Source organism: Methylobacterium aquaticum, assembly GCF_001043915.1.
Classification (GTDB): domain Bacteria; phylum Pseudomonadota; class Alphaproteobacteria; order Rhizobiales; family Beijerinckiaceae; genus Methylobacterium; species Methylobacterium aquaticum.
Genome location: NZ_LABX01000087.1, coordinates 1 through 51,915, shown reverse-complemented (window position 1 = coordinate 51,915; position 51,915 = coordinate 1). Strand labels below are relative to the sequence as shown.

Here is a 51,915-nt window from a genome sequence, read left to right as displayed (position 1 = left end):
CCGCACCGGGACCCGGCGGCGGAGGTGGGGGCGGCGCGTCGGGACCGCCGGGAGGACCGGCTTCGCCGCGCGGGCCGCGCGGACGGGGCGGCGGCCCGCCGACCGCGATCAGGGCATCCGGGCTCGTGCCCAGCGCGCGCACCTCCATCACCGTGCCGAGCGGGCTCTTCGCCAGGCTGCCGCGGGCGCTGACGTCCTGTCCTGCGCGCAGGGTCGCGCTCAGGCGCGCGGCCTCGTGCGGCGGCAGCCTCAAGGTGGTGCCGTCGTCGAGGAGGGCGCCGTTCACCTCGCCCCGGCGGCCATGCAGCAGGCCGGCGACGCGCCCGCTCAGCACCGTCTCGTCGGCGGGAGGCTCTGGCGGCCCCAGGGTGACCAGGGTGGCCCCGGTCGCCTCGTTGCGGATCGACGCGCCGTCGATCAGGGGGAGCGCCCGGGCGCGCATGCCGCGCACCGACACCGCATCGCCTGGACGGACCGTGAACACCACGGCGCTGGAGAGGCGCGGCGGCAGCTTCACCTCGGTCCCGTCGGTGAGGATCAGGCCGTCGACGTCGCCCCGGGGGGTGAGCGTGTACTGCTTCACGATCCCTTTCGTCTCCGGCAGGGTGCCGGGATCCCAGACCGAATTGTCCTGCGCCGCGGCCGGGCCAGCCGCCAGGAGAATGGCTGCGAGGCCCGCCGCCCGGAGGCGGGGCTTGCCTGTCGTCATCAGCGTCGCTCGTCTGTGCCGGCGGACGGCCGGCTCAGGCAGCCTCTGTCAACTCTCATGCCAAATGCTAAATCTTTGTAATACAGAGAAAAAACCCATCAGGCGAGGGGGCGTCCGTCGGGATTCGGGACATCCTCCGTCGGGTTTCCCGACACCGCCGCGTCGCGCAGGCCGTAGCGCTCGATCTTGGCGTAGAGAAGCTGGCGCTGGATCCCGAGGCTCTTGGCCGCCCGGGCGCGGTTGCCGCCGCTCTCGCGCAGGGCCCGGCGGATCATCGCCTCCTCGAGCCGCGCCACCGCGCCCGGCAGGTCGCCGTCGACCCAGGCCGGCAGGATATCCGGCCTCTCGCCCGGAGGGCCCGTCTCCGAGAGACCGAGGTCGTCCGCCGCGATCACCGCGCCGCGGGCCAGCACCGCCGCCCGCTCGATCACGTTGCGCAACTCGCGCACGTTGCCGGGCCAGGGATGGCGCATCAGCGCCGCGGCCGCCTCAGGCGCCAGGCGCTTCTGGCCCGCGCCGATCGAGGACAGGACGTGCTCGGCGAGCGGCAGGATGTCGGCCAGGCGCTCGCGCAGGGGCGGCAGGGTGATCGGCACCACGTTGAGGCGGTAGAACAGGTCCTGTCGGAAGCCGCCCTCGGCCACGAGGCGCGGCAGGTCGCGGTGGGTCGCGGCCACCACCCGGACGTCGACCGGGGCGGGCCGACCCCCGACCGGCGTCACCACCCGCTCCTGCAGTGCCCGCAGGATCTTGGCCTGCATCGAGGGCGGCATGTCGCCGATCTCGTCGAGGAAGAGCGTCCCGCCATCGGCCTCCCGGAAGGCGCCGGGCCGGTCGCCCGTCGCCCCCGTGAAGGCGCCGCGCAGATGGCCGAACAGCTCGCTTTCGAGGAGATCGGCGGGGATCGCGGCACAGTTCACCGGCACGAAGGGACCGGCGCGGCGGCGGCCATGGGCGTGGAGGGCGCGCGCCGCCACCTCCTTGCCGGTGCCGGTCTCGCCCTGGAGCAGCACCGTCGCGTCACTGTCGGCAGACAGGCCCACCACCTTCTGCACCCGCCGCATCGCCTCGCTGGAGCCGATCAGGGTGGAGGCTGCCGCCGGGGCGGGGGGCTCCGGCACCGCCGAGGCCGACAGCGCCAGCATGCCGCCGAGCAGCCCGGCAAGCTCCGCCCGTCCGACCGGCTTCGTCAGGTGGTCGTAGGCGCCGAGCCGCATCGCCTCGATGGTGTTCTCGGCGCTGGCATAGGCGGTCAGCACCGCCACCGGCGGCGGCCGGGGCCCGGCGCGCAGGCGCTGGAGCACCGCCATCCCGTCGAGGGCGCCGGGCATCCGCAGGTCGAGGAGCACGGCGGCGATGGCCGGATCCGCCGCCATCCGCTCCAACGCCTCGGTGCCCGAGGCGGCGAGGACCGGGTGATGGCCGAGATCGCTCACCGTCTCGGCCAGCCCGTCGCGCAGGGCCGCGTCGTCGTCGACGATCAGGATATGGGCGGCGCGGGCCATGGCAGATCGAGCTCGAAGGTCGCGCCGGGAGCCGTCGCCTCGGTGCCTGTCGCCCGGGGAGGTGGGGCGGCGAGCCGCACCTGTCCACCATGGGCGCGGGCGATCTCGCGCACGATCGCGAGGCCGAGGCCGGTGCCGTCGGGACGGCCGGTGACGAAGGGGTCGAACAGCCGGCTCCGCACCGGTTCACAAACCCCGGGTCCCTCATCCGACACGCGGATGCGCAGCCGGCTCTCCTCCCGGCTGCCGGAGAGCCGCACGGTGCCGTCCGGAGGGCTGTGCTGGATCGCGTTGAGCACGAGGTTGTCGAGGGCGCGGCGGATCTGCCCGATGTCGAGGGGCGGGCGCTCGGCGGGCGCCGCCTCGACCACGATCCGCACGAAGCGGGTCCGGGCGAGGTCGTCGTGGAGATGGGCGCAGTCGCGGAAGACCGAACCGAGATCGGTCGGTGCCAGGGCCGTCCGTCGCGGCTGGGTCAGGCTCAGCAGGTCGCGCAGCAGCCGGTCCAGGCGGGCGACCTGATCGAGCACCAGGTCGAGGGCCGCCCGGGCCCGCACCGGATCGGGGCTCGCCAGCGCGTTCTCGGCCTTCAGCCGGATCGCCGCCAGGGGGTTGCGGATCTCGTGGGCGATGCCGGCGACGAGCTGGCCCAGGGCCGCGAGGCGCTCGGCCTCCGCGGCGCGGTGGCGGGCGGCGGCGAGGCGCGTGCCCGCCGCGTTCAGGGCCTCCACCAGCCGGTCGAGTTCGCGCAGGCCGGTCGCTCCCAGGCGCGGCAACTCGCCCTCCTGCGTCTCGCGCGCGAGTTCGCCTTCGAGCCGGGCGATGCGCCGGCCGAGCACGAGCAGCAGCCCCCCGAGGAGCAGCGCCGCGCCGAGAACGGTGGCGGCCAGGAAGCCGAAGCCGGCGAGGAGCTGGCCATAGGCCCGGCCCTGGTCGGTATGGACCCGGGTCATGGTCCAGGCCGTCGCGTTCTCGATCGGGCCGCGCAAGGGGCAGCCTTGCACCACCAGGGTCTGGGTGCGTGACGCGCGCCGCGTCGCGACCGGCCGGTCGGCCGACAGGGCGTCGGCGTTGATGCGCCGGATCGTGTCGATCTCGGCCGCGGGCAGGTCGGTCTTCGGCCCGGTGCCCTCGTCAGTCGGGAAGGCATGGGCCGCCGCACCGCCGGCGGCGGTCCAGATCCCGCCCTCCACGCCCGGCTGGCTGGCGAGGGCCGTCACCACGACGTCGGTGAGCTGACCCTTGAGGGTGTCGTCGGGGTCGGTGACGCTGCCGGTCCAGCCGGCGCCGAAGAAGGCGAACCGGTCGCCGATCTCGCGGCAGGCGCGGGCGGCCTGCAACTCGGCTTGCGCCACCTGCACGGTGGCGGACTCGGCGTAGAACTCGGCGAGCAGGTAGCCCGTGGCCGCCGCCGAGGCGAGGATCAGGATCCAGAGGGCGAGGAGGTGGGCGCGGAGGGAGTGGGACAGCATGAGCGGAGTGTGGGCGGGCGCGGGGAGTGCTGCAAACATCCCGTCGATCCGGGGTGCCGGACGGTCGAGGCTTGCCAGCTGAGCCGTATGAATGCAGGGTCCGCGCGATCTCAATGCTCCGCGGGTGGATGCCCGAGACATCTCTCGTCGGACGGCACGGCACGGGAAGTCCAGAATCATGATCGTCGAGAACGGACAAGCCGGCATCGGCGCGGACCATGGCGGCACCGCGCAGCGGGGCCTTCTTCACCGCCGGTCCTTCCTGTTCGGTGCCGCGAGCCTCGGCGGGCTCGGGCTCGCCGGCTGTGCGACCTCGGACGGCTTGAGCCTCGCCGAAGCCTCGGCCCTCTACGGGCCGGTGCCGGCGGAAAAATTCCCGATTCCGGCGGTCGACGTCAGCAAGGTCAATCCGAAATACTATCGTCGCACGGTGCAATACGCTTCAACGGAGGCGCCCGGGACGATCATCGTCGATCCGGCCAATTACTACGTCTACCGGATCGAGGAGGGGGGCGCCGCGACCCGCTACGGCGCCAATGTCGGCCGCGACGGGTTCCGCTGGAGCGGCGACGCCTATGTCGGGCGCAAGAGCGAATGGGCGACCTGGACCCCGCCCCGGGAGATGATCAAGCGCCAGCCCGAGGCGGCGAAGTGGGCCCGCGGCATGCCGGGCGGCCTCGACAACCCGCTCGGCGCCCGCACCCTGCATCTCTACCAGAACGGCGCCTACACGCTCTACACGATCTACGCCAGCAGCGACCCCGAATCGATCGGCTCGGGCATCACCAGCGGCTGCGTCGGGCTGCTGAGCCAGGACATGATCCACCTCTATGACCGGACGCCGGTGAAGACGAAGGTGGTGGTGTTGCCGGCGTAGCCGGACGCATCGGCCCTGACTCGCGCGGGGCTGTCCACCCGCGGGATCGACGGCATGACCATCGTCTGGGATGGGGTCACGGATGGCAGCGGCCTGGGCGAGGCCGACCTGTCGCTGCGCCATCGACTGGCCGGCCCGAACGGCCTTCGCGAGGCGGTCTCGGCGTTCTTCGCCGCGCAGGAGGGCGTGTGGGAGCTGCGCGCCCAGCTCCTCACCGACCGCGCGGCGATGCCGGTCGAGGATGCCTCGACGCCGTGGCCGGAGGAGCTGAGTCCCTATCGCCCGGTCGCCCGGATCACCGTTGCGCCACAGGAGAGCTGGAGCGACGAGACGATGCGCCGTCTCGACGAGGGCCTCGCCTTCAGCCCGTGGCAGGGTCTCGCGGCGCACCGGCCCCTCGGCTCGGTGATGCGCGCGCGCCGTGCCGTCTATTCACGCTCGGCCGGCTTCCGAGCCCCGCACAACGGTTGCCCGATTCACGAACCGACCCGCGCCTGAAGGACGAACCGCCATGGTGTTCCCCTCCCTGACCGCCGCCTATGGCGCCGTGCTGGCGCTGCTCTTTGCCGGGCTTTCCGGCTGGGTGATGGCCCGGCGCCTCTCCGCCAACGTGCTGCACGGCGATGGCGGCGACGCGGTGCTGCTGCACCGCGCCCGGTCCCAGGCCAATTTCGCCGAATACGTGCCGTTCATCCTGCTCCTCGTCGGCCTGCTCGAGGCCCACGGGGCAAGCCGGGCCCTGGTCCACGGACTCCTGATCGTGCTGCTGGTCGGCCGCGTGCTGCACCCGTTCGGCATGACGGCGCCGGCGAACTCGCCCCGGCAATTTGCCTGCCGGGGCGGCGGCATCCTGGCGACCTTCACGGTGCTGATCGTTGCCGCCGTGGGCCTGCTGCTGCGCCTGTCCTGAGCCGGTCTCGGGTGAGTCCGGGCGCTGCGGCGGTGATCGCGAGGGTTCTGTCAATCACGTGCGGGAACCCCTCTCGCAGGAGAGGGATGATCGCCGACCGGTCGGCGCCGTCGGCCCCTCAGCCCCGCCGGATCGGCGCGCCGCTGCCGGCCTCCGCCGTGACCGCGCCGCCCTCGACGATCACCCGGCCGCGGCACAGAACCGTCTCGGGCCACCCGGTCACGGTCCGGCCGACATAGGGAGTGAAGCCGGTGCGGTCCTCGACCATCGCGTCCGAGAGCGTCACGCGCTTGTCCGGATCCCAGAGGCAGAGATCGGCATCCATCCCCACGGCGACCGAGCCCTTGCCCGTCAGGCCGTAGATCCGGGCCGGCGCCGTCGCGGTGATCTCGACGAACTTGCGCAAGCCCAGCCGCCCGCCGGAGACCATCGCGTCGAACAGGAGGGGCAGCCGCATCTGCAAGCCCGGCATGCCGTTGGCGATCTCCTTGAAGGTCGCCGCCTGCCCGGCCTTGAGCTTGCCGGTCTCGTCGTAGCGGTACGGCGCGTGGTCCGAGGAGACGGTCTGAAGGTCGCCGAGAGCGAGGGCGCGCCACAGGGCCTCCTGGTCGCGGGCCTCGCGCAGCGGCGGGGAGCACATCCACTTCGCCCCTTCCAGCCCCGGCCGGTCGAGGTCGGATTCGGTCAGGAACAGGTATTGCGGGCAGGTCTCGGCAAAGACCTTGGCGCCCTCGCCGCGGGCCCGGCGCAGGATCGCGGCGCCCTCTTCCGTCGAGACGTGGAAGATCATCACCGGCTGGTCGAGGAACTGCGAGAACCGTACCACCCGCTCGAACGCCTCCGATTCCGACAGGCGCGGATGGCTGGCGGCGTGGTATTTCGGCGCCGTCTTGCCCTCCTTCAGCAATTGCCGGCTCGCGAAGGCGATGAGGCCGTGGTTCTCGGCGTGGACGCAGACGAGGGCACCCACCTCCTTCGCCGCCGCCATCAGGTCGAGCAGGGCCTCGTCGGCCAGCCGCAGGCGGTCATAGGTCATGAACGCCTTGAGCGAGGTGTGGCCGGCCCGCGCGAGCGCCGGGATGTCCTGCACCAGCGCCTTCTCGGTCGCATCCGCGATGATGAGGTGGAAGGCGTAGTCGATCACCGCGCCGCGGGAAGCGAGCGCGGTGTAATCCTCGACCACCGTCGCCAGATCCATCCCGACATGCTGGGCCGCGAAGGCGATGACGCTGGTGGTGCCGCCGAGGGCCGCCGACCGGGTGGCGCTCTCCCAGGTATCGGCGTTCATCAGCCCGGAGGCCGAGAGCTGCTCGATATGGGCGTGGCTGTCGACCCCGCCCGGCAGCACCAGCTTCCCGGTGGCGTCGATGTCCCGCCGGCCCGGGGCCAGGTCCAGGCCGATCGCCGCGATCCGGCCGTCGCGGATGCCGAGATCGGCGGTGAAGACGTCGCTCACGGTGGCGACGGTGCCGCCGCGGATCACCGCGTCGAAGGCGGGGTCACTCATCCAAACGCTCCTCGTCCGAAACTTGCTAAGGTCAAAGCCTGATACATCAGGAGACCCCCATGGCGGCAGACCGGCGCATCCTCGTCATCAACCCGAACTCGAACGAGGCGGTCACGCGCGGCCTCGACGGGGCGCTGGCGCCGCTGGCCCGTCCCGGCTTCGTCATCGATTGCCGGACCCTCGCGGAGGGGCCGTTCGGCATCCAGTCGCAGGCCGATGTCGAGCAGGTGGCCCTGCCGTTGCGCGATCTCGTGCGGCGCGAGGCGGCGGATGCCTTCGTCATCGCCTGCTACTCCGATCCCGGCCTCCATGTCTGCCGCGAGGCGACCGGCCGGCCGGTGCTCGGCATCGCCGAATGCGGCATCCTCACCGCGCTCGCCCGGGCCGACCGGTTCGGCGTCATCGCGGTGGCGAGCCGCTCGATCCCACGCCACCTGCGGGCCCTGCGCCAGATGGGGGTCAGCGACCGCCTCGCCGGAGAGCGGGCGCTGGAGATGACGGTCGCCGAGACCGCCAGCGGCACCGACACCCTCGCCCGGATGATCGCCGTCGGCCGCGACCTGCGCGACCGGGACGGCGCGGGCGCCATCGTGATGGGCTGCGCCGGCATGGCGGCGCACCGGCGCGGCCTGGAGCAGGAACTCGGCATCCCGGTCATCGACCCGGTCCAGGCCGCCGTCGCGATGGCGATCGGGATCGTGGCGGTCGCCTGATCCGACATCCGGACGATTCGTTCCGGACGTCGGATCACCAGCCCGCGCGGTGGAACCGTCGGCTCCACACGCCTGAGCGAAGCCGATGTCCGCATCGCGAAGCGATCGGCCGGACATCGTCTGACATCAATCGGGCAGCACCACGCCGGTCTGGGCGGTGATGCGGCCGTAATGCTCGATGCGGCGGTGGCGGGCGAAGTCGAAGATCGTCTCCTTGCCGAACCGGGTCTCGTCGAGGTCGCAAGCGTGGACGATCACCCCGTCGGCCTCGCCCGGAAGCTCCGCGACGATCTTCCCGTTGGGATCGCAGATCAGCGTGCCGCCGATCAGGGGATGGCCGTCCTCGTCGCCGGCCTTGGCCACCGCCACCACCCAGGTGCCGTTCTGGTACGCTCCGGCCTGGACCGAGAGCCGGTGATGGAACAGCCGGTCCTCCAGCCCCTCGGCGTTGCGCTGGCTGTTGACCGAGGGCGTGTTGAAGCCGAGCACCACCATTTCGACGCCCTGCAACCCCATCACCCGGTAGGTCTCGGGCCAGCGCCGGTCGTTGCAGATGCACATGCCGAGGATGCCGCCCAGCATCCGCCAGACCGGGAAGCCGAGGTCCCCGGGCTCGAAGTAGCGCTTCTCCAGGTGCTGGTGGGTGCGTTCGGGATCGAACTCGTCGTGGCCGGGCAGGTGCACCTTGCGGTACTTGCCCACGATGGTGCTGTCGCGATCGACCAGGATCGAGGTGTTGAAGTGCCGGCCCTCGGGCGTCAGCTCGGCATAGCCGAACGACATCGCCATGCCGTGCGCGCGGGCCCGGGCGAAGAGCGGGGCGGTCGCCGGGCCCGGCATCTCGCGCTCGAACCAGTGATCCGCCTCGGCCCGGTCCTCGTGGTACCAGCGCGGGAAGAAGGTGGTGAGCGCCAGCTCCGGATAGACGATCAGGTCGGCATCCTGGCGTTTCGCCTCGTCCATGAGCGCGATCATCCGGGCGACGACGCTGTCCCGGTCCTCGGCCTTCTGGATCGGCCCGAGCTGGGCGGCGGCAGTGCGGATCACGCGCATGGGGACATCCTAGAGACGACGATCGGTGATAGAAGTCGTGCCCTTCTCCGCTCCCCGGCCGCGGGGAGAGGAGGGATGCACACGACCGGGGTTCGACGGTTCACGCTGCCGGCTCCGCCGCCATTCCCCGCGTCTGCCCGGGCCGGAAATGCGGGATCGCCGCCAGCAGCTCCCGGGTATAGGCGGTGCGCGGCGCCCGGAAGAGGTCGCGGCTGACGCCCTCCTCGACCACCCGGCCGCCCTGGAGCACCAGGGTGCGCTCGCACATCATCCGCACCACGTTGAGGTCGTGGCTCACGAACAGGAAGGCGAGGCCGTCCTGCCGGCGCAGGTCGTCGAGGAGGCGCAGCACCCCGGCCTGGACCGAGACGTCGAGGGCCGCGGTCGGCTCGTCGAGGACGAGAAGACGGGGCTTCACGGCGATCGCCCGGGCGATGCCGATGCGGGCCTTCTGGCCGCCGGAGAGCTGGTGCGGGAACCGGTCGAGGAGCGCCGCCGGAAGGCCCGCCCGCTCCGCGCTCTCGATCGCCCGCAGCCGGAGTGCCTCGCCCCGCAGCGGCGTCAGGCGCGTCAGCGGATGGGCGATGCAGTCGAAGGCCGAGAAGCGCGGGTTGAGGCTGTCGGTCGGGTCCTGGAACACGATCTGGATCGCGCGCCGGTGGGGCGAGCGGTGGAAGTCGCGGGCGGGAATCGTGCCGATCGACTCGCCGTCGAACAGGATCCGGCCGTCGCTCGCATCGAGGAGGCGGCAGATCATCCGCGAGGTGGTGCTCTTGCCCGATCCCGATTCGCCGACGAGGCCGAGGCTCTCGCCCTCACGAAGGGAGAACGAGACATCCTCGACCGCCATGGCGCCGCCGAAGCGCTTGCCGAGGCCCTGCACGTCGAGGAGCGGCGGCGTGCCGGGGGCCGGGGCCGGTCGCGGCAGGGCCGGCGGGCGGGGACCTTCCGGGACGAGATCGGCGAGCGTGGACGTCGGGGTCGGCGAGGCGGCGACGAGGCGCCGCGTATAGGGGTGGCGGGGCGCGGAAAACAGCGCCCCCGGCTCGCCCTCCTCGACCAGGCGGCCCTGCTCCATCACGGCGATGCGGCCGCAATATTGGGCCGCGAGGCCGAGATCGTGGGTGATGAGGATCATCGCCATGCCGCGCTCGGCGGTGAGCCGGGCGACGAGGTCCATCACGGTCTTCTGGGTGGTGACGTCGAGGCCGGTGGTCGGCTCGTCGGCGATGAGGAGCGCCGGGCGGCAGGCGAGCGCCAGCGCGATCATGACCCGCTGGCACATGCCGCCCGACAGCTCGTGCGGATAGGCGTCGAGGCGGCGGGCGGCGTCGCGGATCCGCACCGCCTCCAGGCTCTCCAGCGCCCGCGCCCGGCCTTGCGCCTTCGAGAGCCCGCCCGCCACCAGCACGTCGGCGAGCTGGCGGCCGATGGTGCGGATCGGGTTCAGGGCCGCCCGCGGGTTCTGGAAGATCATCCCGATCGCCGAGCCATGCGCCGCCCGCAGGTCCGCCGCCGAGAGCCGGGTCACGTCCTGGCCGCGGAAGCGGATCCGGCCGCCGGTGATGCGCCCGGCCCGGTCGAGGAGGCGCGCCGCCGCGAAGGCGGTGACCGACTTGCCCGAGCCGGATTCGCCGACGAGGCCCAGGCTCTCGCCGGGCGCCACCGCGAGGGAGACGCCACGCAGGGCCTCGACCGGGCCGCGGCGGGTCGTGAAGGTGACCTTCAGGTCCTCGATCGAGAGAAGGGGCGTCTGCATCAGGTCCGCATCCGGGGATCGAGGATGTCCCGCAGGCCGTCGCCGAGCAGGTTGAAGCAGAGCACGGCCAGCATCAGGGCGAGGCCCGGGAAGGCGACGAGCCACCACTTGCCGGTGGTGATGAAGCGGGCGCCCTCCGCCACCAGGATGCCCCATTCCGGCGTCGGCGGGCGCACGCCCAGCCCGATGAAGGACAGGCCCGCCGCATTGAGGATCGCCCAGCCGAGATTGAGCGAGATCTGCACCGCCATGGCGGGCAGGACGTTGGGGAGCAGGAAGCGCAGGACCACCGCGAGGTGGCCCTCGCCGCCGGCCCGCGCCGCCTCGACGTAGCCGGCATCCCGCCGCACGTTCACCTCGGCCCGGGCGAAGCGGATGTAGAACGGCAGGTTGATGATCGCCGTGGCGATGACGATGTTCTCGACCCGGTTGCCGAGGGCCGCCACGAGCGCCATCGCCAGCACGAAGAGCGGGAAGGCCATCAGCACGTCGACGAGGCGCCCCACGACCCGGTCGAGCCGCCCGCCGGCATAGCCGCTCACGCCTCCGATCACCGCGCCAAGCGCGAAGGACAGGCTCACGGCCGAGAGCGCGATGGCGAGGTCGAGCCGCGTCGCCGCGATGATCCGGCTCAGCACGTCGCGGCCGAGCTGGTCGGTGCCGGCCCAATGCGCCGCGCTCGGCGGCTGGAGCGCCACCGAGACGTCGGAGGCCACCGGGTCGTAGGGGGTGAGCCAGGGGCTGAAGAGGGCGACGAGGCAGAGCAGGGCCGCACCGGCCGCCGCGACCGCGGTGAGCGGGTTGTCCCGCAGGACGTAGCCGGCGTGCCGCAGCGTGCTCGGCGGCGGGGCGAGGGCGGGCGAGACGGCGTTCATCGGGTCACTCGCATCGGGTCACTCGCATCGGCCTACTCGATCGAGACGCGCGGATCGGCCAGGCCGTAGAGCACGTCGACCGTGAGATTCACGACGACGAACAGGCTCGCCATCAGCAGAACGAAGCCCTGGACCGGGGCGTAATCGGAGGCGAGCAGCGCGTCGAGGGCGTAGGAGGCGACGCCGGGCCAGGAAAACACTTTTTCCACCAGCACGTTGGCGCCGAGCATGGTGGAAAACACGATGCCCGCGATGGTGAGCACCGGCAGGATCGCGTTGCGCAACGCGTAAGTCACGATCACCCGCCGGCGCGGCAAACCCAGCGACCGGGCGGTGCGGATGAAGTCGCTGCCGAGCACGCTCAGCATCGCCGCCCGGGTGATGCGGGCGAGCGGCGCCAGCACGAACAGCGCCATGGTCAGGGCCGGCAGCACCAATTGTCCGGCCGCCGCGCGCCAGCCCTCGCCATCCCCGACGAGCAAAAAATCGATCAGCAGGAAGCCGGTGATGTCGGGCGGGCTCGCCGCGAACACGTCGATGCGGCCGGTCGGGTCCGGGGCGACGCCGAGCAGGTAATAGAACACGTAGATCAGGAGCAGCCCCGACACGAAGGTCGGGACGCAGACGCCGAGCGCACACAGGAAGCGCACCGCATGATCCACTACCGAGCCCGGCCGGAGCGCCGCCGCGATCCCGAGCGGGATCGCAAGCACGAGCGCGATGACCAGCGCCGTGACGGTCAGTTCGAGCGAGGCCGGCAGGCGCTGGCGGAGATCCGTCAGCACCGGCTGGCCGGTGGTCATCGAGCGGCCGAGCTGGCCCCGCGCCACGTCCCCGAGATACCGCACCAGCTGCTCGGGCACCGGCTTGTCGAGCCCCATCTGGCGGCGGATCTCCTCGATCTCCGCCTTGCCGGCATTGGGCCCGGAGGCGAAGAACACCGCCGGGTCGCCGGGCAGCACCCGCATCAGCAGGAAGGTGAAGACCAGCACGCCGAGGAGTGCCGGCAGCGAGGACAGGAAGCGCCGCCCGGTGCGCCGGGCGATGCCGCTGGCGGAGGCCATCCGACTACTTCCGCGACAGGTCGCGGTAATCGACCTGACGGTGGAACTGGTAGGTGTAGCCCTCGACCGAGGGGGCCATCACGGCGTCCTGGTTCGGCTGCCAGACCGGGATCTGCGGCATCAGGGCGAGGTGGCGCTTGTTCAGGGCGCGGGCCTCGTCGTCGTACTTGGCCGGGTCACGCTCGAACCGCGCCTTGGCGGCCAGTTCGTTGATCTCGGGATCGTCGATCGAGCTGTAGTTCCAGCGCTGGTTGCCGGTGTAGAAGTTGCGGTAGAAATAGTCCGGCGAGGGCAGCCAGGCGACGATGCCCTCGGTGAAGAACGGCAGCTTCTTCTCGCTCACCTGCGTCGACATCTGCGCGTCCGGCAGCTTCTGGATCTCGACCTTGACGCCGATCTTCTCCAGCGACTCGCGGATCAGCGCGGCCATCGGCTCGGCGGTGGCGGCCTGGCCGACATTGAAGCTGAAGGTGGTGGAGAACCCGTCCGGCAGGCCGGCCTTGGCGAGCCAGTCCTTGGCCTTGGCGAGGTCGAGCGTCACCGGCTGGGCGACCGGGAAGACGGGCGCGGGGTCGCCCTCGCCCCAGGTGGCGCCGAAGAGCGGCTTGCCGCGGCCGAACAGGGCGGCCTTGAACATCGCGTCGTAGGGCAGGGCGTAGGCCAAAGCCTGGCGCACCTCGACCTTGTCGAAGGGCGGCATCTTGGTGTTGAACGAGATCAGCGTCATCGCGTTGAATTGCGGCGTCGCGATCACCTTCAGCTTGCCGCGCTCCTTCAGCGCCAGCGCGTCGTTGGCCTGGAGGTCGATGACGATGTCGGCGTCGCCCTTCTCGACGAGGTTGGCGCGGGTCGCCGGGTCGGGGATGGTCTGGGCGATGATGCGCTTGAAGCCGGCCGGCTTGTCCGGCGCCGCGCCGGTCCAGTCGGCGTTGCGCTTCAGCACCACCTGCTCGCCGGGCTTGAACACGTCGACGCTGTAGGCGCCGCTGCCGACCGCATGATCCTTGAGCCACGTCTGCGCCCAGGGGTCTTCGGCCGTCGCATGCGCCTTGGCGGCCTTGGAGTTGATGATGATGGCGTAGACGGTCGCGAGGTTCGGCAGGGCGAGCCGGTCGGGCTTCGGCAGCGTGACCTTGACGGTATGGGGATCGACCACGGTGAACTGGTCGGGGCTGGTCAGCGAGCCGGTGAGGAGCTGCGGCGCGGCGAGGGACTTCGCCGAGACGGCGCGGTCGAGGGACCACTTCACGTCCTCGGCGGTGACCGGGGTGCCGTCCTGGAACCTGGCGTCCTTGCGGAGATAAAACGTGAGGGTCAGGCCGTCGGGGCTGACCTCGTAGCGTTCGGCCAGCTCGCCGCGGATCGTGTCCAGGTCGAACACCCAGTTGTCGCCGAGCTTCTTGCGGCCGAAGCTGACGAGACGGTCGTAGGTCGAGAGGCTGATCGCGAACGCCTCGCGGGTCGTGCCCGGCATGGTCGGATCGAGGGTGTTGACCGACGCGCCCGTGACGTAGCGCAGGGTCTCGGCCCGGCTCTGGGCCCTGGCCGGCGCGGCACCCACCACCAGAGCAACGATGAGCGCGGCGGAAAGGCCGCCCGTCCGCATGCTGGTCTTCGTCACGCCTGTCCCTTCCTGCATCCTTGACCTGGCCGGCCTCTAGCAAGGGTCGTTCCAGGCACGACCATTCCAGCCGACGGACCGGCCGAGGGCAAGCGCTAACCGCGGCATCAGCGCAGCACCGCCTGAGGCACGTCGTAGGCCCGGAAATCGGCCCAGTGCCGGTCGAGATCGGCGACGAACAGCCCGCGGGTCAGGCCGGAGACGAGGCGGGGCACCGCGGTCGTCATGGCGTTGATCGACGAGCCGGACGGGCCGTGGCTCACCGTGGAGGCGATGCCGAACAGGTGGATGTCGCCGATCCACGGCGTCAGCCCCCGTTCGCGCTCGGTGAAGGCGTAATCGTCGCCGAGATAGGGATAGGCCGCGAGGCGGTCGTCGCGCTCCTCCGCCGGAGGGGCGTAGCGGTCGCCCCAGGTGGCGATGTTGTGGGCAAACGCCGACAATTCGGGCCGCGCGGCATAGTCGATGGCGATGCCGGTGGCCGCGATGACGAAATCGGCGGCAACCGTGCCCTTCGGGGTGTCGAGGACCACCGCGCCGTCCGCCATCCGGGCGGCGCGGAGCGGTGCGCCGGGGAGAAAATGGAAGGTCGGATGCCGGGCACAGCGGTCCCAGGTCGCCTGCGGGAAGCCCTCGCGCAGCCCCATCACCGCGCTCATGAAGCGCCAGCGCCAGGCGTCGTCGAGGTCGCCGAGATGGCGCAGGAAGCCCGCGAAGGTGAGCCAGCGATAGGGCTGCACCACCTGCGCCTCCGCCCGCCGGCACAGCAGGGTGACCGCGGCGGCGCCGGCTTCCAGAGCCGTCGCGGCATTGTCGAAGGCCGAGGCGCCGGCGCCGATCACCGCGACGCGCTTCCCCTCCAGGCCCGCGACATCGATCGCGTCGTCGGTGCGGGCGACGCGCCCGGCCGGCAGGCCGGACAGCGCCTCCGGGATCGCCCAGCGCCCGGCGCCCTCCTGGCCGGTGGCGAGCACCACCTTGCGGGCGTAGCGCACCCTGCCGCCCGCCTCCGTCACCGCCAGGAGGCCGTCCGCCGGCGCGATCCGGGTGACGGTGACGCCGTTCTCCACCGGCACGCCCGTCGCGTCGCGCACGAAGGCGAGGTAGGCGGCCCAGTCCTCCCGGGGGATCAGGTCGAGGGCGTCCCACGCCGCCTGTCCGTACCGGGCCTCGTGCCAGGACTGGTAGGTGAGCGCCGGCAGGCCGAGATCCGGCCCGGTGAAGTCCTTCGGGCTGCGCAGGGTCCGCATGCGCGCATAGGTCAGCCAGGGGCCTTCCCGGCCTTCGGGCGCCCGGTCGAGCACCAGGATGTTGGTCACCTGCGCCCGCATCAGCCCGAAGGCGATGGCGAGGCCGGATTGCCCGGCCCCGACCACGATCACGTCATGGGCCGGCGTTCCGTCCGGAGCGGGGCGGGGGGTGAGCCAGGGCGCGCGGGGATGGGCCGTGCGGGCGATCTCGTCGTGGATGCGGGCGCGGAGGGCGTCGCGGGACGTGCTGGAGAAGGACTTGTTGGAGAAGGGCATGGACGACCGTCAGGCGGAGAGCCAGCCGCCCTCGACCGGCAGGGCCGCGCCGGTGGTGAAGGAGGCGGCAGGGCTTGCGAGGTAGAGGATGGCCCGGGCGACCTCCTCGGGTTGGCCGAGGCGCTTGAGAGCGTGCCGGGCCTCGGAGGCGGCGCGGGCGGCGGCCGGATCGGCGGCGCGCCGGAAGCTGCGGGCGAGGAGCGGCGTCTCGATCGCGCCCGGCACCACGGCGTTGACCCGGATGCCGTCGGCGGCGAAGTCGAGCGCCATGGTGCGGGTGAGGCTGAGCACCGCGCCCTTGGCGGCGATGTAGGCGCTGTTGCCGCGTCCGCCGGCGAGCGCGAGCTGCGAGGCGACGGTGACGATGGCGCCGCCGCCCCGGGCCCGCATCGACGGCACCGCTTGTCCCGCCCAGAGCCAGGTGCCGCCGACATGGGCCCGGAACACCGCGTCCCAGTCCTCCGGCGTGGTGGTCTCGACGGTTCCGCCAACGGAAAAGCCCGCCGCCGTCACCAGCACGTCGATGCCGCCGAGGGCCGCGATCACCGCCGCCGCATCGGCCGCCACCGCCGCGGGGTCGCCGACATCCGAGGCGCGGGCCAGCCCGCCGATCTCGGCCGCCACCGCTTGCGCCGCCGGGCCGTCCCGGTCGATCACCGCCACCCGGGCGCCGAACTCCGAAAAGAGCCGCGCCGTCGCGGCGCCGATGCCGGAGCCGCCCCCCGTCACCACCGCCACCTTGCCGTCGAGCCTCACGGGCGATCCTCCTGCATGCGCGACTGCCAGGCCAGGAACGCCTCCGCCGAGGCATCGAGGCCGTAAGCCGCCTCCCAGCCGAGTTCGTCCCGCAGCCGGCCGGTGGCAAGCGGCGGCCGGTCGTGGTCGCCGTGCAGCGACACCGTCGCGGGCTCTCCCGGCGCCGCCAGGCGGCAGACGAAGCCGGGCCGCACCAGATCCCGGTTCGCCGCCAGCCGCTCGCCCCAGGCGAGAACCGGCCAGACCGTCGGGCTCGACACATTGTAGAGGGGGTGGCACAGGCGATCGGCCGCGATCAGCCGTGCCACCGCCTCGGCGGCGTCGGGCGCGTAGAGCCAGTCGCGCCGGCCGGGCCGCGGCAGCAAGGCCGGCCGGCCGGCCCGGGCGGCGGCCCAGATCTGCGCCTGCGGGCTCAAGGTGTCGCGCAAGGCCGTGTCGCGCTCGAACGGCCCGAACACCGCGCTCAGGCGCACGCTGACCCCGTCGAGGCCCCAATGGCCGCAGAGCCGCGCCAGCACGGCTTCCGAGGCGAACTTGGTGACGGCATAGAGGCTCGCCGGCTGGGCCGGCCGGTCCTCGGACAGGATGTCCGCCTGCACGGCCCCGTAGGCCGCCGCCGAGGACAGGTTCACCACCCGGCGCACCCCGGCCCGGCGGCAAGCATCGAGGATCGGCACCAGGGCGCCGAGATTGACCGCGAGGATCGGCCCTGGATCGGCGGCCTCGCGGGCGGCATCCGCCGTCACCGCGGCGGCCATCACCACCGCGTCGGTGCCCGGCCGGATCGCCGCGGCGAGGGCGCCCGGGTCGGTCACGTCGCCGAGATCAAGGGAGAGGGGGCCGAGCCTCGAGAGCGCCCGCAGGAAGGCCGGCGGGGGCGGGGCCCGGTCGAGGAGCCGCACGGCGAGGCCGCGCCCGAGCAGGGCTTCGGCGAGGTTGAGCCCGACGAAGCCGGCACCGCCCAGGATGACGACGCTCACGCGACGAACGCTCCCGCCATCGTTGCGGGGGCATCGTCGCGAGGGGGAGATGGCGGCACGTGCGATCCTCGTGGTCGGTCCGGCGCACCATCATGCAGGAAGCGGGCCGGCAAGCGGCGTCCACTCTCTCCGGTCACCGGTCGATCCGGCGCGGGACGGGCTGGCGGACAGCCCCGGACACACGGATCCGGCGTCGTCCCGACGATGGGGCGGCGCCTCGCCCGGCCCTGGTGAGCCGGCGCGACGTTTCGTCCGAGGTGAGCCATCGCGGTCGTCACGTCCCGGGCCTCCTCCCATCCCGGCGGATCGCCGCCGTTCCGGGAGAACGCGGCCGCCGGCGCGGCCGGCCGCCCCCTTGTCATGAAACCATCACTCGCCCCGGCCAAGAGATTTCCCGACACGGTCGGCGTGAAACAATCGCGGCCCGCGAACCGTGCGGACCTTGCCGCCTCGGGCTGTTCCAAGCTGGTCTTCCAAGCTGGTCATGGCCGGCCGGGTTTTCGTATACGTTGCGGCCCGGGATGGAGCGCGGCGTGGAGCCAGCGTCGGCGAAGCCGCGCCGCGGAAGTTGAGGGGACGGGACATGGTGCAAGACGCGGCCGCACAGGCCGGCCCCGGCCAATCGGGGCCGGGACCCGCGGAGCTTCCGGCGGTCCGCCCCGATTCCGGCCTCGGCGCCCTCGCCCTCGTCGCCTCGTTCCACCAGATCCCGTGCGAGCCGGCCCAGGTCCGCCACGACCTCGGCCTCGGCCAGCGCGCGATGAGCGGCGTCGACATCGTCCGCGGCGCCCGCCGGCTCGGCCTCAAGGGCCGCCTGTTGCAGAAGCAGAAGCCGGCCCGCCTCGAGAGCATCCCGCTCCCGGCGATCCTGGAGGTCGAGGACGGCCGCTTCGTCGTGCTCGGCCGGCGCTTCGAGGACGGCAAGCTCCGGATCATCGATCCGGTCGCCCGCAGCGCCGAGCACGTCGAGGCCGAGGTGTTTCTCGGCCGCTGGGCCGGCACCATCGTGCTCATCGCACGCCGGGCCAACCTCCAGACGGCGCTCCATCATTTCGGCCTGACCTGGTTCGTCCCGTCGATCTGGCGCTACCGCAATCCGCTCGCCACGGTGCTGGTCGCCTCGCTGTTCATCCAGCTCTGCGCCCTCATCACGCCGATCTTCTTCCAGATCACCATCGACAAGGTGCTTGTCCATCGCGGGTACTCGACCCTGACGCTGGTCGCGGTCGGCCTCGTGGTGCTCGGCCTGTTCCACGTCGTGCTGCAATACCTGCGCGGCTACATCCTCACCCACACGGCGAGCCGCATCGACGTCGAGCTCGGCGCGCGCCTGTTCGACCACCTGATGCGCCTGCCGCTCGGCTATTTCGAGACCAGGCCCGCCGGCCAGACCGTCGCCCGCGTGCGCGAGCTGGAGACGGTGCGCCACTTCCTCACCGGCCAAGCGCTGACTTCGGCGATCGACATCCCGTTCACGCTGCTCTTCCTCGCCATCCTGTACTTCTACTCGCCGCTGCTCGCGCTGATCGTCACCCTGTCGATCCCCTGCTACATCCTGGTGGCGGTGCTGCTGCGGCCGGTCCTGCGCGAGAAGACCCTGGAGCAGTTCAACCGCTCGGCGCTGTCGAGCCAGTTCCTGATCGAGTCGGTGGTCGGCATCCACACCATCAAGGCGCTCGCCGTCGAGCCGACGCTGAAGAGCCAGTGGGAGGAGCGGCTCGCCGCCTACGTCAAGACCTCGTTCGTCGCCGGCCTCATCGCCAGCATCGGCCAGAACGCGATCCAGTACATCTCCAAGGTCACGACCGCGCTGGTGCTGTTCTTCGGCGCCTATGCGGTGATGAACGGCGAACTCACCGTCGGCAGCCTGATCGCCTTCAACATGATCATGGGCCAGGTCACCGGGCCGATCCTGCGCCTGTCCCAGCTCTGGCAGGACTTCCAGCAGGTCAAGGTGTCGTTGGAGCGCCTCGGCGACGTGCTCAACTGCCCGCCGGAGACCCGGTCGCTGGCCCAGGCCCACCTGCCGCCGGCCAAGGGACAGGTCACGGTCCGGGGCGTGTCGTTCCGCTACCATCCCGGCACGCCGGAGGTGCTCAAGGACGTCAGCCTCGACATCCCGGCCGGTCAGGTCATCGGCATCGTCGGTCCTTCGGGCTCGGGCAAGTCGACCTTCACCAAGCTCCTGCAACGCCTCTACGTGCCCGAGAAGGGCCAGGTGCTGGTCGACGGCGTCGACATCGCCCAGGTCGATCCGGCCTGGCTGCGGCGCCAGATCGGCGTCGTGCTCCAGGAGAACCTGCTGTTCAACAAGACGGTGTTCGAGAACATCGCGCTTGCCAATCCGGGCCTGTCGCGGGCGCAGGTGATGCAGGTGGCCCGTCTCGCCGGTGCCGACGAGTTCATCAACCGCCTGCCCCTCGGCTACGACACGCCGATCGAGGAGCGCGGCTCCAACCTCTCGGGCGGGCAGCGCCAGCGCCTCGCCATCGCGCGGGCGCTCGCCACCAACCCGCGCATCCTGATCCTGGACGAGGCGACCTCGGCCCTCGATTACGAGAGCGAGCGGATCATCCAGGAGAACATGAAGCACATCGTGCGCGGGCGGACCGTCATCATCATCGCCCATCGCCTCGCGGCGGTGCGGATCTGCGACCGCATCATCGCCATGCAGGAAGGGCGCATCGTCGAGGACGGCACCCACCGCGAGCTGGTCGACCGGCCGACCTCGCTCTACGGCCGCCTCTGGCGCCTCCAATCCGATCACGGCTCAGCCCAGGGAGAGGCCGCGTGAGCGCCAACCCGAATCCCGTCGTCCCGGCTGGCCTTCCGGCGTCCCGCCGCCCGCCGCCGCCCGCCCGCTTCAGCCCGCGCGGCCTGACCGAGCGGGTGCGGCGCCTGGCCGACGACCGCGCCGACCAGGAATTCCTGCCGGCGCATCTGGAGATCCTCGACCGACCGCCCTCGCCCTACGCGGTGGTGTTCACCTGGGTGATGTGCCTGATGTTCGCGGCGGCGCTGGTCTGGAGCATCTTCGCCCGGATCGACATCCATGCGGTGGCCACCGCCCGCATCCAGCCGTCCGGGCGCTCGAAGGTCGTGCAGCCCTTCGACACCGGCAAGGTCCAGACCATCGCGGTCGAGAATGGCAGCCGGGTTCAGGCCGGCGACGTGCTGCTCACCCTGGAGCCGACCGAGGCCGAGGCCGACCTGTCCTCGCGCCAGGGCGACCTCGCGGCCCTGGAGGCCCAGATCGCGCGGCGCCGCGCCACGATCGTGGCGGTGGAGACGAACAAGTCCACCGCCAAGGTGGATTTCCCGGCTGCCGTGCCGCCGGCGGTGCGTGCCCGCGAGGAGGGCGCGATGCTGGCCGAGATCGGCCAGTACATCACCACCCGCGAGGCGTTCGAGGCGCAGCTTGCCGAGAAGGTCGCGACGCAGGAGCGCTTCACCGCCAGCATCGCGGCGCGCGAACGCCTGCAATCGGTGCTCAAGGAGCGCGCCGACATGCGCGAGACCCTGGTGGCCAAGGCGGCGGGCACCCGGGCGGCGGTGATCGACGCGGTGCAGCAGGTCGAGCAGGTCGCGGCCGATCTCGCCTATGACCGCGGGCAATTGATCGAGGCCAAGGCGGCCGCCACCTCGCTCCAGCGCCGCATCACCCAGCTCGCCAGCGAGACCGTGGCGCGCCAGTATCAGGCTCTGACGGAAGCGGCCCAGAAGCGCGACGCCTTGGTCCAGGACGTGGTGAAGGCGCAGCTCAAGCGCGAGCGCACCCAGCTCAAGGCGCCGATCTCCGGCACGGTGCAGCAGCTTGCCGTGACGACGCTCGGCCAGGTGGTCACCGCCGGCCAGCCGCTGATGGTGGTGGTGCCGACCGACGGGCCGATCGAGGTCGAGGCCCAGCTCCAGAACAAGGATATCGGCTTCATCCTGCCCGGCCAGGAGGCGGTGGTGAAGATCGACGCCTTCCCGTTCACCCGCTACGGCTCGATCGAGGGCAAGGTCGTGCGGGTCTCGCGCGACGCGGTCGACGACCGCGAGGCGGGCGGCGGCAGCGACGCGCTCTCCGTCGCGCGCGGCCAGGGCGTGAACCCGGTGACCGGGATGCCGAAGACCCAGAACCTGATCTTTCCGGTGACGGTGGCTTTGTCCCAGACCTTCATCAAGGCCGACGGCAAGGACGTGGCCCTGACCCCGGGCATGACCGCGACGGTGGAAATCCGCACCGGCCGGCGGCGGGTGATCGACTACCTGCTCTCGCCGGTGCGGGAGACGGCTTCGACCGCGGGGCATGAGCGGTGATGGGGGCCGGGTGCGATCCGCTGCGGGTCTGACGCCGAGCGGCGGATGATCGCGTCGATCACCCGCCGCACATCGTTCCATAAGCGTATTCCGCCGCGGCGAGCCCGGGACGGCCGGCCGCCCCGGACCCGTCCGGCTTATACCAACGGTCGTTGGAAACGACCTTTGGTTCTGTTCTCGAATTGTCGCCAAGCCTCTGGCTTGACATCGAAAATTCGAGATGGGTCAACGGCCCGATGCGTCAGCATCTTGGGCCGATGGTATTACTGGTAGAAGCCGAGGATGGCCTTCGTCTCCAGGTATTCTTCCAGGCCCTCGCGGCCGTATTCGCGGCCGTTGCCCGAGCGCTTGTAGCCGCCGAAGGGCGCGTGCGGGTCCCAGTCCGGCGCATTGAGGTGGACCTGTCCGGCGCGGATCTGCCTCGCCACCGCCCGGACCTGCTCCAGATCGGCCCCGTGCACGTGGGCGCCGAGGCCGTAGATCGTGTCGTTGGCGATCGCGACCGCCTCCTCGACGCTGTCATAGGGCAGGATCGCCAGGACCGGCCCAAAAATCTCCTCCTGGGCGATCGTCATGTCGCGGCGCACCGCCGAGAACACGGTCGGGCGGGCGAAAAGGCCGGTCGCCAGGCCCTCGGGCCGCCCCGGCCCGCCGGCGACGAGCGTCGCGCCCTCCTCGATGCCGATCCGGATCATCTGCTGGATGCGGTCGAACTGCGCCCGGTTGGCAATCGCCCCATGGGTCATCTCCTCGCGCTGCGGATCGCCGACCCGGAACACGGCCACGGTATTCCGCGCCAGGGCCTCGACCTCGGCGAGACGTGCGCGGGGCACCAGCATCCGGGTCGGGGCGCTGCACGATTGTCCGAGGTTGCGCATCGCCGAGGCGACGCCGAGCGGGATGCAGCGCGCGAGGTCGGCATCCGGCAGCACGAGGTTGGGCGACTTGCCGCCGAGTTCCTGCGCCACGCGCTTCACCGTGGGGGCGGCGGCCTGCGCCACGAGCACGCCCGCCCGGGTGGAGCCGGTGATCGAGATCATGTCGACCTCCGGATGCGTCGCCAGCGCCTCGCCGACCACCGGCCCGGTGCCGTTGACGAGGTTGAACACGCCCGCCGGGCAGCCGGCCTCGTGCATCACCTCGGCGAACAGCAGCGCGCTCAGGGGTGACAGCTCGCTGGGCTTGAGCACCACTGTGCAGCCCGCCGCCAGCGCCGGGCCGACCTTCGCGGTGATCTGGTAGAGCGGCCAGTTCCAGGGCGTGATGAGCCCGCAGACGCCGATCGCCTCGCGCGCAATGGCGGTGGTGCCGCGCTGCGAGAGGAACGGGAAGGTCGCCAGCAGGTCGCGGGCGACCCGCAGATGCGCGGCGGCGAGCGGCACCTGCGCCTGGCGCGCGTAGGAGATGGGGGCGCCCATCTCGGCGGTGAGGGCATGGGCGAACAGCTCCAGCCGTTCCATGACCAGCCCGTGGACGCGGTCGAGGAGCGCCGCCCGCTCGGCCGGCGCGGTGCGCGACCAGGCCGGGAAGGCGCGCCGGGCCGCGGTGACCGCGTGCTCGACCTCCTGCCGGCCGCACAGGGCGATCTCGGCGATCACCGCCTCGGTCGCCGGGTTGACGACGCCCGCGCGCTCCGATCCCGCCGGATCGCGCCACGCCCCGTCGCCGTAGAACCGGCCGAGCCGGCCGGCCTCCGTCAGATGCCGGATGGGATCGGTCATTGGAAGCGGTCCTTGAGGCGGTAATAGGCGCCGACCACCGGCAGGAACCAGGGCGGGCCGAAATGGCCGGGAATGGCCGGCCAGGCGAACTGGCTCCATGGGTTCAGCTCGGCGCGTCCGTCCATGACCTCGGCCATGATGGTGCCCATCAGGGTCGACATCTGGGTGCCGTGGCCGCTGTAGCCCATCGCGTAGTAGATGCCGTCGCGCTCGCCGGCCCGGGGAAGGCGGTCGCGGGTCATGTCGACCATGCCGCCCCAGCAGTAATCGATGCGGACGTTGCTCAGCTCGGGGAAGACGTCGTGCAGGGCGGCGCGCAAAAGCTCGCCGCTCTTCTCGTCCGAGGCCGGGTTCGAGACCGCGAAGCGGGCGCGGCCGCCGAACAGCAGCCGGTTGTCGGGCGTGGTGCGGAAGTAGTTGACGAGATTCTTGGTATCGACGGCGTTGCGGCGGCGCGGGGTCAGCCGGTCGAGCGTCTCCACCGGCAGCGGCTCGGTGGCGATCAGGAAGGCGCCGACCGGCACGATGCGCCGGCGCACCCAGCCGAGGGGACCGGCCTGCGAGATCCCGCTGGCGAGCAGAACCTGCTTGGCCCGCACCGTGCCCTTGGGCGTGCCGACGAGGTGGCCGCCGCCCGGCGCGGCCTTCAGGCTCGTCATCGGCGTGCGCTCGTGGACCGCGACGCCGCGCCGGGCGGCGGCCTCGGCGAGGCCCCGGACGAAGCGGCCGACATGCAGCGCCGCGCTCTTGCGGTAGATCAGGCCGCCGTAATAGCGCTGCGAGCCGATCTCGTTGCCCAGATCGGCGCGGCTCACCATCGCGGTGTCGGGATCGACGGTGGCGGCGAGCAGCTCCTGGCTGCGCGCCAGCTTGTCGTAGTGTTCAGGCTTGGCCGCGAGCTTGAGCTTGCCGACGCGGGCGAAGCTGCACTCGATCGCTTCCTCGTGGACCAGGCGCTCGACCGTGTCGACGCCGGCATCGAAGGCGCGGTAGAGCCGGTCGGCGACCTCGCGGCCGAGCTTGGCCGAGAGCGTGCCGTAATCCTGCGCGAAGCCGTTGTTGCACATGCCGCCGTTGCGGCCCGACGCCGCGCCGCCGATCGTGTCGGCTTCCAGGACGACGACGCGGGCGCCCTTCTTGGCGAGCGCCAGGGCGGCCGAGGCGCCGGTCAGGCCGCCGCCGATCACCGCGACGTCGCAGGTGCCCTCGACGGGCCCCTTGGCGCTGCCCGCGAAGGCGGGCGACGTGTCCAGCCAGTAGGATGTGAGCTTCATAGCGGCACCGGGTGATTCCAGATCCGGACGAGGCGGCGTCGGTCGGCGCCGCGGGCGGATCAGTTGAAGGACTGGTTGGCGAGGGCGAAGAGGCGCGCCGGCCCGGTCGGGGGGAGGGCGCCGCGGACCATGGTGAGGGCGCCGCCGACCGGCGGCAGGCCGATCTCGGCGAGCCAGGGCGAGAGCCGCGCCGCCTCCGGCGCATCGATCCGCACGAAGCGGCCGTCGAGCGGGGCGAGCGCCGCCCCGATCAGGCGGTGCGCCTCGTCGGGGCTGCCGGCGACGACCGGACCGATCACGTGGCCGCGGCCGAAGGGGCGGGCGATCGCGTAGCCGGCGGGCGCGCCGTCCCGCAGGAGCACGCAGCCGTCGCCGGCCGCCACGAGGCGGTCCAGCATCGGGCGGCGCGCGAACCCGGTCGCCTCGCGGTCGAGCCGTGCGATGGCGGCGAGATCCGCCGGGCCCAGCGCCCGGATGCCCGCATCGGGCCGAGCGGCGGGATGGCGGCGGAACGGGCCCTGGTGCTGCCGGATGGTCCCGACCGGCGTGAAGCCGTAGCGTTCGTAGAGTCCGCGCCCTTCCGCGGTGGCGTTGAGCAGGAGGCTGCGTGGCCCGGCCGCGCCCAGCAAGGCCTCGACCAGCCGGGTGCCGTAGCCCCGCCCCTGCGCCGCGCCCGCGACGATGATCATGCCGATCGTCGCGAGGGTGCCGTCATCGGGAAACAGGGCCGCCGTCCCGATCACTGCCCCGTCGCGCTCGAGGGCGAAGCCCCGGCCGACCTGAAGGGCGAAGGCCCAATCCTCGATCCGGTAGGGCCAGGCCATCTCCTGCGACAACGCCAGGGCGCCGGGCAGATGCGCCGCCGTGAACGGCACCAGGGCGACCGGATCGGTCTCGGACGACACGTCCGGGAGGAGGGCGGTATTCATGACGGGAGGGTGTCTCGCGCGGGTGGCAGGACGGGACGGGCGAGGCCCGCCCATCGGGCGCAGGCGATCCCGGCGGGCCCGCGAGGTGGGGACCGGTTCGGATCGACGTGTCGGGTTCGTCGCCGTCGCCGAACCGCAACACGCTTCGGCGATGGCGATCATGGGCCGTTCGGGCGCTCCCGATCATCGGCGTCGCGGGCAGGCACGGTGCCGCCATCGGCAGGATCGTCGCGGCGTCAGCTCAGGGCATGGGCCGTCAAGCCGTAGATGCCCGGACGCCCGGGTTCGACCACGGGGAGCGGCGCGCCGCGGGTCAGGGTCTTGGTGGTGTCGAACAGCGCCAGCCCCGCCGATTCCAGGAAGGAGCGCAGCAATCCAGGAGGCTGGCGCGTATCGAGGCGGACGAACCGGCCGTCGAGACCGGTCAGCAGCGAGGCCACAAGTGCGACGGCGTCCGCCTCGCTCTCCGCCACGACCGGACCGATGACGGTGCCCCGCCCGAAGGCGCGGCGCATGCCGTAGCCGACGAGGCGCCCGTCGCGGCGCAGGCCGCGGATCTCGGCCGTGCCGGCAAGATGGGCCATCAGCCGGGGCCGGGCGGCGCCGAACGCGGCGGCGTCGAGGGCCGCGACCTCGCCGAGCCCGGCGGGCGCGATCGCCTCGACGGCGGGGTCGGGCCCCAGTACGGGCGCGGCCCAGGGGGTGGCATAGCCCTGATGCTGGGAGACCGTCGCCTGCGGCACGAAGCCGAGTGCAACGTAGAGGCGGTAGGCGGCGCGGGTCGAGTTCAGGATCAGCCGGCGGTCACCGCATTGCTGGAGGATGCGGTCCATCATCCAGCGCCCGCCGCCCTGGGCCTGCACCCGCGGTGTCGTGATGACCATGCCGATGGTCGCGCATTCCTCGCCGTGGGGGAACCACATCGCCGATCCGAAGACGCGCCCGATCTCGTCCTGGGCGACGATGCCGTGCCCCAGGGAGCGGAAGGCGTCCCAGTCTCCCGGGCGATGCGGCCACTCGACGCCGAGGGACAAGGCGTGGAGCGCTTCCACGTCGACGGAGGCGATGTCCTGCGTGGCGAGCTCGTAGGACTTCAGCCGCATCGTGTTGGGGGACGTCGTCACCACATCAACTCCTTTCGGCCGGCGTCTCGGGGCGCGATCCGGGTTCAAGGCCCGCACCGCCTCTCCGGGGCGCCACCGCTCACCGTAAGATGCGCCGGACCGCGCCGACATTTCCGCTGGAGATCGGGCGGTTTTCGGAATTTTCGCCCGAAGCCTCCCGGATTACGGCAGGAGCCCCCGGCTTTGGTCGCTAGGGTCGAGGAGGCTCAAGGGGAGGGGGCGACGTGCCGCACGCTTTTCGGCCCTCTCCGGCCCTCCACGCCCCCAGCGACGCGACCGGCCCCATCGCGACCGGGCGGTCTCGCCCCGCGGGGCTCTCACGCCGAGGAAACAGGGATGTCCCTTCTGGTCACCATCGACACCGACCCGCAATTCGCGCCGAAGCCTGGCCTGCCGCTGCCCGAGCGCCTGATCGCCGGCTCGCCCGAGTTCAAGACCTGGGCGCAGGACGAGTCCCGCGGCGAGACGATCAAGACCGGCATCTGGGAGGCCACTCCGGGCGAGACCCACTCGATCAAGGGCACCACCTTCGAATTCTGCCACATCCTCTCCGGCCTGGTCGAGATCGAGGAGGCGGGCGGCGAGACCAAGACCTACCGGGCCGGCGACAGCTTCGTGATGAAGCCCGGCTTCGTCGGCATCTGGCGCACGATCGAGACGGTGCGCAAGATCTACGTCTGCGTCTACGAGTGATCGCGGCCTGACGCGGGCCGGTTGTTCGGGAATGCGGGAAAGGCGGCCGGGAGGCCGCCTTTCTCGTCTCCGGGCGGCGGCCCGTCGCGATGGCGCCCGGCACGGCAGAATGTTTCGCGGCCGGGCGAGCCGCCGGCACGACCGGCAGGGATCACGATCCGTGGCACGCCCGTGGCGCGGCTCGCGAACTCACCTCACCCGCCGCCTTCCGCAATCCCGTCGTTCCCGATACACGGACGATCATCGAAAGGCGCAGGCCATTCGTCCAATTGCGATGGTGAGCGTATGTCATGCGCGCCGTTGCATCGCTCCTCGTCGACCCGGATGTGGGCACGACATCGTCCGCGGGCGCGCGAAGACATGCCTCAGGCGCCGCATCTCATGATCGACCCTGAACAGGACTGCCAAGCGACGACGCGGTGATGCGCCGCACAAATTTTGCCGGAACCGTAGATTCGCAATTTTGTGCCGTCCCTTTCCGTCGTTTCGGTGCAAATCGCGTTGCGGATGCGACACACTGCTTCCATCGAAAGCCGGACCGGTTCCCGATCTCCCGCAAGGGTCGCGGAGGCGGCGGCCAGGATCGGATGGCACCGGTGTTGTGTGCACCATTCGCCGACCTTCACCCGCCGCCGCTCGGACCGACGACGGCGTCGGACGGCCCTCCCGCCCAGGGCGCGGGGCGGCCGCTCGCCTTCGACGGCCCGCGAGATCGGATGTCGCCCCTGGCCGGGCTCTCACGACCGATCCGCCTGCGTCCTCGTCACGACCGTCGTCGCGGGATGCGGCCCGCCTCGACCCGTTTCCTTCACCCCCGCGTCGTCGGCGGATCACCGCCGCACCAGGAGCTTGCGATGAGCGACACGATGGCCAACTGGACTCCCGGCGACGACGCGATGGTGGAGAATGCCATCCGGCGCGGCGCCGACCGGCGCGAATTGCTGCGCATGATGCTGGCGGGCGGCGTCGCCCTCTCGGCCGGCGGCGCGATCCTCGGCCGCGCCGGCGCGGCGCTCGCCGCCGAGCCGGTGAAGGGCGGCCACCTCAAGATCGCCGGCTTCGCGGCCTCGACCGCCGACACGCTCGACCCGGCTAAGGCTTCCAATGCCACCGACTACACCCGCTGCTGCGCCCTCTACAACCGCCTGACCTTCATCAACGGCGCCGGCCTGGTGACGATGGAACTCGCCGAGAGCGTCGAGAGCACCGACGCCAAGACCTGGACCGTCACGCTGCGCAAGGGCGTGACCTTCCACGACGGCAAGAGCCTGACGGCCAAGGACGTCGTCTTCTCGCTGAAGCGCCACCTCGATCCCGCCACCGGCTCGAAGGTTGCCACCCTCGCCAAGCAGTTCGCCGAGGTCACGGCCACCGACGACCGGACCGTCACGATCACGCTCGCCGCGGCCAATGCCGACCTGCCGACCATCCTCGGCCTGCACCACTTCATGATCGTGGCCGACGGCACGACGGATTTCTCCAAGGGCAACGGCACCGGCGCCTTCGTGCTCAAGGAGTTCAAGCCGGGCGTCCGCTCGGTGATGGCGCGCAACGACAACTACTTCAAGAAGGGTCCCTATTTCGACACCTTCGAGTATTTCGCGATCGCCGACGAGCCGGCGCGTCTCAACGCGGTGCTCTCCGGAGACATCCATGTCGGCGCCAACCTCAACCCGCGCTCGCTGCGCGTCATCGAGGGCAACCCGTCGATCGCGCCGTTCATCAGCAAGCTCGGCAGCTACGGCAACTTCATCCTGCGGCTCGACATGGCGCCGGGCGACAAGGCCGGGGTGGCCGAGGGCTTCAAGTACCTCGTCAACCGCCCGGTGATCCAGAAGTCGGTCCTGCGCGGTCTCGCCGAGATTGCCAACGACCAGCCGATCCCGTCCTGGAGCCCCTACTACAACGCCGAGCTGAAGCAGCGCGAGTTCGATCCGGAGCGCGCCAAGTCCCTGTTCCAGAAAGCCGGCATCCTCGGCCCGGAGATCCGCGTCACCGTGTCGGACGCCGCCAGCAGCTCGGCCGACTACGCCGCGGTGCTCCAGCAGGCGGGCGGCAAGATCGGCCTGAACCTGGTGATCGACCGCGTGCCGGCGGACGGCTACTGGTCGAACTACTGGCTCAAGGAGGCGTTTCACGCCGGCAACATCAATGCCCGGCCGACGCCGGATATCATGTTCTCGCTATTCTACCAGTCGAACGCGCCGTGGAACGAGAGCCGCTACAAGTCGCCGAAGTTCGACGCGATGCTGCTCGAGGCCCGCGGCCTCCTCGACCTGTCGAAACGCAAGCAGATCTACGGCGAGATGCAGGCCATGGTCGCCAACGAGGCCGGTACCGTCATCCCGGTCTTCCAGTCGAACCTCGACGGCGTGTCGCCCAAGCTCAAGGGCCTGGTGGCGAACCCGCTCGGCGGCATGATGGGCTACACCCTGCCGGAATACACCTGGTTTGGCGCCTGAGCGACGTCGCCCGCGGCCCCGGGGGCTGACGCCGATGCGGCGTTCCCCGGGGGCCGCTCCCGTTCCCGCCGTCACGTGCATGGATCGTCCATGAATTCTCTCATCCTCCGCATGGTCGCGGGACGCTTGGTGGTCGCCCTGGTGACGCTGTTGATCGTCGCCGTCGTCATCTTCTTCGCGACCGCCCTTCTGCCGGGGGATGTGGTGCAGATCCTGCTCGGCCAGGCGGCGACGCCTGAGGCGGTGAAGGGGCTGCGGACCGCGATGCATCTCGACCAGCCGGCCGCCCTGCGGTTCCTGCTCTGGCTGAAGAACCTCGCGACGGGCGATCTCGGCGTTTCTTATGTCAACAACATCCCGGTCGCCGAGCTGATCGGCAATCGCTTGGGCAACTCGCTGAAGCTCGCGGCTGTGACGGCGGCGATCTCGGTCCCGGTCGCCCTGACCCTCGGCGTCACCGCGGCGATCCTGCGCGGCACGCTCGTCGACCGGATGATCGCGGTCTTCACCATCGCGGTAATCTCGGTGCCCGAGTTCCTGGTGGCGACGCTCGCGGTGATCGTCTTCGCGGTCACTCTCGGCTGGCTGCCGGCCCTGTCGATGACCGGTGACGTGACGACGATCAGTGGGCTGCTCAAAGCCTTCGCCATGCCGGTGATCACGCTGAGCTTCGTCATCTCGGCGCAGATGATCCGCATGAGCCGCGCCGCGGTGATCGAGACCTTGAACGCTCCTTACGTCGAGATGGCGCTGCTGAAGGGGGCTTCCCGCCGGCGCATGGTGCTGCGCCACGCTCTGCCGAACGCGCTCGGGCCGATCGTCAACGCGGTGGCTTTGTCCCTGTCCTACCTCCTCGGCGGCGTCATCATCGTCGAGACGATCTTCAACTACCCGGGCATCGCCAAGCTGATGCTCGACGCGGTGTCGACCCGCGACCTGCCGCTGATCCAGGGCTGCGCGATGATCTTCTGCCTCGCCTATCTCCTGCTGATCACCATCGCCGACATCGTCACCATCGTCTCCAATCCGAGGCTGCGCCACGCATGAGCGTCTCTTTGTCCAGCACGGAAGCCCCGCGCCGCTGGCGCATCGGCTACCGGATCAGCCCGGTCGGCGCGGTCGCCTTCCTGGTGATCCTGGCCTGGGCGGTCGTCGCGGTGATCGCGCCCTTGATCGCTCCCCATCCGGTCGGCGAGATCGTCGATTTCGATTTCTTCCAGCCGATGTCGGCCGCCTACCCGATGGGAACCGACTATCTCGGTCGCGACGTGCTCTCGCGCATCCTGTTCGGCGCCCGCTACACGGTGGGGATCTCGCTGGCCTCCGTGGCGATCGCCTGCTTTTGCGGCGTCACTCTCGGCATGGCGGCGGCGGTGATCGGCGGGTTCTTCGACGCGGCGCTGAGCCGCTTCCTCGACGCGCTGATCTCGATCCCGAGCAAGATCATGGCGCTGGTGCTGGTGGCGGCGGTCGGCTCCTCGATGCCGGTCCTGATCCTGACGCTGGCGGTGATCTACACACCCGGCTCCTACCGCTTCGCCCGGGCGCTCGCCGTCAACGTCAACGCCATGGACTACGTCACCGTGGCGCGGGTGCGCGGCGAGCGCCTCGGCCACCTCATCCGCGCCGAGATCCTGCCGGGCATCATCGGCCCGGTCCTGGCCGATCTCGGCCTGCGCTTCGTCTTCATCGTGCTGCTCCTCTCCAGCATGTCCTTCCTGGGGTTAGGGGTGCAGCCGCCGAACGCCGATTGGGGGGCGCTGGTGAAGGAGAATATCGGCGGCCTGTCCCTCGCCGCCCCGGCGGTGATCTTCCCGCTCATCGCCATCGCGAGCCTGACGATCAGCGTGAACCTCCTGATCGACAACCTGCCCCAGAAGATCCGCGACCGGAGCGCCGCATGACCCGCCTCGTCGAAGTCCGCGACCTACGAATCGAGGCGCGCACCGATGCCGGCCGGATCGTCGAGATCATCCGCGGCGTGTCGTTCGACATCGACGAGGGCGAGATCGTCGCCCTGATCGGCGAGAGCGGCTCGGGCAAGACCACGATCGCCCTCGACCTGATGGGCTATACCCGTCCCGGCTGCCGGGTCACCGGCGGCACCGTCACCCTCGACGGCGTCGAGATGGGGGCGCTGCCCGAGAGCCGGCGGGCGACGATGCGCGGTTCCCTCGTCTCCTACGTGCCCCAGAGCGCGGCCGCCGCCTTCAATCCGGCCCACACGATCATGGACCAGGTGGTCGAGGTCGTGCAGATCCACGGCTCGATGCCGGTGGCGGAGGCGCGCACCAGGGCGGTCGGACTGTTCCGGGCACTGGCGCTCCCCAATCCCGACACGATCGGCGACCGTTATCCCCACCAGGTCTCAGGCGGCCAGCTCCAGCGCCTCTCCGCCGCCATGGCGCTGATCGGCAATCCCAAGCTGGTGATCTTCGACGAGCCGACCACCGCTCTCGACGTCACCACCCAGGTCGAGGTGCTGCGCGCCTTCAAGTCGGTGATGCGCCAGGGCGGCATCGCGGGCGTCTATGTCTCGCATGATCTCGCGGTGGTGGCGCAGATCGCCGATCGGATCATCGTGCTGCGCCACGGCGAGATCCAGGAGGAGGGGCGCACGGCGGATATCCTGGAGCGCCCGCAGCATGCCTATACCCGCCAGCTCCTGGCGGCGTTCCGGCCGGGCGCGGCCCCGCGTCCGCCCCGCATCGACCAGGACGACGCCCCGCTCCTCGAGGTCCGCGGGATCGTGGCCGGCTACGGCAAGGCCGACGCGGAGGGCCTCCCGCCGATCCGCATCCTCAAGGATGTCAGCCTCTCGCTCGCCCGCGGGCGCAACCTCGGCATCGTCGGCGAATCGGGCTGCGGCAAGTCCACCCTCGCCCGGGTCATCGCCGGGATCCTGCCGGCGGCCCGGGGCGAGATCGTGCTCGACGGCCGGACCCTGGCGCCGGATTTCCGCCAGCGCCGTCGCGAGGACCTGCGCGACCTCCAGATCGTGTTTCAGTCCGCCGACACCGCGCTCAATCCCCGCCAGTCGATCAGCGAGATCTTGGGCAGGCCGCTCGCCTTCTACCACGGCATGGGCGGGCGGGCGCGCGAGGCGCGGGTCGACCAGTTGCTCGACATGGTGCGGCTGCCCCGGGCGTTGCGCCATCGCCGCCCCGGCGAACTCTCGGGCGGCCAGAAGCAGCGCATCAACCTCGCCCGCGCCCTGGCGGCCGATGCCAAGCTGATCCTGTGCGACGAGATCACCTCGGCGCTCGACACGGTGGTGGCCGCCGCGATCATCGATCTCCTGAAGGAGTTGCAGCGCGAGCTGTCGCTGTCCTACCTGTTCATCAGCCACGACATCGAGACCGTGCGGGCGATCTGCGACGAGGTGGTGGTGATGTACAAGGGCGCGAAGGTCGAGCAGCTGCGCCCCGACGTGAATGACGGACAGCCGACCCAACCCTATTCGCGGCTGCTGTTCTCGTCCGTGCCCCAGCTGCGCACCGGCTGGCTCGACGGCCTGGCGCAGGATCCGGAACTGACCCGGGCCTTCGCGCAGCGCTGATGCTGGCGCGGCCTCCGGCGGGAGCCGCGCTTCATGTTTCCCGGCCAGCCCTGCGGGGATCGGAGCTTCCTAAAGCCGGAACATCGTGTCGAGGGGCAGGTACGACCGCACGATCGGCGATTTCAGCACGACGTAGCTGAAATACTGCTCGATGCCGACATCCAAGTCCAGCAAGCGCTCCATCGTCGTCTGGTACTCGATCACGTCGACGGTCACGAACTTGAGCAGATAATCGTAGCCGCCGGAAATGAGGTGGCATTCCATGACCGACTCGATCTTCTCGACGGCGGCCAGGAACCGGGCGAAATCCGCCTGCCGGTGGTTCTTGAGCGTCACCTCGGTGAAGACGGTCAGGGCCTGGCCTAATTTCGACAAATTGATCTGTGCAGAATAATTTGCGATATAGCCTTCCGTCTGGAGCTTTTTCACCCGCATGAGGCATGGGCTCGGCGACAGATTGACCCGTTCGGCGAGTTCGACGTTGGTGATGCGGCCGTTCTTCTGCAATTCAGAAAGAATCTTGAGGTCGATCCTGTCGAGTTTCATGGGCCGCTATCTGGTTCGTCATCATCGACGGCGTCGAGTTTCGCCGCTTCTGCGGCAAGTCGCAATCGAGCGAGCGGGGCGAATGCCAGAACATTCCGCTCCCGTCCTGGGCCTGGCGGCATAAAATGCCCTCGATGGGCCGCAGGGCGCCGACGCCCGGCCGCCTCGCGGCGAGGCTCGGCCGTGGCGCGGACGCCGCGAGCCCCGAAACGGTCAGCCCTTGGCCGGGCCGGCTTCCGCCAGGAAGGCCCAGGCCGCCGCCTCGTCCGACAGGTCGAAGGTTCGGGTCTCGACCGGCAGGACCGTCCCCGACAGCGTGATCATCGCCCGGGCGAAGGCCGGCGCGCCGACGACGACGTAGTTCCGGATATGGGCGACCGAACGGGCCATCACCCCGGTCGCATAGCCGTCGAACCGCGCGCCCAGATCCGAGCCCTCGTAGTTCGACATGACGAGAAGCATGTCGATCGTCCCGTGCATTCGCATGGCCTCGTCGACGAGGGACGACATCCACGCGATGTCCGGCTTCGTGATCCGGTCCTTGATCTCGAAGGCCAGAAGATCGGGCCGCGGCGCATCGCGCCGGACGATCGAGCCGTCGGGTGCTCCGTTCATGAAACCGTCTCCGTCGTCGCGGGCGCAAATCGTGGTCGGAGAACGGTGGATGACCGTATTTGATCCGGAGAGAGACCGGCGGGGTCAGTCCCGTAACCTCTGCGACAAAGGGCAAAGCCCTTGACGGACGCCGTGCGCCTCTCAGGTTTGCCAGATGCGTGAACGAGTTCATCCCCACCGCATGCCCGAGATTCTCGCCCCCGCAATCCCGCCCTTTCTCGCCGGAGGTGGACGGATGGGCGCGATGATGCGCGCCCATGACTGGTCGGGCTCGGCCCTCGGGCCGCCGGAGACCTGGCCGGCCGGCCTGGGTGCGACCGTGAGCCTGCTGCTCGGCTCGCGCTTCCCGATGTTCGTGGCGTTCGGGCCCGAACTCCGCTTCCTCTACAACGATGCCTATGCGGAGATCCTCGGCGACAAGCATCCCTCGGCCCTCGGCGGACGCTTCCGCGACATCTGGTCGGAGATCTGGCCGGACATCGCGCCGCTCATCGAGCGGGCGCTCTCCGGCGAGCCGACCTGGTCGGAGGACATGCCGCTCGTGCTCCGCCGGCACGGCTATGACGAGCGGACTTGGTTCACCTTCTCCTACTCGGCGTTGCGGGACGAGGACGGCCGGGTCGTCGGCATGTTCTGCGCCTGCACCGAGACCACCGGGCGCGTCGTCGCCGAGACGGGACTGCGCGAGGCGGAAGCCCAGCTGCGCACCAGCGAGGCGAGGCTGCGGCTTGCCACCGAGGCCGCCGAGATCGGGCTCTGGGACGTCGACGTGGTCGGCGACACCCTGTTCTGGCCGGCGCGCGTCAAGACGATGTTCGGCATCTCGCCCGAGGTGCCGGTCTCCATGGCCGACTTCTATGCCGGGATCCATCCGGACGACCGGGAGGCCACCGTCGCCGCCTATGCGGCGGCCACCGATCCCGGTCGCCGCGCCGTCTACGACGTCGAATACCGCACGGTCGGCAAGGAGGACGGGCAGGTCCGCTGGGTCGCGGCCAAGGGCCGCGGCCTGTTCGAGAATGGGGCCTGTACCCGGGTGGTCGGCACCGCCATCGACGTGACACCCCGCAAGCAGGCCGAGGCGGCGCTCCGCGGGAGCGAGGAGCAGTTCCGCGTCCTGTCGCAGGTGCTGCCCAACCTCGTCTGGTCCACCGACCCGGAGGGGCGCACCGTCTGGTTCAACGAGCGGACCTACGCCTATACGGGTGTCCTGCCGGGTGTCCTCGACACCGAGGGCTGGCGGGCGCTCATCCATCCCGACGACCGGGACCGCGTGACCGCCGAATGGCACGCCGCGCTGGCAGGCCACGCCGACTACCAGTGCGAGTACCGCCTGCGGCGCGCCGACGGGACCTATCGCTGGTTCCTGGCCCGGGCGCAGCCGGTCCTGTCGGACGAGGGCGCGATCACCCGCTGGGTCGGCACCACCACCGACATCGACGACCAGAAGCGGATGATGGCCGAGCTGGTGCGGCTCAACGAAACCCTGGAGCAGCGGGTCGCGGCGCGCACCACCGAGCACGACCGGGTCTGGCGCAATTCCCGCGACCTCCTGGTGGTGATCGGGGCCGACGGCATCTTCCGCGCCGTCAATCCGGCCTGGGAGGCGATCCTCGGCCACAGGCCGGCCGAGGTGGTGGGGCGCAGCTTCCTCGACTTCCTCTGGCCGGAGGATGCCGAGGCCACCTCCGCCGCACTCGAATCGGCCTTGGCGGCCCGCCACCTCACCAATTTCGAGAACCGCTACACCCACCGGGACGGGACGCCGCGCTGGCTCTCCTGGCACACCTCGGTCGAGGGCGGCCTCGTCTTCGCCAGCGGCCGCGACGTGACGGCCGAGAAGGTCCAGGCCGCGGCCCTGGCCCAGGCCGAGGAGGCGCTGCGCCAGTCGCAGAAGCTGGAGGCGGTCGGCCAGCTCACCGGCGGCGTCGCCCACGACTTCAACAACCTGCTCACCATCATCCGCTCCTCGGTCGATTTCCTGCGGCGGCCGGACCTGCCCGAGGCGCGGCGCAGCCGCTACCTCACGGCGGTCTCCGAGACGGTGGACCGGGCCGCCAAGCTCACCTCCCAGCTCCTCGCCTTCGCCCGGCGCCAGGCTTTGAAGCCCGAGACCCTCGATGTCGGTGCCCGCCTGCGCGTGGTGGCCGAACTCATCGACACCGTGACGGGGGCCCGGATCACCGTCGCCACGCAGGTTCCGGACCACCCCTGCTTCGTGCGGGTGGATGCGAGCCAGTTCGAGACCGCCCTCGTCAACATGGCGGTGAATGCCCGCGACGCCATGGAGGGCGCCGGCACGCTCACCCTGGCGCTCGCCTGCGGCGTCGACCTGCCGCCGATCCGGGGCCATGCCGGGGCGGTGGGGCCGTTCGCGGCGGTCTCGCTGCACGATACCGGCACCGGCATCCCGTCCGATCTGCTGGCGCGGGTGTTCGAGCCGTTCTTCACCACCAAGGAGGTCGGGCGGGGCACGGGGCTCGGCCTGAGCCAGGTCTTCGGCTTCGCCAAGCAGTCGGGCGGCGACGTCGCCGTCGAGAGCGTGCCGGGCCAGGGCACGACCTTCACGCTCTACCTGCCCGAAGTGGAGGCCGAGTTCGCCGCGGGGGACGCGGCGCCGGGAGATCCGGGCCAGGTCGATCCCGGCGGCGTGGGCCAGCGGGTGCTGGTGGTCGAGGACAACCTGGAGGTCGGGCGCTTCGCGACCCAGATCCTGGAAGACCTCGGCTACGCCACCACCTGGGCGGTGAATGCCGAGGATGCGCTGGAGAAGCTCGGGCCGGACGGCGCCGGCTTCGACGTGGTGTTCTCGGACGTGGTGATGCCGGGCATGGGCGGCATCGCGCTCGCCCGCCACCTCGCCCGCCGCTTTCCCGACCTGCCGGTGGTGCTCGCCTCCGGCTACAGCCACGTTCTCGCCGAGGAAAGCTCGGCCGGGTTCGATCTCCTTCAGAAGCCCTATTCCGCCGAGCAGGTCTCGCGCATCCTGCGCAAGGTCACGCGGCGCGGCCTCCGGCGGCCGGTGGGGGCGTGACGTCGGTTCGGTCCCCGGGCCGCTCGGCCGGACATGCAGCCGCGTCAGCGCCGCCGCAGACGCCTCCGATCCGACGTGCTACGGTCGCCCCGATAAGGATCGAGTCGCACGCTCGGCCGGTCCGATCGGAGGATGAACGCCGCATGGCAGGACCCATGGTGACACCCATGGCCGGAGCCCGACCGCGCCCGTTCCGCATTCCCGCACAGGCGGGACCGGTCACCGTCCGCCGTCGCATCCCCTCGATCCTGCGGGACCGCGTGCTCCGATCCCGGGCCAGGCCCGCCGGCCTGCACGCCGCGCGCCCGTTCACGCCTCCCATTCCGCATCGTATTGCGAGGTTCACATGACAGTGACCAAGTTCGGTCTCGGCCAGCCGTTGCGCCGGGTCGAGGATCGCCGGCTGATCACCGGGGCCGGCCATTACGGCGACGACCACGCCCCCGAGGGCTGCCTGCACGCGGCGCTGCTGCGCAGCCCGCATGCCCATGCGACCTTCACGATCACCGATCTCGACGCCGCCCGGGCGATGCCCGGCGTGCATCTCGTGCTCACCGCCGAGGACGTCGCCGGCCTCACCGACATCAAGTGCCAGGCGCCGCTGCCGAACGGCGACGGCAGCCAGAACCACGTCGCCCACATCCCGCTGCTGGCCAAGGGCACCGTCAAGCATATCGGCGACGCCGTCGCCTTCGTGGTCGCCGACACCGTCGCCCAGGCCCGCGACGCCGTCGAGGCGATCGGCATCGACTACCAGGTTCTCCCGGCCGTCGTCGGCATCCGCGCCGCGGTTGCGGGCGGCGCCTCCGCGGTGTGGGAGGAGCAGCCCGACAACGTCTCGTTCGACTCGACCATGGGCGACAAGGCGGCCGTCGACGCCGCTTTCGCCACCGCCGCCAAGGTGGTCCGGATCGAGGTCGAGAACCAGCGCCTCGTCACCAACTACATGGAGACCCGCAGCGTCGTCGCCGAGTACGATGCGGGCACGAACCGCTTCACCCTCACCATCCCGAGCCAGGGCGTGCACGGCCTCCGCAAGACCCTGATGGGCGTCCTCGGGGTCGGGAAGGAGCAGATCCGCGTCGTCACCGGCGATGTCGGCGGCGGCTTCGGCACCAAGACCTTCACCTACCGCGAATATCCCCTGGCGGCCGAGGCCGCGCGCCGCCTTCACCGGCCGGTGAAGTGGGTGTCCGAAAGGGCCGAGCATTTCGTCGCCTGCGCGCAGGGGCGCGACAACCTCTCGGTCGGGGAGGTCGCGCTCGATGCCGACGGCACCTTCCTCGCCATGCGCTTCGACGTGATCGGCGATCTCGGCGCCTACCTGTCGCAATACGGGCCCTACATCCCGTATCTCGGCGCCACGATGCTGACCGGCGTCTACAAGACCCCGGCGATCCACGTGCGGGTGCGGGGCGTCTACACCAACACCGTGCCGGTCGATGCCTATCGCGGCGCCGGGCGGCCGGAGGCGGCCTATCTGATCGAGCGCCTGGTCGACCGGGCGGCGCGGGAGACCGGGATGTCGCCGGCCGAGATCCGCCGGCGCAACGTCATCCCGCCGAGCGCGATGCCCTATACGACGCCGATCGGCGACCGCACCTACGACACCGGCGACTTTGCCGCCCATATGGGCCGCGCCATCGAGGCGGCCGACTGGACCGGCTTCGAGGCCCGCGCCGCGGAATCGCGCACCAAGGGGCTCGTGCGCGGTATCGGGCTCGCCACCTACATCGAATGCACCGCTTGGGGCGAGGGCGAGGACGTCAAGATCACCCTCGACCAGGATGGCGGCGCGACCGTCTATGTCGGCACGCAGTCGAACGGGCAGGGCCATGCCACGGCCTATGCCCAGTTCGCCGCCGAGCATCTCGACCTGCCGCTGGAGCGGATCAGGGTGGTCCAGGGCGACACCGACAAGGTCGCGACCGGCGCCGGCACCGGCGGCTCGCGCTCGATTCCCGTCGGCGGCATCTCGGTCGGCGCCGCCTCGAAGAACCTCGCCGGCAAGCTCAAGGAACTCGCCTCCGAGGAGCTGGAAGCCGGCATCCAGGATCTCGAGATCGCCGAGGGCGCGGTGCGCGTCGCCGGCACCGACCGGTCGATCGACTTTGCGGCCCTGGCGGCCCTGCCGAAGGCCACCGAGGCGATGCGGACCGGCCAGGGCGACTTCGTGCCGCCGAGCGCCACCTACCCCAACGGCACCCATGTCGCCGAGGTCGAGATCGATCCCGACACCGGCATCACCACGATCGTGCGCTACACCGTCTGCGACGATTTCGGCATTGTGGTGAATCCGCTGCTGCTCGCCGGCCAGGTCCATGGCGGGGTGGCGCAGGGCATCGGCCAGGCGCTCCACGAGCGCACGGTCTATGATGGCGACGGCCAGCTCCTGACCGCGAGCTTCATGGACTACGCGATGCCGCGGGCCGGGGACGTGCCGTTCTTCCACTTCGAGACGAAGAACGTGCCCTCGACCACCAACCCGATGGGCATCAAGGGCGCGGGCGAGGCGGGCAGCATCGGCTCCTGCCCGGCGGTGATGAACGCGGTGGTTGACGCCCTCGACCGTAGCGTCGGCCTGCGCGACATGGACATGCCGGCGACCCCGGCCCGGATGTTCGCGGCCCTGGAGCCGCTGCGCAAGTCGGCCGCCGCCTGACGGCGACGGTTCTCGCACTCGCGACATGCGGCGCCCGGCCTCGCGGCCGGGCGCCGTTTTCGTCGCTCTGCCAGGACCGACCTGCGATCAGGTCAGGGACAGATGCAGGACCGCGGGAGAGGCCGCCCGCGGAGCCGGCGGCTCATACCATCGGCCCAAGATGCTGACGCATCGGGCCGATGAACCATCTCAAATTTTCGATACTCAGCCAAAGGCTGAGCGAAAACTGGAGAACGGAACCAAGGGTCGTTTTCTTTCGACCGTTGGTATCAGGCTGCCTTGCCGGGCTTCGACTTCTCGGACTTCGACGCCTGTGACGTGGATGTCCCGGCGGGGGCTTCCTCGCCCTCCACGCCCTCGACGTTAAGGCGCTCGGCGAGTTCGGTCAGCAGTTGGTCGGCCTTCTTCTCTTCCTGAAGCGTCTCGTCGAAGAGCTTGGCGGCGTCCTCGTGGCCGAGCTGGAGCGCCCAGGTCTTCAGCGTGCCGTAGCGGGCGATCTCGTAGTGTTCGAGCGCCTGGGCCGCGGCGGCCAGCACCGCATCCGCGGCCGGACCGTCGCCGAAATCCTCCAGATCCTCCTCCATCTCGCTCGTCAGCCCCTGCATCGCCTCGCAGGTCTTGCTGCGGGCGGGCTTGCCGATGATCTCGAAGACCTGCTGGATCCGCTCGACCTGGGTCGCACTCTCCTCGGCATGAGTCTCGAACGCCTGCCGCAACTCCTCGTGCTGCGCCGACTTGGCCGCCTTCTTCAGGGCGCGAACCGATTGCTTCTCGGCATAGTACACGTCCTTGAGCGTCTCATGGAACGCGTCCTGCAATGTCTTCTGCTTGTTCGCCATACGCGCGCCTGCCTTGACTGGACGTCAATTGACCCGATCGACGGTTCGTCGAACCTCGATCGCAGGCGGAACGCATGGCCTCTGCCGGAGGTCCGGGCAGGATGGTGGAAAAATTTCGGCGCGGGATGGACGGTTGGACAGCGAGCGGCGCCGTGCCACCGGGACGCCAGCCCCGGTGGCACTGTCCCGCTCAGCAGGAGAGTCAGCAGGAGAGCTTGCGGCCCTCGCGGAAGCCGTGGACCTGGAAGTGCTTCCGGCCCGACTCCATCTTGCCGGCCATCACGGCGCGGGCCACGTCCGGATTGCAGCGCAGGTACTCGCGCTCGTTGAAGGCGACGCCGCTGTCCCGCGACCCGCGGTCCCGCGAGCCGTAATCCCGGTCGCGGCTGCGATAATCGTCGCGCCGTCCGTAATCGTCACGGCTGTCCCGGTAGCCGCGATCCCGCGGGTCGCGGTAGTCGCCGTCGCGGCTGCGATAGTCGCGGTCGCGGTCACGGTAGCCGTAATCGGGGCCCCAGGATTGGGCCGAGGCGGTTCCCACCGCACCGATCAGGCCCAATCCGATGACCGCCAGCACCCCCATCGTCCTCATCGGCCTTCATCCTCTTGTGCAAGGCGCTTCGTCGCCGCCCGGGAAGCTAGTGCAATCCGGGCCGTTGGGGATAGCGCCGACATGTCTCGGCGGAGGCGGTCGTCTACCGAGGCGCTGTCGCACCGGTCCGTCACGGCTCGCCATAGAGATGGCAGGCCACCGCGCGGCCCGGTGCCGCCTCCCGCAAGGCCGGGGCCTCGGCGCGGCAGCGGTCGAAGGCGCGCGGGCAGCGGGGATGGAAATGGCAGCCCGGCGGCGGCGTGAGGGGTGAGGGCGGCTCGCCCTCCTGGAAGCTCATCGCCACCGGCTGTTCCGGATCCGGCACCGGGGAGGATGCCTTGAGAAGCTGGGTATAGGGGTGCAGCGGCTCTCCGAAGAGCGGGCCGACCGGGCCCGTCTCCACCACCCGGCCGAGATACATCACGGTCACCCGCTGGCAGAAATGCCGGACCACGCCGAGATCGTGCGAGATGAACACGAAGGCGAGGGTACGGGCCTGCCGCAGCGAGTCGAGCAGTCGCAGGATCTGCGCCTGGACCGAGACGTCGAGGGCGGAGACCGGCTCGTCCGCGAAGATCAGGTCGGGCCCGAGGGCCAGCGCCCGGGCGATGCCGATGCGCTGGCGCTGGCCGCCGGAGAATTCGTGCGGGAAGCGGGACGCGGCGGTCGCCGGCAGCCCGACCTCGGCGAGGAGCCCGGCGACCCGATCCTTCAGCTCGGCCCCGCGGCCAAGGCCGTGGACCCGCAGGGGCTCCGCCAGTGCCTCGCCGATGCGCTGGCGCGGATCGAGGGAGGAGGCGGGGTCCTGAAACACGATCTGCATCCGCCGCCGCAGGCGCCGCATCGCGCTGGCGGGTGCGGCGAGCAAGTCCTGTCCGTCGAACCGCACGCTGCCGCCATCGGCCTCGGTGAGCCGCAGCGCCACCCGGGCGGTGGTGGACTTGCCGCAGCCCGACTCCCCGACGATGCCGAGCGCCTCGCCGCGCTGGACGGCGAACGACACACCGTCGAGGGCGCGCACCAGGCTGGTCTTCGCGATCGGGAAGCCGCGCCGGATGGTGAAGGTCTTGGAGAGGTTGTCGACTGCGAGCAGCGGCCGAGGCGGTGTCATGCTCATGCGGCCCTCACCCAGCAGCGCACCGCGTGGTCCGGCGTCCCTTTCAGCGGCACCAAGGGCGGCCGCTCGCGACAGCGCGCCTCCGCCAGGGGGCAGCGGCCCTGGAAGCGGCAGCCCTCCGGCATCTCCGGCAGGGTCGGCACCGTGCCGGGGATCGCCGCCAGGTCCTGCACCCGGTCGACCCGCGGCATCGCCTTGAGCAGGCCCTCGGCATAGGGATGGGTCGGCCGGGCGAAGAAGGTGCGCACCGGCGCGCTCTCGACCACGTCGCCGCCATACATCACCATCACCCGGTTGGCGACCGAGGCGACGACGCCGAGATTGTGGGTGATGAGCAGCACCGCTAGCCCCTCGCGGCGCTGGATCTCGGCGAGCAGCGCCAGCACCTGCGCCTGGATGGTGACGTCGAGGGCCGTGGTCGGCTCGTCGGCGATCAGCACGCGGGGCGAGCAAGCCAGCGCCATCGCGATCATCACCCGCTGGCGCATCCCGCCGGAGAAGTGGTGGGGGTAGGCGTCGATCCGCTCCGCCGCCGAGGGCACCCGCACCCGCTCCAGGAGCGCGATCGCCTTCTCGCGGGCTGCCGCCTTCGACAGGCCGCGATGGCGCCGCAACGCCTCGGCGATCTGGAAGCCGATCGTCAGGACCGGGTTGAGCGAGGTCATCGGCTCCTGAAAGATCATCGCCAGGCGGTTGCCGCGCATCGCCTCGCGCTGAGTCTCGCTGGCCGCCCGCATGTCGGTGCCGTCGACCACGATCGAGCCGGCCGCGACGCGGCCGACCTTCGGCGCCAGCAGCCCCATCACCGAGAGGGCCGTGAGACTCTTGCCGCAGCCCGATTCGCCGACGAGGGCCAGGGTCTCCCCGCCGGAGACCGAGAACGACACCTCGCGGACCGCATCGTACCAGGTGGCGCCGACGCGGATCTGGGTGGTCAGGCCATCCACCCGCAACAGGTCCATCGGCGTCATCGAAGGGGTTTTCATGGGGCCCCCCGCGGGTCGGTGGCGTCGCGCAGGCCGTCGCCGATCAGGTTGAGGCCGATCATCACCGCGAGAATGGCGAGGCTCGGGAAGATCGACAGCCAGGGCGCGTCGAGCAAATTGTCGAAGCCCTCGCGCACGATGCTGCCCCAGGTGGCGGTCGGCGGCGGCACGCCCAGCCCGATGAAGGCGAGGGTCGATTCGGTGCGGATCGCGGTGGCGAGCCAGAGCGAGGCCAGGACCACCACCTCGTCGAGGATGTTGGGCAGGATGTGGCCGAACATGATGCGGATGTCGGAGTAGCCGAGCGCCCGGCAGGCATCGACGAAGTCGCGCTGGCGCATGGCGAGCGTCGAGCCGCGGGCGATGCGGATGAAGGCCGGCACCGCCGTGATCGCGATGGCGAGGATCAGGTTGCCGAGGCTCGGCCCCAGCACAGCCACCAGCATCAGCCCCATGATGAGCTGCGGGAAGCTGAGCAGCACGTCGGTCGCCGCGGTGATGAGCCGGTCGGTCCAGCCGCCGAAATAGCCGGCCACCACCCCGATCGCCGTACCGACGACGACGCCGATGACGGTGGCGACGAAGCCGACCGAGAGCGAGATCCGGGCGCCCCAGATCACCCGCGAGAGCACGTCGCGGCCGAAGAAGTCGGTGCCGAACCAGTGCTCGGCGGAGGGGCCCATCAGGGCGGCGACCGGGTCCTGGTCGTTGGGATCGTAGGGGGCGATCCAGGGCGCGAGGAGCGCCAGGGCCACGACGGCGATCACCGTCACGGCGCCGATCATCAGGCCCGGCGAGCGGGTGGCCCGGCGCCAGGCGCTCGGGGCGGCGGAGGCGGCAGCCGCGCTCACTGGGCCGAGACCCGCGGATCGACGAGGCCGTAGGCGATGTCGGTGAGCACGTTGGCGACCACGATGGCGAAGGCGGAGACGACCATCAGGCCCTGGAGCAGGCTGTAGTCGCGCTGGGTGAGCGCGGTCACGATCAGCTTGCCCAGGCCGGGGCGGTTGAACACGATCTCGGTCAGCACCGCGTTGCCGATCAGCACCCCGAGATAGAGCCCGACCACGGTGACGACCGGCACCAGCACGTTGCGCAGCGCGTGGCGCCAGACCACGACCCGCGCCGGCATCCCCTTGGCGCGGGCAGTGCGGACGTAATCTTCGCCGAGCGCCTTCAGCATGCCCGAGCGGGTGACCCGGGTGACGTAGGCGACCATCAGCAGGCCGAGATTGAGCGCCGGCAGCACCAGGGCGCCGAGCCGGTCGAGGAGGCCGCCGGTGCGCGGGGTCGAGATCACCGGGAACCAGCGCAACTGCACCGCGAAGGCGATCAGCAGCAGGATGCCCGAGACGAAGGCCGGGAAGGACACGCCGGCAAGCGACACGATGCGGGCGAGCCAGTCGGCGACGCCGTCGCGCCGCCGCGCCGCCATGACGCCGAGAGGGACGCCGACCCCGACGCCGATGGCGACCGCCGCCAGGGTCAGTTCGATCGTGTAGGGCAGGACGTGGGCGACGTCCTCCAGCACCGGCCGGTTGGTGGTGAGCGAGCGGCCGATATCGCCGGTGGCGATCTGGCCCATGAAGGCGAGGTACTGGACCACGATGGGTTTATCGAGGCCGAGCTTGCCCCGCAGGTCGGCCCGGGCGGATTCGCTCGCCTGGTCGCCCAGGATCACGATGGTCGGATCGCCCGGGACCACCCGCACGAGCACGAACACCACGGTCAGCACGGCCACCAGCGTCGGGACCGCCAGGAGGAGGCGCTTGAGGATGAACTGGAGCATGGGCGGGCCGGGGGTTGGTGTGGCTCGGCTCCCCTCTCCCGTGTGGGAGAGGGGTCGGGGGTGAGGGTGCTACGGTGCGGTGTAAAGCTCAGTCGTCACGCTGCCGGTACGGCGTGCAGCGCTTGATCCTGAAGCGTGTCACCCTCACCCCCTACCCCCTTTCCCATACAGGAGAGGGGGAAATTCGCCCTATTTCTTGTCCGTCGCTTCGGTGATCACCGGACCGAGATGGATCGCCCCCTTGAAGTCGTAGCCGTAATCGACCGACTTCTTGTGCGCCCAGACCTGCAAGCCTTCCGAGAGCGGCACGGCGCAGACCTGCTCGATGATCTTCACCTGCGCTTCCTTCCATAAAGCCTTCTGCCGCTCCGGATCCGGCTCGGTGCGGGCCTTGCGGATCTCGGCATCGGCCGCGTTGCAATGCGAGAAGTTGGTCACCGCCGTCGGCGTGGCGACCGTCGAGGCCGAATCGAAGAACTGCGTCAGGTAGGTATCGGCGACGGGGAAGCGCGCCGCGGCGTAGTAGACCGCATCCGACAGGTCCTTGCGGATCTGCGCGTGGAAGGTCTGGTGGTCGACCACATCGAGCTTCAGATCGATCCCGGCCTTCTTGAGCTGGCCCTGCACGATCTGCATCGCGGTCAGCATGGTCGGCAGGCTGGTCTGGATCGCCGTGAGGGTGAGGCCGTTCGGGTGGCCGGCTTCCGCCAGCAGGGCCTTCGCCTTGGCGAGGTCGTAAGCCGGCAGCGGCGCCTTGTCGTCGGTGCCGAGATAGCCCTTCGGGATGATCGACACCGCCGGCTCGGTGACGCTGGCCCCCTTGAACTGGACGATCTGCGCCTGGCTGATCGCGTGGGCGATGGCCCGGCGCACCCGCACGTCATCCAGCGGCTTGTGGCTGATGTTGAGATGGAGCAGCGCCAGTTCCGCCGGCCGCACGATGTCGACCGAGACGTCGGGCTCGCGGGCGAACCGCTCGGCCCAGCGCTGGTCCTGGCGGCCATAGACGATGTCGAGCTCGCCCGAGGTGAAGGCGAGGTCGCGGGCCGCGTCCGCGGGGATCAGCCGGTACAGGATGCCGCCGAGCTTCGGCGTGCCGCGAAAGTAGTCGGGATTGGCGGTCAGCCGCACGCTCTCGTTCGGCTTGTACTCGGCGAAGGCGAAGGGCCCGGTGCCGATCGGCTTGAGGCGAAAGTCGTTGCCGAGCGCCTCGACGGCCTTGCGGCTCAAGACGTTGCCGCCGTGGTAGTTGGCGACCAGCCCGAGCAGCGACGGCACCGGATGCTTGAGGGTGATCCGCACCGTGGACGGGTCCACGGCCTCGACCGTCTCGAAGGCGGCATAATCGGTCGAGAACGACGAGGTCTTGGGATCGGCGGCGCGCTTGAGCGAGAACACCACGTCGTCGGCGGTCATCTCGCCGTAGCCGCCATGGAACTTCACGCCTTTTCGCAAGGCGAAGGTCCAGGTGCGGCCGTCATCGGAGCGGGTCCAGGATTCGGCGAGGTCCGGCTCAAGGGTCTCCAGACTGGTCGAGCCGGGCTTGAAGCGCACCAGCCCGTTGAAGATCCAGGACACGACCGGCTTGTCCTGGGTGCTGGTCGCCCGGAACGGATCGAGCTGGCTGACATCGGCCGCCGCCATGCCGATGGTCAGACTTTTGCCCGTCGGCGCCTGCGCCAGCGCCGGCCCGGCGGCGAGCAGGGCGAGGGTGGCCGCGGCGAAGAGGAAGCGTCTCATCGTGGTGATCCCCCTGATTGGTTTTTCTCGCGTCAGTGCTCGATCTCGCCCTCCGACCGGTACGGCCCACGCCAATCGGCGAAGCGCTCGATCCGGAACGGATGGAGAGGGGAGGCGGAGCGGCCTTGCGTCACGAGTTCCGCCAGGATCTCGCCGACGACCGGGCCGAGTTGGAAACCGTGGCCGGAGAAGCCGAAAGCATGAACCAGGCCGGGCGTGGTGCAGGAGGGTCCGATGACCGGGATGTGATCCGGCATCTCGCCGTCGAGGCCGCTCCAGGTGCGGATGACCTGGGCATGGGCGAGGTCCGGGATCAGCGCCAGGGTCTTTTCCATGGCGCCGAGCGAGGTCGCCGCCACCGGCCGGGCAAGGCCGTCCGCGACATCCGCCGTGCCGCGCCCGCCGCCCAGGACCACGTTGCCGCGCCGGGTCTGGCGCACGTAGACATCGCCGCCGACGACGCCGATCGATCGGGTGACGAGAGGGGGCAGAGGCTCGGTCACCACCATGTTGGGGCTGAGCGGCGCCACCGGGGCGGCCTCGCCGAACCACCCCGCCACCACTCCGCCGAAGGCCCCGGCGGCATTGACGAGGCTGCGGCTGCGCACCGTCACCCCCTCGGCCTCGACCGTGAAGCCGGCCCCGTCATGGGCCGCATGGCGCACCGGTGCATGCTCGCGCGGCTCCGCCCCGAGGCGCCGGGCGAGCCGCGCGAAGGCGGGGCCGACGACCCGCGGATTGGCCTGTCCGTCGGTGGGCGAGAGCGAGGCACCCATCACCGCCGAGCCGAGCCACGGCATCTCGGCGCGCAGCGCGTTCGGCCCCAGGAGCTGGAGAGCGAGGCCGTGCTCGGCCGCGTCGCGGGCGTAAGTCTCCAGAACCGCCATGTCGGCTTCCGAGCGCGCGAGCTTGATGTGGCCGGTCGCCTCGAAGCCGACATCCTCGCCGAGCTTGGCGTTCAAGCCATCCCACAGGAGGCGGGCCCGCTGCGAGAGCGGCAGCTCCGCCAAGTCGCGGCCCTGCTGGCGCACGCCGCCGAAATTCACCCCGCTCGCCCCGGCGCCGCACAGGCGCTTCTCCAGCAGGGCCACGGTCAATCCAGTTTCCCGGAAGGCGACGGCGGCGGCGCAGGCGGCGGTGCCGCCTCCGATGATCGCGACGTCGACGGTCAGGCGCTCCATCACACCGGCTCCCGCAGCGGGATCGGCTTGATCGGGGCCTGTCCGCGCAGGCGCCCGACCGTCTCGACCGGCACGGTCAAGGTCCGGGCCAGGATCTCCGCGGCGGCATGGCCGCAGACCCGGCCTTGGCAACGGCCCATCCCGGCCCGGGTCAAGGCCTTGAGCCGGTTCATCTCATGCGCGTCCCGCTCGGTCGCGGCCCGCCGCAGGGCGCCGGCGGTGATGCCCTCGCAGCGGCAGACGATCTCGTCGTCGGCGATTGTTTCGACGAGGTGATGCGGGTATGGGTAGGCCGCCTCCAGCGCTGCGCGAAAACCCGCCTGCCGGGCGAGCAAGCGGTCGAGCCGGGCTTCGCGGGCCGCGTCGCGGGGCCGGCCGAGATCGGCGAGCACGGTGAGCGCGGTGCGCTCGCCCTGCAACTCGGCCACATCCGCCCCGCCGATGCCGCTGCCATCCCCGGCGAGGTAGACCAGCGGGTGCGAGGAGCGGCCCTCGGGCGAGCGCTCCGGCTGCCATTGCCGCGTCACCGGCTCGAATACGAACCGGCACCCGGCGAGATCCGCCGCCTGCGCCTCGCTGCGCAGGCCGAACGAGGCTGCGACCGCGTCGCAGGGAACCCGATGCCGGCGGCCGCGCGCATCCTCCCAGGCCAGGGCCTCGACCCGGCTCGTGCCCTCGACGGCGATCGCCCGCACGCCTGCGCGGACCGGCTGCCCGCGCAGCGCGCCCGCCAGCATGTACCAAACCCCCTTGGCCAGGGTGGCCGGCATGGCGGCGAGCCGAGGCGCCGCTCTGACCTTCGCCCAGACTGGTGTGACGTCGAGCACCACGACCGGCGTCGCTCCCGCCTTGGCGTATTGATGCGCGACGAGCGGCAGGAGCGGCCCGGCGCCCACCAGGGCAACGCGCCGGCCGATCGCCATGCCCTGCGCCTTGAGGGCGATCTGCGCCGCCCCGAGGGTGAACACGCCCGGCAGGGTCCAGCCCGGGAAGGGGAGGGCGCGGTCCATGGCGCCGGTGGCGAGCACCAGCCGGTCGGCGGCAATCCGGCCGTGGCCCTGAGGCCCCAGGCAGTTGAGCGCGAAGCCCGCAGGCTCCCGCTTGGCGATGCTCCACACCATCGTGCCGGGGCGATAAGCGATTCGCGGCGCCAGCGCGTCGGCGAGGTCGTGCAAGGTCTGCGCCCGGCCGGCCTCGAAGCCGTAGAGGTCGGAGGCCGGTCGCTCGGCGCCGGGCGGCGGCCGGCGGTAGACCTGGCCACCGGCGCGGTGCCCCTCGTCGATGAGGAGCGGGCACAACCCCGCCTCGACGAGCACTTGCGTCGCCCGCAGGCCCGCCGGACCGGCCCCGACGACCGCAACGACCGGTTCAGCCACCGACGCCTCCCGTGACCACCGCCATGCCGGGCTCGACCAGGGTGGTGCAGGCCCGCACGCGCCGCCCATCGGCCAGGCCGATCCAGCAATCCTGGCAGGCCCCCATCAGGCAGTAGCCGGCCCGCTCGCCGGGCCCGAACTCGAACCGGCGCAACGCGCGCCGGTGCAGCAGGATCGCCCCGAGCAGCAGGTCGCCCGCCCGCGCCTCCGCCGGCATGCCGTCGATGGTGAAGGGAATGGCGGCGCCCAGCCGCGGCGCGAGGCGCTGAAACAATCCGCTCACAGCATGTCCTCGTGCCGGCAATTGAGCAGCAATTCCGCGACGCTCGCGGTGTTGGGCAGTCGCACCAGCGTCTCGATCATCGCCGCGACATCGTCAGGCCGGGACATCAACTCCCGCGGCTGCGTGGTGACGTGGGCGGTCATGTCGGTCTCGACGAAGCCCGGGCAGACAGCGGTCGCCCGGATGCCGTGCTCCCAGCCCTCGCGTCGCACGGCCTGGGTCAGGCTGACCAGGGCGGCCTTGGCCATGGCGTAGCCGGCATTGTCGTTGCGAACCCGCTTGCCCGACAGTGAGGCGATGTTGACGATCCGCCCGGCCTCGGCGGCGACGAGGTGCGGCCATGCCGCCCGGATCACCCGCATCGGCGCCTTGACGTTGACGGCGACGAGCGCATCGAACGCCGTCTCGTCCGGATCGAGAAAGCGGGCCATCGGGTTGATGCCAGCGGCGTTCACCAGCACGTCGATCCGGCCGAACGCTGCCAGCGTTGCGGCGGTCCAGGCGTCTTCGCTGCCGGCTTCCTCCGCGTCGTAGCGGCAGGCGTGCCACTCGGATGGCGCCCGGCGCGGATCGCGCAGGCCGGCGCTGACCCGATAGCCGGCCCGTGACAGCCGCTCCGCCACCGCCCGCCCGATCCCGCGCGAGGCGCCCGACACCATCGCGACCCGTCCCGCCGGCTCAAGCATCGCTGCCCCGCTCCCTCGGTGATCGCCGCATCGGCACCCTGTCGCGGCCTCGTTCGAGAGGATCGATCGTTGCCGCCACGCAGGCAACAGCTATTTCGGTAGGCGAACGAATTTGCCAGAATTATTTCGCTGGATGAAAAAGATGAGTTCAACTGACATGGTGGACCGGGCTGAAACGAAATCATCCGACCGATCCGGGCCGACGCGGATCGCCGGGCTGCTGCGCCATCTCGGCGAAGCGGGGCCTGGCGGCGCGCGCTTGAGTGCCCTTGCCGAAGCGACCGGCCTGCCGGCGCCGACGGCTCTGCGCCTGTTGCGCGCGCTCGTCGCCGAGGACCTGGTCGATCTTGATTCCACGACCAAGACCTACCGGCTCGGCCTCGGTCTGTTTCGCCTCGCCGCCAAGGCCGGCAACCCGCTGGGTCTGCGCGACCTTGCCCGCCCGGCGCTGCTGCGGCTCACCGGAGCGCTCGGCGAGACCGTCTTCCTGCTGGTCCGCAGCGGCTACGATGCGGTCTGCATCGACCGCACGGCCGGTCCGCTGCCGATCCGCTCCTTCACCGGTGATATCGGCGGCCGGGTGATGCTCGGCCTCGGTCAAGGGGCGATGGCGATCCTGGCCTATCTGCCGGCGGACGAGCAGGAGGCGGTGATCCGCTACAACCTGCCGCGGATCCGCGACGTGACCAGCCTGGACGAGGCGTTCCTGCACACCGAGATCGCCCGCACGCGCCAAATCGGCTACTGCGCCGCGGCATCGGGCCTCATTCCCGGCATGGCCGGGCTCGGCGTGCCGATCCTCGATGCCGACGGCCGGGCCGTGGCGGCGCTCAGCGTCGGCAGCACGGTCGACCGCCTTGCCGGCGAGCGCCGCAACGCCATCGCCAGCATGCTGCGGCGGGAGGCAGCCGGGATTACCGCCCGCCTGAACCCTTTCGATGAAACCCTGCGCCGGGCCGGCGCCGCGATGGAACGTTCCGACCCGTGACGCGAGCGGGCCTCTGAACACGACATAGCCCGCCGGGCGTGAACCAGGCGGGCCTTGGTGTTGGCGTCGTGAGCGAGGGAATGTTGC

General features: G+C 70.9%; 43 protein-coding genes. 14 read left to right on the top strand and 29 right to left on the bottom strand.

The annotated features are described in order from the left end of the window. The 3 genes from VP06_RS12140 to VP06_RS12130 all read right to left on the bottom strand — a co-directional run. The coding region (locus VP06_RS12140; protein ID WP_063928383.1) for a hypothetical protein at positions 1-709 on the bottom strand (709 nt) is incomplete at its 3' end. A gap of 98 nt (positions 710-807) precedes the next feature. After that, entirely contained in the window at positions 808-2,214 is a 1,407-nt protein-coding gene (locus tag VP06_RS12135) for a sigma-54-dependent transcriptional regulator (RefSeq protein WP_048464031.1), read from the bottom strand. Continuing rightward, entirely contained in the window at positions 2,190-3,725 is a 1,536-nt protein-coding gene (locus tag VP06_RS12130) for a sensor histidine kinase (RefSeq protein WP_245291156.1), read from the bottom strand. The genes VP06_RS12135 and VP06_RS12130 overlap by 25 nt, the downstream gene beginning before the upstream one ends. 139 nt (positions 3,726-3,864) lie before the next feature. Here VP06_RS12130 and VP06_RS12125 point away from each other — a divergent pair, with 139 nt between their 5' ends. From VP06_RS12125 to VP06_RS12115, 3 genes are read left to right on the top strand one after another with little or no spacing between them, the layout of a single operon-like run. After that, positions 3,865-4,563 carry a L,D-transpeptidase gene (locus VP06_RS12125; protein WP_048464030.1) on the top strand — a complete coding sequence of 233 codons (699 nt, stop codon included), beginning with the start codon at positions 3,865-3,867 and terminating at the stop codon, positions 4,561-4,563. Positions 4,564-4,617: 54 nt separating this feature from the next. Further along, positions 4,618-5,061, top strand: coding sequence for a catalase family protein (locus VP06_RS12120; protein ID WP_048464029.1), 444 nt, complete (start codon positions 4,618-4,620; stop codon positions 5,059-5,061). Positions 5,062-5,074: 13 nt separating this feature from the next. Beyond that, positions 5,075-5,473 carry an MAPEG family protein gene (locus VP06_RS12115; RefSeq protein WP_048464028.1) on the top strand — a complete coding sequence of 133 codons (399 nt, stop codon included), beginning with the start codon at positions 5,075-5,077 and terminating at the stop codon, positions 5,471-5,473. A gap of 118 nt (positions 5,474-5,591) precedes the next feature. On the opposite strand, the gene hydA is transcribed toward VP06_RS12115, so the two are convergent. After that, positions 5,592-6,980, bottom strand: a complete 1,389-nt coding sequence (gene hydA / locus VP06_RS12110; protein ID WP_048464027.1) for a dihydropyrimidinase — start codon at positions 6,978-6,980, stop codon at positions 5,592-5,594. Positions 6,981-7,039: 59 nt separating this feature from the next. On the opposite strand from hydA, the gene VP06_RS12105 reads away from it, so the two are divergent. Beyond that, on the top strand, positions 7,040-7,693 hold the full coding sequence (locus VP06_RS12105; RefSeq protein ID WP_048464026.1) for an aspartate/glutamate racemase family protein: 654 nt from the start codon (positions 7,040-7,042) through the stop codon (positions 7,691-7,693). A gap of 126 nt (positions 7,694-7,819) precedes the next feature. On the opposite strand, the gene VP06_RS12100 is transcribed toward VP06_RS12105, so the two are convergent. From VP06_RS12100 to VP06_RS12065, 8 genes are all read right to left on the bottom strand, one after another. After that, a complete protein-coding gene (locus VP06_RS12100; protein ID WP_048464025.1) occupies positions 7,820-8,746 on the bottom strand; it encodes an N-carbamoyl-D-amino-acid hydrolase in 927 nt (308 codons plus the stop codon). Positions 8,747-8,846: 100 nt separating this feature from the next. Further along, positions 8,847-10,505, bottom strand: coding sequence for a nickel ABC transporter ATP-binding protein NikE (gene nikE, locus VP06_RS12095; RefSeq protein WP_048464024.1), 1,659 nt, complete (start codon positions 10,503-10,505; stop codon positions 8,847-8,849). Then, entirely contained in the window at positions 10,505-11,380 is an 876-nt protein-coding gene (locus VP06_RS12090; protein WP_048464023.1) for an ABC transporter permease, read from the bottom strand. Before VP06_RS12090 ends, nikE begins: the two co-directional genes overlap by 1 nt. A gap of 32 nt (positions 11,381-11,412) precedes the next feature. Continuing rightward, positions 11,413-12,444, bottom strand: a complete 1,032-nt coding sequence (locus tag VP06_RS12085; protein WP_048464022.1) for an ABC transporter permease — start codon at positions 12,442-12,444, stop codon at positions 11,413-11,415. Between the two features lie 4 nt (positions 12,445-12,448). Next, on the bottom strand, positions 12,449-14,050 hold the full coding sequence (locus VP06_RS12080; RefSeq protein ID WP_048464033.1) for an ABC transporter substrate-binding protein: 1,602 nt from the start codon (positions 14,048-14,050) through the stop codon (positions 12,449-12,451). 122 nt (positions 14,051-14,172) lie between these two features. Then, entirely contained in the window at positions 14,173-15,591 is a 1,419-nt protein-coding gene (locus VP06_RS12075) for an NAD(P)-binding domain-containing protein (protein WP_048464021.1), read from the bottom strand. A gap of 9 nt (positions 15,592-15,600) precedes the next feature. Then, complete coding sequence (locus VP06_RS12070) at positions 15,601-16,347, bottom strand: SDR family oxidoreductase (RefSeq protein ID WP_048464020.1); 747 nt, start codon at positions 16,345-16,347, stop codon at positions 15,601-15,603. After that, entirely contained in the window at positions 16,344-17,327 is a 984-nt protein-coding gene (locus VP06_RS12065) for an NAD-dependent epimerase/dehydratase family protein (RefSeq protein ID WP_048464019.1), read from the bottom strand. The genes VP06_RS12070 and VP06_RS12065 overlap by 4 nt, the downstream gene beginning before the upstream one ends. Before the next feature lie 583 nt (positions 17,328-17,910). Between VP06_RS12065 and VP06_RS12060 the strand changes: the two genes are divergently transcribed. Both VP06_RS12060 and VP06_RS12055 read left to right on the top strand, forming a co-directional pair. After that, positions 17,911-20,121 (top strand): type I secretion system permease/ATPase, encoded by a 2,211-nt coding sequence (locus VP06_RS12060; protein WP_048464018.1) that lies wholly within the window; start codon positions 17,911-17,913, stop codon positions 20,119-20,121. Next, a complete protein-coding gene (locus VP06_RS12055; RefSeq protein ID WP_048464017.1) occupies positions 20,118-21,632 on the top strand; it encodes an HlyD family type I secretion periplasmic adaptor subunit in 1,515 nt (504 codons plus the stop codon). Before VP06_RS12060 ends, VP06_RS12055 begins: the two co-directional genes overlap by 4 nt. Positions 21,633-21,895: 263 nt before the next feature. On the opposite strand, the gene VP06_RS12050 is transcribed toward VP06_RS12055, so the two are convergent. From VP06_RS12050 to VP06_RS12035, 4 genes are all read right to left on the bottom strand, one after another. Further along, positions 21,896-23,353 carry an aldehyde dehydrogenase family protein gene (locus tag VP06_RS12050; protein WP_048464016.1) on the bottom strand — a complete coding sequence of 486 codons (1,458 nt, stop codon included), beginning with the start codon at positions 23,351-23,353 and terminating at the stop codon, positions 21,896-21,898. Continuing rightward, positions 23,350-24,627 carry an NAD(P)/FAD-dependent oxidoreductase gene (locus VP06_RS12045; protein WP_048464015.1) on the bottom strand — a complete coding sequence of 426 codons (1,278 nt, stop codon included), beginning with the start codon at positions 24,625-24,627 and terminating at the stop codon, positions 23,350-23,352. The genes VP06_RS12050 and VP06_RS12045 overlap by 4 nt, the downstream gene beginning before the upstream one ends. Before the next feature lie 59 nt (positions 24,628-24,686). Then, positions 24,687-25,556, bottom strand: coding sequence for a GNAT family N-acetyltransferase (locus VP06_RS12040; protein WP_048464014.1), 870 nt, complete (start codon positions 25,554-25,556; stop codon positions 24,687-24,689). A gap of 236 nt (positions 25,557-25,792) precedes the next feature. Next, positions 25,793-26,659: a GNAT family N-acetyltransferase gene (locus VP06_RS12035; protein WP_048464032.1), complete on the bottom strand. Its 867-nt coding sequence runs from the start codon at positions 26,657-26,659 to the stop codon at positions 25,793-25,795. Positions 26,660-27,016: 357 nt separating this feature from the next. Here VP06_RS12035 and VP06_RS12030 point away from each other — a divergent pair, with 357 nt between their 5' ends. The 5 genes from VP06_RS12030 to VP06_RS12010 all read left to right on the top strand — a co-directional run bounded on the left by VP06_RS12030 (position 27,017) and on the right by VP06_RS12010 (position 33,394). Next, on the top strand, positions 27,017-27,373 hold the full coding sequence (locus VP06_RS12030) for a cupin domain-containing protein (protein ID WP_048464013.1): 357 nt from the start codon (positions 27,017-27,019) through the stop codon (positions 27,371-27,373). 854 nt (positions 27,374-28,227) lie between these two features. Beyond that, positions 28,228-29,835 (top strand): ABC transporter substrate-binding protein, encoded by a 1,608-nt coding sequence (locus VP06_RS12025; RefSeq protein ID WP_048464012.1) that lies wholly within the window; start codon positions 28,228-28,230, stop codon positions 29,833-29,835. Positions 29,836-29,925: 90 nt separating this feature from the next. Continuing rightward, positions 29,926-30,882 carry an ABC transporter permease gene (locus VP06_RS12020; RefSeq protein ID WP_048464011.1) on the top strand — a complete coding sequence of 319 codons (957 nt, stop codon included), beginning with the start codon at positions 29,926-29,928 and terminating at the stop codon, positions 30,880-30,882. Then, positions 30,879-31,739 (top strand): ABC transporter permease, encoded by an 861-nt coding sequence (locus tag VP06_RS12015; RefSeq protein ID WP_048464010.1) that lies wholly within the window; start codon positions 30,879-30,881, stop codon positions 31,737-31,739. Before VP06_RS12020 ends, VP06_RS12015 begins: the two co-directional genes overlap by 4 nt. Next, positions 31,736-33,394 carry an ABC transporter ATP-binding protein gene (locus VP06_RS12010; RefSeq protein ID WP_048464009.1) on the top strand — a complete coding sequence of 553 codons (1,659 nt, stop codon included), beginning with the start codon at positions 31,736-31,738 and terminating at the stop codon, positions 33,392-33,394. The genes VP06_RS12015 and VP06_RS12010 overlap by 4 nt, the downstream gene beginning before the upstream one ends. A gap of 69 nt (positions 33,395-33,463) precedes the next feature. Here the strand turns inward: VP06_RS12010 and VP06_RS12005 are convergent, their stop codons facing one another. Together VP06_RS12005 and VP06_RS12000 are read right to left on the bottom strand one after the other, a co-directional pair. Further along, positions 33,464-33,940 (bottom strand): Lrp/AsnC family transcriptional regulator, encoded by a 477-nt coding sequence (locus tag VP06_RS12005; RefSeq protein WP_048464008.1) that lies wholly within the window; start codon positions 33,938-33,940, stop codon positions 33,464-33,466. Between the two features lie 213 nt (positions 33,941-34,153). Continuing rightward, a complete protein-coding gene (locus tag VP06_RS12000; RefSeq protein ID WP_048464007.1) occupies positions 34,154-34,555 on the bottom strand; it encodes a SpoIIAA family protein in 402 nt (133 codons plus the stop codon). Positions 34,556-34,802: 247 nt separating this feature from the next. Between VP06_RS12000 and VP06_RS11995 the strand changes: the two genes are divergently transcribed. Further along, entirely contained in the window at positions 34,803-37,589 is a 2,787-nt protein-coding gene (locus tag VP06_RS11995; RefSeq protein WP_156295562.1) for a hybrid sensor histidine kinase/response regulator, read from the top strand. A 346-nt stretch (positions 37,590-37,935) separates the two neighbouring features. Continuing rightward, complete coding sequence (locus VP06_RS11990) at positions 37,936-40,251, top strand: xanthine dehydrogenase family protein molybdopterin-binding subunit (protein WP_048464005.1); 2,316 nt, start codon at positions 37,936-37,938, stop codon at positions 40,249-40,251. 269 nt (positions 40,252-40,520) lie between these two features. Here VP06_RS11990 and VP06_RS11985 read toward each other — a convergent pair whose 3' ends face one another. From VP06_RS11985 to VP06_RS11935, 11 genes are all read right to left on the bottom strand, one after another. After that, entirely contained in the window at positions 40,521-41,090 is a 570-nt protein-coding gene (locus tag VP06_RS11985) for a YciE/YciF ferroxidase family protein (RefSeq protein ID WP_048464004.1), read from the bottom strand. A 202-nt stretch (positions 41,091-41,292) separates the two neighbouring features. After that, the gene (locus tag VP06_RS11980; protein ID WP_048464003.1) at positions 41,293-41,682 is read right to left on the bottom strand and encodes a hypothetical protein; all 390 of its coding nucleotides are present in this window, start codon (positions 41,680-41,682) and stop codon (positions 41,293-41,295) included. A gap of 130 nt (positions 41,683-41,812) precedes the next feature. Then, positions 41,813-42,799 (bottom strand): ABC transporter ATP-binding protein, encoded by a 987-nt coding sequence (locus VP06_RS11975; protein ID WP_048464002.1) that lies wholly within the window; start codon positions 42,797-42,799, stop codon positions 41,813-41,815. After that, positions 42,796-43,785, bottom strand: a complete 990-nt coding sequence (locus VP06_RS11970; protein WP_048464001.1) for an ABC transporter ATP-binding protein — start codon at positions 43,783-43,785, stop codon at positions 42,796-42,798. The genes VP06_RS11975 and VP06_RS11970 overlap by 4 nt, the downstream gene beginning before the upstream one ends. Beyond that, entirely contained in the window at positions 43,782-44,636 is an 855-nt protein-coding gene (locus tag VP06_RS11965) for an ABC transporter permease (RefSeq protein ID WP_048464000.1), read from the bottom strand. Before VP06_RS11965 ends, VP06_RS11970 begins: the two co-directional genes overlap by 4 nt. Then, entirely contained in the window at positions 44,633-45,574 is a 942-nt protein-coding gene (locus VP06_RS11960) for an ABC transporter permease (RefSeq protein ID WP_048463999.1), read from the bottom strand. Before VP06_RS11960 ends, VP06_RS11965 begins: the two co-directional genes overlap by 4 nt. A 189-nt stretch (positions 45,575-45,763) precedes the next feature. Beyond that, entirely contained in the window at positions 45,764-47,314 is a 1,551-nt protein-coding gene (locus VP06_RS11955) for an ABC transporter substrate-binding protein (protein WP_048463998.1), read from the bottom strand. 32 nt (positions 47,315-47,346) lie between these two features. Beyond that, positions 47,347-48,495 carry an NAD(P)/FAD-dependent oxidoreductase gene (locus tag VP06_RS11950; RefSeq protein ID WP_156295559.1) on the bottom strand — a complete coding sequence of 383 codons (1,149 nt, stop codon included), beginning with the start codon at positions 48,493-48,495 and terminating at the stop codon, positions 47,347-47,349. After that, complete coding sequence (locus tag VP06_RS11945; protein WP_048463996.1) at positions 48,495-49,871, bottom strand: FAD/NAD(P)-dependent oxidoreductase; 1,377 nt, start codon at positions 49,869-49,871, stop codon at positions 48,495-48,497. Before VP06_RS11945 ends, VP06_RS11950 begins: the two co-directional genes overlap by 1 nt. Next, positions 49,864-50,154, bottom strand: a complete 291-nt coding sequence (locus VP06_RS11940) for a (2Fe-2S)-binding protein (RefSeq protein ID WP_048463995.1) — start codon at positions 50,152-50,154, stop codon at positions 49,864-49,866. Before VP06_RS11940 ends, VP06_RS11945 begins: the two co-directional genes overlap by 8 nt. Then, the gene (locus VP06_RS11935) at positions 50,151-50,840 is read right to left on the bottom strand and encodes an SDR family NAD(P)-dependent oxidoreductase (protein ID WP_048463994.1); all 690 of its coding nucleotides are present in this window, start codon (positions 50,838-50,840) and stop codon (positions 50,151-50,153) included. Before VP06_RS11935 ends, VP06_RS11940 begins: the two co-directional genes overlap by 4 nt. A 142-nt stretch (positions 50,841-50,982) precedes the next feature. Between VP06_RS11935 and VP06_RS11930 the strand changes: the two genes are divergently transcribed. After that, a complete protein-coding gene (locus VP06_RS11930) occupies positions 50,983-51,828 on the top strand; it encodes an IclR family transcriptional regulator (RefSeq protein ID WP_048463993.1) in 846 nt (281 codons plus the stop codon). Positions 51,829-51,915 lie beyond the last annotated feature (87 nt).

Coding starts and splice junctions, on each gene's coding strand:
- VP06_RS12135 (WP_048464031.1), bottom strand. CDS start 2,214: ATGGCCCGCGCCGCCCATATCCTGATCGTCGACGACGACGCGGCCCTG.
- VP06_RS12130 (WP_245291156.1), bottom strand. CDS start 3,725: ATGTTTGCAGCACTCCCCGCGCCCGCCCACACTCCGCTCATGCTGTCC.
- VP06_RS12125 (WP_048464030.1), top strand. CDS start 3,865: ATGATCGTCGAGAACGGACAAGCCGGCATCGGCGCGGACCATGGCGGC.
- VP06_RS12120 (WP_048464029.1), top strand. CDS start 4,618: ATGACCATCGTCTGGGATGGGGTCACGGATGGCAGCGGCCTGGGCGAG.
- VP06_RS12115 (WP_048464028.1), top strand. CDS start 5,075: ATGGTGTTCCCCTCCCTGACCGCCGCCTATGGCGCCGTGCTGGCGCTG.
- hydA (WP_048464027.1), bottom strand. CDS start 6,980: ATGAGTGACCCCGCCTTCGACGCGGTGATCCGCGGCGGCACCGTCGCC.
- VP06_RS12105 (WP_048464026.1), top strand. CDS start 7,040: ATGGCGGCAGACCGGCGCATCCTCGTCATCAACCCGAACTCGAACGAG.
- VP06_RS12100 (WP_048464025.1), bottom strand. CDS start 8,746: ATGCGCGTGATCCGCACTGCCGCCGCCCAGCTCGGGCCGATCCAGAAG.
- nikE (WP_048464024.1), bottom strand. CDS start 10,505: ATGCAGACGCCCCTTCTCTCGATCGAGGACCTGAAGGTCACCTTCACG.
- VP06_RS12090 (WP_048464023.1), bottom strand. CDS start 11,380: ATGAACGCCGTCTCGCCCGCCCTCGCCCCGCCGCCGAGCACGCTGCGG.
- VP06_RS12085 (WP_048464022.1), bottom strand. CDS start 12,444: ATGGCCTCCGCCAGCGGCATCGCCCGGCGCACCGGGCGGCGCTTCCTG.
- VP06_RS12080 (WP_048464033.1), bottom strand. CDS start 14,050: ATGCGGACGGGCGGCCTTTCCGCCGCGCTCATCGTTGCTCTGGTGGTG.
- VP06_RS12075 (WP_048464021.1), bottom strand. CDS start 15,591: ATGCCCTTCTCCAACAAGTCCTTCTCCAGCACGTCCCGCGACGCCCTC.
- VP06_RS12060 (WP_048464018.1), top strand. CDS start 17,911: ATGGTGCAAGACGCGGCCGCACAGGCCGGCCCCGGCCAATCGGGGCCG.
- VP06_RS12050 (WP_048464016.1), bottom strand. CDS start 23,353: ATGACCGATCCCATCCGGCATCTGACGGAGGCCGGCCGGCTCGGCCGG.
- VP06_RS12045 (WP_048464015.1), bottom strand. CDS start 24,627: ATGAAGCTCACATCCTACTGGCTGGACACGTCGCCCGCCTTCGCGGGC.
- VP06_RS12040 (WP_048464014.1), bottom strand. CDS start 25,556: ATGAATACCGCCCTCCTCCCGGACGTGTCGTCCGAGACCGATCCGGTC.
- VP06_RS12035 (WP_048464032.1), bottom strand. CDS start 26,659: ATGCGGCTGAAGTCCTACGAGCTCGCCACGCAGGACATCGCCTCCGTC.
- VP06_RS12030 (WP_048464013.1), top strand. CDS start 27,017: ATGTCCCTTCTGGTCACCATCGACACCGACCCGCAATTCGCGCCGAAG.
- VP06_RS12025 (WP_048464012.1), top strand. CDS start 28,228: ATGAGCGACACGATGGCCAACTGGACTCCCGGCGACGACGCGATGGTG.
- VP06_RS12020 (WP_048464011.1), top strand. CDS start 29,926: ATGAATTCTCTCATCCTCCGCATGGTCGCGGGACGCTTGGTGGTCGCC.
- VP06_RS12015 (WP_048464010.1), top strand. CDS start 30,879: ATGAGCGTCTCTTTGTCCAGCACGGAAGCCCCGCGCCGCTGGCGCATC.
- VP06_RS12010 (WP_048464009.1), top strand. CDS start 31,736: ATGACCCGCCTCGTCGAAGTCCGCGACCTACGAATCGAGGCGCGCACC.
- VP06_RS12005 (WP_048464008.1), bottom strand. CDS start 33,940: ATGAAACTCGACAGGATCGACCTCAAGATTCTTTCTGAATTGCAGAAG.
- VP06_RS12000 (WP_048464007.1), bottom strand. CDS start 34,555: ATGAACGGAGCACCCGACGGCTCGATCGTCCGGCGCGATGCGCCGCGG.
- VP06_RS11995 (WP_156295562.1), top strand. CDS start 34,803: ATGCGCGCCCATGACTGGTCGGGCTCGGCCCTCGGGCCGCCGGAGACC.
- VP06_RS11990 (WP_048464005.1), top strand. CDS start 37,936: ATGACAGTGACCAAGTTCGGTCTCGGCCAGCCGTTGCGCCGGGTCGAG.
- VP06_RS11985 (WP_048464004.1), bottom strand. CDS start 41,090: ATGGCGAACAAGCAGAAGACATTGCAGGACGCGTTCCATGAGACGCTC.
- VP06_RS11980 (WP_048464003.1), bottom strand. CDS start 41,682: ATGAGGACGATGGGGGTGCTGGCGGTCATCGGATTGGGCCTGATCGGT.
- VP06_RS11975 (WP_048464002.1), bottom strand. CDS start 42,799: ATGAGCATGACACCGCCTCGGCCGCTGCTCGCAGTCGACAACCTCTCC.
- VP06_RS11970 (WP_048464001.1), bottom strand. CDS start 43,785: ATGAAAACCCCTTCGATGACGCCGATGGACCTGTTGCGGGTGGATGGC.
- VP06_RS11960 (WP_048463999.1), bottom strand. CDS start 45,574: ATGCTCCAGTTCATCCTCAAGCGCCTCCTCCTGGCGGTCCCGACGCTG.
- VP06_RS11955 (WP_048463998.1), bottom strand. CDS start 47,314: ATGAGACGCTTCCTCTTCGCCGCGGCCACCCTCGCCCTGCTCGCCGCC.
- VP06_RS11950 (WP_156295559.1), bottom strand. CDS start 48,495: ATGGAGCGCCTGACCGTCGACGTCGCGATCATCGGAGGCGGCACCGCC.
- VP06_RS11935 (WP_048463994.1), bottom strand. CDS start 50,840: ATGCTTGAGCCGGCGGGACGGGTCGCGATGGTGTCGGGCGCCTCGCGC.
- VP06_RS11930 (WP_048463993.1), top strand. CDS start 50,983: ATGAGTTCAACTGACATGGTGGACCGGGCTGAAACGAAATCATCCGAC.